The organism is Streptomyces albireticuli (genome assembly GCF_002192455.1).
Lineage (GTDB): Bacteria > Actinomycetota > Actinomycetes > Streptomycetales > Streptomycetaceae > Streptomyces > Streptomyces albireticuli_B.
The window spans coordinates 2,058,367-2,115,592 of record NZ_CP021744.1 but is presented as its reverse complement, the minus strand read 5'-3'; the positions used below and the strand labels follow the sequence as shown (position 1 = coordinate 2,115,592).

The 57,226-nt window shown below is 73.2% G+C and carries 48 protein-coding genes, 1 pseudogene and 1 riboswitch (2 of these 50 running past the window's edge); of the genes and pseudogenes, 36 read left to right on the top strand and 13 right to left on the bottom strand.

Going from position 1 to position 57,226, the window contains the following annotated elements; translation table 11 throughout:
• From SMD11_RS08735 to SMD11_RS08705, 7 genes and pseudogenes are all read left to right on the top strand, one after another.
• Positions 1-200, top strand: the final stretch of a protein-coding gene (locus SMD11_RS08735; protein ID WP_087925904.1) for a DUF4192 domain-containing protein. 1,180 nt of this gene lie to the left of the window's left edge; only the last 200 of its 1,380 coding nucleotides appear in the window; its start codon lies beyond the left edge, outside the window; it ends in the stop codon at positions 198-200.
• 293 nt (positions 201-493) lie between these two features.
• The gene (locus SMD11_RS08730; protein WP_249004502.1) at positions 494-2,395 is read left to right on the top strand and encodes a glycogen debranching N-terminal domain-containing protein; all 1,902 of its coding nucleotides are present in this window, start codon (positions 494-496) and stop codon (positions 2,393-2,395) included.
• Positions 2,396-2,473: 78 nt separating this feature from the next.
• Entirely contained in the window at positions 2,474-3,235 is a 762-nt protein-coding gene (locus SMD11_RS08725) for an NUDIX hydrolase (RefSeq protein ID WP_087925902.1), read from the top strand.
• Positions 3,236-3,567: 332 nt separating this feature from the next.
• A complete protein-coding gene (locus SMD11_RS08720; RefSeq protein WP_087925901.1) occupies positions 3,568-5,481 on the top strand; it encodes an ATP-binding cassette domain-containing protein in 1,914 nt (637 codons plus the stop codon).
• Between the two features lie 148 nt (positions 5,482-5,629).
• The gene (locus tag SMD11_RS08715) at positions 5,630-6,568 is read left to right on the top strand and encodes a FadR/GntR family transcriptional regulator (RefSeq protein ID WP_087925900.1); all 939 of its coding nucleotides are present in this window, start codon (positions 5,630-5,632) and stop codon (positions 6,566-6,568) included.
• 444 nt (positions 6,569-7,012) lie between these two features.
• On the top strand, positions 7,013-8,560 hold the full coding sequence (locus tag SMD11_RS08710; RefSeq protein ID WP_199843827.1) for an RNA polymerase sigma factor: 1,548 nt from the start codon (positions 7,013-7,015) through the stop codon (positions 8,558-8,560).
• A 144-nt stretch (positions 8,561-8,704) separates the two neighbouring features.
• A pseudogene (locus tag SMD11_RS08705) lies at positions 8,705-9,502 on the top strand (serine protease); the annotation flags it as partial.
• 430 nt (positions 9,503-9,932) lie between these two features.
• Here SMD11_RS08705 and SMD11_RS08700 read toward each other — a convergent pair.
• Positions 9,933-10,163: a DUF7455 domain-containing protein gene (locus tag SMD11_RS08700; RefSeq protein WP_030260793.1), complete on the bottom strand. Its 231-nt coding sequence runs from the start codon at positions 10,161-10,163 to the stop codon at positions 9,933-9,935.
• A gap of 433 nt (positions 10,164-10,596) precedes the next feature.
• Between SMD11_RS08700 and SMD11_RS08695 the strand changes: the two genes are divergently transcribed.
• Positions 10,597-12,717, top strand: coding sequence for a DNA gyrase/topoisomerase IV subunit B (locus tag SMD11_RS08695; RefSeq protein ID WP_087925897.1), 2,121 nt, complete (start codon positions 10,597-10,599; stop codon positions 12,715-12,717).
• A gap of 33 nt (positions 12,718-12,750) precedes the next feature.
• Here SMD11_RS08695 and SMD11_RS08690 read toward each other — a convergent pair whose 3' ends face one another.
• Both SMD11_RS08690 and SMD11_RS08685 read right to left on the bottom strand, forming a co-directional pair.
• Complete coding sequence (locus SMD11_RS08690; protein WP_087925896.1) at positions 12,751-13,431, bottom strand: response regulator; 681 nt, start codon at positions 13,429-13,431, stop codon at positions 12,751-12,753.
• Complete coding sequence (locus tag SMD11_RS08685; RefSeq protein WP_087925895.1) at positions 13,428-15,047, bottom strand: sensor histidine kinase; 1,620 nt, start codon at positions 15,045-15,047, stop codon at positions 13,428-13,430. The genes SMD11_RS08690 and SMD11_RS08685 overlap by 4 nt, the downstream gene beginning before the upstream one ends.
• 338 nt (positions 15,048-15,385) lie before the next feature.
• On the opposite strand from SMD11_RS08685, the gene SMD11_RS08680 reads away from it, so the two are divergent.
• The 3 genes from SMD11_RS08680 to SMD11_RS08670 all read left to right on the top strand — a co-directional run bounded on the left by SMD11_RS08680 (position 15,386) and on the right by SMD11_RS08670 (position 18,256).
• Positions 15,386-16,243, top strand: coding sequence for an ABC transporter ATP-binding protein (locus tag SMD11_RS08680; RefSeq protein WP_087925894.1), 858 nt, complete (start codon positions 15,386-15,388; stop codon positions 16,241-16,243).
• 4 nt (positions 16,244-16,247) lie between these two features.
• Positions 16,248-17,102 (top strand): ABC transporter permease, encoded by an 855-nt coding sequence (locus SMD11_RS08675; protein WP_234366375.1) that lies wholly within the window; start codon positions 16,248-16,250, stop codon positions 17,100-17,102.
• An 83-nt stretch (positions 17,103-17,185) separates the two neighbouring features.
• Positions 17,186-18,256: an ABC transporter substrate-binding protein gene (locus SMD11_RS08670; RefSeq protein ID WP_087925892.1), complete on the top strand. Its 1,071-nt coding sequence runs from the start codon at positions 17,186-17,188 to the stop codon at positions 18,254-18,256.
• Here the strand turns inward: SMD11_RS08670 and SMD11_RS08665 are convergent.
• Together SMD11_RS08665 and SMD11_RS08660 are read right to left on the bottom strand one after the other, a co-directional pair.
• On the bottom strand, positions 18,240-19,181 hold the full coding sequence (locus tag SMD11_RS08665) for a sucrase ferredoxin (RefSeq protein WP_087925891.1): 942 nt from the start codon (positions 19,179-19,181) through the stop codon (positions 18,240-18,242). The two genes, SMD11_RS08670 and SMD11_RS08665, sit on opposite strands and share 17 nt — an antisense overlap.
• A 117-nt stretch (positions 19,182-19,298) precedes the next feature.
• On the bottom strand, positions 19,299-20,606 hold the full coding sequence (locus SMD11_RS08660) for a citrate synthase (RefSeq protein ID WP_087925890.1): 1,308 nt from the start codon (positions 20,604-20,606) through the stop codon (positions 19,299-19,301).
• A gap of 170 nt (positions 20,607-20,776) precedes the next feature.
• On the opposite strand from SMD11_RS08660, the gene SMD11_RS08655 reads away from it, so the two are divergent.
• Together SMD11_RS08655 and SMD11_RS08650 are read left to right on the top strand one after the other, a co-directional pair.
• A complete protein-coding gene (locus SMD11_RS08655; RefSeq protein ID WP_087925889.1) occupies positions 20,777-21,931 on the top strand; it encodes a citrate synthase/methylcitrate synthase in 1,155 nt (384 codons plus the stop codon).
• A gap of 14 nt (positions 21,932-21,945) precedes the next feature.
• Positions 21,946-23,040: a CobW family GTP-binding protein gene (locus SMD11_RS08650; protein WP_087925888.1), complete on the top strand. Its 1,095-nt coding sequence runs from the start codon at positions 21,946-21,948 to the stop codon at positions 23,038-23,040.
• 79 nt (positions 23,041-23,119) lie between these two features.
• Here the strand turns inward: SMD11_RS08650 and SMD11_RS08645 are convergent, their stop codons facing one another.
• Positions 23,120-25,576, bottom strand: a complete 2,457-nt coding sequence (locus SMD11_RS08645) for a DNA gyrase/topoisomerase IV subunit A (RefSeq protein WP_087925887.1) — start codon at positions 25,574-25,576, stop codon at positions 23,120-23,122.
• Between the two features lie 223 nt (positions 25,577-25,799).
• On the opposite strand from SMD11_RS08645, the gene SMD11_RS08640 reads away from it, so the two are divergent.
• From SMD11_RS08640 to SMD11_RS08625, 4 genes are all read left to right on the top strand, one after another.
• Positions 25,800-27,149 (top strand): M16 family metallopeptidase, encoded by a 1,350-nt coding sequence (locus SMD11_RS08640; RefSeq protein ID WP_087925886.1) that lies wholly within the window; start codon positions 25,800-25,802, stop codon positions 27,147-27,149.
• Positions 27,150-27,166: 17 nt separating this feature from the next.
• On the top strand, positions 27,167-28,534 hold the full coding sequence (locus tag SMD11_RS08635) for a M16 family metallopeptidase (RefSeq protein ID WP_087930370.1): 1,368 nt from the start codon (positions 27,167-27,169) through the stop codon (positions 28,532-28,534).
• Positions 28,535-28,729: 195 nt separating this feature from the next.
• A riboswitch (cyclic di-AMP (ydaO/yuaA leader) is annotated at positions 28,730-28,885 on the top strand.
• A gap of 13 nt (positions 28,886-28,898) precedes the next feature.
• The gene (locus SMD11_RS08630; protein WP_087925885.1) at positions 28,899-29,705 is read left to right on the top strand and encodes a M23 family metallopeptidase; all 807 of its coding nucleotides are present in this window, start codon (positions 28,899-28,901) and stop codon (positions 29,703-29,705) included.
• Positions 29,706-29,897: 192 nt separating this feature from the next.
• Entirely contained in the window at positions 29,898-30,677 is a 780-nt protein-coding gene (locus SMD11_RS08625; protein ID WP_234365971.1) for a GntR family transcriptional regulator, read from the top strand.
• 152 nt (positions 30,678-30,829) lie between these two features.
• On the opposite strand, the gene SMD11_RS08620 is transcribed toward SMD11_RS08625, so the two are convergent.
• Complete coding sequence (locus SMD11_RS08620; RefSeq protein WP_046925618.1) at positions 30,830-31,111, bottom strand: HPr family phosphocarrier protein; 282 nt, start codon at positions 31,109-31,111, stop codon at positions 30,830-30,832.
• A 121-nt stretch (positions 31,112-31,232) separates the two neighbouring features.
• On the opposite strand from SMD11_RS08620, the gene SMD11_RS08615 reads away from it, so the two are divergent.
• The 4 genes from SMD11_RS08615 (at position 31,233) to SMD11_RS08600 (ending at position 36,687) form a co-directional block, all read left to right on the top strand.
• The gene (locus SMD11_RS08615; RefSeq protein WP_087925883.1) at positions 31,233-34,055 is read left to right on the top strand and encodes a bifunctional GNAT family N-acetyltransferase/acetate--CoA ligase family protein; all 2,823 of its coding nucleotides are present in this window, start codon (positions 31,233-31,235) and stop codon (positions 34,053-34,055) included.
• A gap of 97 nt (positions 34,056-34,152) precedes the next feature.
• Positions 34,153-34,740, top strand: coding sequence for a DUF5998 family protein (locus tag SMD11_RS08610; RefSeq protein ID WP_087925882.1), 588 nt, complete (start codon positions 34,153-34,155; stop codon positions 34,738-34,740).
• Entirely contained in the window at positions 34,740-35,954 is a 1,215-nt protein-coding gene (locus tag SMD11_RS08605; RefSeq protein WP_087925881.1) for an alkaline phosphatase family protein, read from the top strand. Before SMD11_RS08610 ends, SMD11_RS08605 begins: the two co-directional genes overlap by 1 nt.
• 61 nt (positions 35,955-36,015) lie before the next feature.
• Positions 36,016-36,687: a thymidine kinase gene (locus SMD11_RS08600; RefSeq protein WP_087925880.1), complete on the top strand. Its 672-nt coding sequence runs from the start codon at positions 36,016-36,018 to the stop codon at positions 36,685-36,687.
• Here SMD11_RS08600 and SMD11_RS08595 read toward each other — a convergent pair.
• Positions 36,662-37,465: a VOC family protein gene (locus tag SMD11_RS08595; RefSeq protein ID WP_087930369.1), complete on the bottom strand. Its 804-nt coding sequence runs from the start codon at positions 37,463-37,465 to the stop codon at positions 36,662-36,664. The two genes, SMD11_RS08600 and SMD11_RS08595, sit on opposite strands and share 26 nt — an antisense overlap.
• Before the next feature lie 272 nt (positions 37,466-37,737).
• Here SMD11_RS08595 and SMD11_RS08590 point away from each other — a divergent pair, with 272 nt between their 5' ends.
• Positions 37,738-38,583, top strand: coding sequence for a sulfurtransferase (locus SMD11_RS08590; RefSeq protein ID WP_087925879.1), 846 nt, complete (start codon positions 37,738-37,740; stop codon positions 38,581-38,583).
• Positions 38,584-38,755: 172 nt separating this feature from the next.
• Here the strand turns inward: SMD11_RS08590 and sepH are convergent, their stop codons facing one another.
• Positions 38,756-39,835 carry a septation protein SepH gene (gene sepH, locus SMD11_RS08585; RefSeq protein ID WP_087925878.1) on the bottom strand — a complete coding sequence of 360 codons (1,080 nt, stop codon included), beginning with the start codon at positions 39,833-39,835 and terminating at the stop codon, positions 38,756-38,758.
• Positions 39,836-40,181: 346 nt separating this feature from the next.
• Here sepH and SMD11_RS08580 point away from each other — a divergent pair, with 346 nt between their 5' ends.
• The gene (locus SMD11_RS08580) at positions 40,182-41,303 is read left to right on the top strand and encodes a hypothetical protein (RefSeq protein WP_087925877.1); all 1,122 of its coding nucleotides are present in this window, start codon (positions 40,182-40,184) and stop codon (positions 41,301-41,303) included.
• A gap of 469 nt (positions 41,304-41,772) precedes the next feature.
• Here SMD11_RS08580 and SMD11_RS08575 read toward each other — a convergent pair whose 3' ends face one another.
• Both SMD11_RS08575 and SMD11_RS08570 read right to left on the bottom strand, forming a co-directional pair.
• Positions 41,773-43,104: a D-arabinono-1,4-lactone oxidase gene (locus SMD11_RS08575; RefSeq protein ID WP_087925876.1), complete on the bottom strand. Its 1,332-nt coding sequence runs from the start codon at positions 43,102-43,104 to the stop codon at positions 41,773-41,775.
• The gene (locus tag SMD11_RS08570; RefSeq protein WP_087925875.1) at positions 43,052-44,335 is read right to left on the bottom strand and encodes an MFS transporter; all 1,284 of its coding nucleotides are present in this window, start codon (positions 44,333-44,335) and stop codon (positions 43,052-43,054) included. Before SMD11_RS08570 ends, SMD11_RS08575 begins: the two co-directional genes overlap by 53 nt.
• A 202-nt stretch (positions 44,336-44,537) precedes the next feature.
• Here SMD11_RS08570 and SMD11_RS08565 point away from each other — a divergent pair, with 202 nt between their 5' ends.
• Together SMD11_RS08565 and SMD11_RS08560 are read left to right on the top strand one after the other, a co-directional pair.
• Positions 44,538-45,701, top strand: a complete 1,164-nt coding sequence (locus SMD11_RS08565; protein ID WP_087925874.1) for a ferrochelatase — start codon at positions 44,538-44,540, stop codon at positions 45,699-45,701.
• Between the two features lie 21 nt (positions 45,702-45,722).
• The gene (locus SMD11_RS08560; RefSeq protein ID WP_087925873.1) at positions 45,723-46,520 is read left to right on the top strand and encodes an inositol monophosphatase family protein; all 798 of its coding nucleotides are present in this window, start codon (positions 45,723-45,725) and stop codon (positions 46,518-46,520) included.
• Between the two features lie 150 nt (positions 46,521-46,670).
• Here SMD11_RS08560 and SMD11_RS35845 read toward each other — a convergent pair whose 3' ends face one another.
• Complete coding sequence (locus SMD11_RS35845; protein ID WP_199843826.1) at positions 46,671-46,838, bottom strand: hypothetical protein; 168 nt, start codon at positions 46,836-46,838, stop codon at positions 46,671-46,673.
• A gap of 321 nt (positions 46,839-47,159) precedes the next feature.
• On the opposite strand from SMD11_RS35845, the gene SMD11_RS08555 reads away from it, so the two are divergent.
• The 4 genes from SMD11_RS08555 (at position 47,160) to SMD11_RS08540 (ending at position 50,580) form a co-directional block, all read left to right on the top strand.
• The gene (locus tag SMD11_RS08555) at positions 47,160-47,813 is read left to right on the top strand and encodes a response regulator transcription factor (protein WP_087925872.1); all 654 of its coding nucleotides are present in this window, start codon (positions 47,160-47,162) and stop codon (positions 47,811-47,813) included.
• Positions 47,814-47,819: 6 nt separating this feature from the next.
• The gene (locus SMD11_RS08550) at positions 47,820-49,082 is read left to right on the top strand and encodes a sensor histidine kinase (RefSeq protein ID WP_087925871.1); all 1,263 of its coding nucleotides are present in this window, start codon (positions 47,820-47,822) and stop codon (positions 49,080-49,082) included.
• Between the two features lie 398 nt (positions 49,083-49,480).
• Entirely contained in the window at positions 49,481-49,777 is a 297-nt protein-coding gene (locus SMD11_RS08545) for a DUF4193 domain-containing protein (RefSeq protein WP_087925870.1), read from the top strand.
• 14 nt (positions 49,778-49,791) lie between these two features.
• On the top strand, positions 49,792-50,580 hold the full coding sequence (locus SMD11_RS08540; RefSeq protein ID WP_087925869.1) for a hypothetical protein: 789 nt from the start codon (positions 49,792-49,794) through the stop codon (positions 50,578-50,580).
• An 18-nt stretch (positions 50,581-50,598) separates the two neighbouring features.
• Here the strand turns inward: SMD11_RS08540 and SMD11_RS08535 are convergent, their stop codons facing one another.
• Positions 50,599-51,042 (bottom strand): DUF3093 domain-containing protein, encoded by a 444-nt coding sequence (locus SMD11_RS08535; protein ID WP_087925868.1) that lies wholly within the window; start codon positions 51,040-51,042, stop codon positions 50,599-50,601.
• Positions 51,043-51,101: 59 nt separating this feature from the next.
• On the opposite strand from SMD11_RS08535, the gene SMD11_RS08530 reads away from it, so the two are divergent.
• From SMD11_RS08530 to kdpC, 7 genes are all read left to right on the top strand, one after another.
• Complete coding sequence (locus tag SMD11_RS08530; protein WP_087925867.1) at positions 51,102-51,686, top strand: PaaI family thioesterase; 585 nt, start codon at positions 51,102-51,104, stop codon at positions 51,684-51,686.
• The gene (gene dut / locus SMD11_RS08525) at positions 51,683-52,195 is read left to right on the top strand and encodes a dUTP diphosphatase (protein ID WP_087925866.1); all 513 of its coding nucleotides are present in this window, start codon (positions 51,683-51,685) and stop codon (positions 52,193-52,195) included. The genes SMD11_RS08530 and dut overlap by 4 nt, the downstream gene beginning before the upstream one ends.
• Position 52,196: 1 nt before the next feature.
• Complete coding sequence (locus SMD11_RS08520) at positions 52,197-52,976, top strand: DUF3710 domain-containing protein (protein ID WP_087925865.1); 780 nt, start codon at positions 52,197-52,199, stop codon at positions 52,974-52,976.
• Positions 52,977-53,278: 302 nt separating this feature from the next.
• Positions 53,279-53,368 carry a K(+)-transporting ATPase subunit F gene (gene kdpF, locus SMD11_RS08515; RefSeq protein ID WP_087925864.1) on the top strand — a complete coding sequence of 30 codons (90 nt, stop codon included), beginning with the start codon at positions 53,279-53,281 and terminating at the stop codon, positions 53,366-53,368.
• Between the two features lie 8 nt (positions 53,369-53,376).
• A complete protein-coding gene (kdpA, locus tag SMD11_RS08510; protein WP_087925863.1) occupies positions 53,377-55,068 on the top strand; it encodes a potassium-transporting ATPase subunit KdpA in 1,692 nt (563 codons plus the stop codon).
• Positions 55,065-57,176, top strand: a complete 2,112-nt coding sequence (gene kdpB, locus SMD11_RS08505; protein ID WP_087925862.1) for a potassium-transporting ATPase subunit KdpB — start codon at positions 55,065-55,067, stop codon at positions 57,174-57,176. The genes kdpA and kdpB overlap by 4 nt, the downstream gene beginning before the upstream one ends.
• Before the next feature lie 7 nt (positions 57,177-57,183).
• Positions 57,184-57,226 carry the 5' portion of a potassium-transporting ATPase subunit KdpC gene (gene kdpC / locus SMD11_RS08500; protein ID WP_087925861.1) on the top strand. It continues 605 nt past the right edge of the window, so only the first 43 of its 648 coding nucleotides appear in the window; it begins with the start codon at positions 57,184-57,186; the stop codon falls past the right edge of the window.

Below are 57,226 nucleotides of genomic sequence, written 5' to 3'. Positions count from 1 at the left end.
AGGCCGCCGCGACCCGGGTGGAGGCGGCCTCGGCGGTGGAGGAGGAGCGGCCGCGCCGGGCCGCGCGCCGAGGGGCCAGGCCGGGCGGCGCCACCGGCGGCACCGGCCCGGGTGGTACGACCGGGCCCGCGGGCCGCCCGCGCGTGCGGCGCAGGAGCACGGCGCGCGAGGTGCGCGACGGGCAGCAGGGATCCCAGTGACACCGCCCGGCAGGGCCGGGGCGCGCGACGTGCCGAGCGCCACCGTGACTTCGACCGGCCCGGTGCCGTTCATCCGGGTGGCCCGTAAGCGTTGCCCGTCGTCCTGGGCCAAGACACCCGCAGGGGAGTGCAGACACGTGCAAGGCATCGCCCCCCAAGGCCGGCCGACCCACCGGCCCTCGGCGCCGCAGCAGCGGACGGGCAGCGCGCGGCCGCCCGGCCCGCAGCCCGTGCACACGGCTCTGATCTGTGTCGCACTGCCCGCCCTGGCCGTCTCCGGTGAGCACGGGCAGATGACAGGACAGGGGCTCGACGGGTTCTACCGCGGCGGGAGGCGGATCCTCGCGCGGTGTCTGGTGCGGGTCGGCGGCGAGCCCCCGCTGCCCGTGCAAGGCCGCATGCTCGCCGCCGACCGGGCCCGCTTCGTCGGCACCGTGCGGACCGCCGCGGACTCCGGCCCGGATCCGGCCGTCACGGTCGAACGGCTCCGCTCGGCCGAGGGCGTGGAGCGTGTCGTCCTGCGCAGCACCGCCGGCCGTCCGCTGCGGCTCCGGGTGGAGGTGTCCCTGGGCACGGACCTGGCCGAGCTGGGCGCCGTCGCGGCGGGCATGCCCGGCCCGGAGGTGCCCGCCGCCGTGCACGCCTCGGGGCTGCGGTGGACGGCGCCCGGCGCACAGGCCGTGGTCACCGCGGAACCCGCGCCCAGCGACACCCTGGCCTCGGCCGGCCTGCTCTGCTGGGAGATCGACCTGCCCCCCGGGGGCACGCGGGCCATCGAGCTCCGCGCGGGGCTGGAGCAGCCGGGCAGGGCCCGCCCGCCCGAGACCGCCGCTTCCCACGGCCGGGGCGCCACCCTGCCGTGGGGGGACGCGGAGGCGGACGGGGACGACCCGCGCGCGGCGGCCCTCTTCGCGGGGGCGCTCGACGACCTCAGGGCGCTGCTGCTGCGCGACCCCGCGCAGCCGGGCGATGTGCACCTCGCGGCCGGGGTCCCCTGGCGTTGCGGGCTGGCCCCGGCCGAGGCCCTCTGGGCGGCCCGGATGACGCTGCCGCTGGGCGTCCGGGTCGCCGCCGGGACCCTGCGGACCCTGGCCCGCACCCAGATCGCGGGCACCGGGCCGGACCGGGGGAGCTTCCCCGGAGCGCTGCGCCACGCGGGGGCCCATCTGCCGCCGGGGTGCACGGGGATCGAGGCGACGCTGCTCTTCCCGGTCGTCCTCGCCGAGGCCCGGCGGTGGGGGCTGCCCGAGCGGGAGACGCAGGCGCTGCTGCCGGCCGCCGAGCGGTGCCTGGAGTGGCTGGGGTCGGCCGTCGCGGAGGACGGCACGGCGACGGGCGGCTGTCTCGCCGACCCGCTGCCCGCCGGACCGTACCGCTGCGAGGTGCAGGCGCACGCCCACCGCGCGGCGCTGCTCGGGGCGGACCTCCTGGAAGCCCACGGGCGGCCCGGGGCGGAGCGCTGGCGGGCCTGGGCCGCCGGTCTGCGGAGCCGATTCCGCGAGGAGTTCTGGATCGAGGACCCCGGGGGCGGTCGGCCCGCGGCCGCCCGGACACCCGACGGGCGCCTGATACCGCACCTCGGCTCCGCCGCCGCGCATCTGCTCGACACCGGCCTGCTCGGGGCGGGCACCCACGCTCCCGGACTGCTCGACAAGGTGCGGACCGAGCAGCTGGCCCGGCTGCTCGGCGGTCCGGCCCTCGACTCCGGCTGGGGGCTGCGCAGCCTCGGTGCGAAGGAGCCCGGGCACAATCCGTTCGGGCACCGCAGCGGGGCCGTGCGGGTCCACGAGACGGCCGTGGCCGTGGCGGGGCTGGCGGCAGCCGGCTACGAGCAGGAGGCGGGTGGCCTGCTGCGCGGCGTCATCGACGCCGCCGAGTCCTTCGGCCACCGCCTGCCGGAGATGTACGCGGGCGAACAGCGCGCGACCGGGAGCGCCCCGCTGCCGCATCCGGCGGCCTGCCGGCCGGCCGCGGTCGCCGCCGCGGGCGCGGTGCAGTTGCTGACCACGCTCGCCGGGGTGCGCCCCGACGTGCCGGCGGGCAGTGTGGCCGTCCGCCCGCTGCGCACGACGCCGCTCGGCGCGCTGCGGTTCACCGGTCTGCGGGTGGCCGAGCAGCCGTTCGCGGTGCGGATCAGCCGGCTCGGGCTCGGGATGGTCGAGGAAGCGGCCGATGGCCTGCAACTGGGGGTGTGAGTGGGACTCTTCGACGGGACGCTTCAGGGGCGCCCTCAAGACCCTGTTTATCGTCAAGCAGACGACTATGATCGCGTCATGCCCTACGACCCGTCGGCCTTTCCGCCCTTCGCTGTCACTGTCGACCTGGTCGTGCTCACCGTGCGCCGTCACGCGCTGTGCGCGCTCGCCGTACGCCGCGGCGAGCCTCCGTACCAGGGTCGCTGGGCGCTCCCGGGCGGGTTCGTGCGGGGCGACGAGGACCTCTCGACAGCGGCAGCGCGGGAGCTCGCCGAGGAGACCGGGCTGCACGCCCACGACCCCGCCGGGCCGCTGCTGCCCAACGCCGCCCACCTTGAGCAGCTCGCCACCTACGGCGACCCCAAGCGCGACCCCAGGATGCGGGTGGTCAGCGTGGCGCACCTCGCGCTGGCGCCGGACCTGCCGGCACCTCGCGCGGGCGGCGACGCCAGGAGCGTGCGCTGGGCGCCTGTGGAGGACCTGCTGGACCAGGAGGTCGGGTACGCCCGCGAGGACGAGCAGGCGGCCCCGCTCGCCTTCGACCACGCCCGGATCCTCGCGGACGGCGTCGAGCGCGCCCGGTCCAAGATCGAGTACTCCTCGCTCGCCACGGCCTTCTGTCCCCAGGAGTTCACGGTGGGAGAGCTGCGCCGGGTGTACGAGGCGGTGTGGGGCGTCGCGCTGGATCCGCGCAATTTCCACCGCAAGGTGACCGGCACGCCGGGCTTCCTGGTGCCGACGGGCGGGACGACGACGCGTCAGGGTGGCCGGCCGGCCCAGCTCTTCCGGGCCGGCGGGGCCACGCTGCTCAACCCGCCGATGCTGCGGCCGGAGGCGTAGCGGCCCGACGGGCCCGGCCGGTGCCGTGTCCTTGCCCTGTCCTGCCCGTCCCTGCCCTTGTGCCCGTTCTGCCCTCGCCTTGCCGAACGGGGGGGGCGAGGGCAGGGCTGTCTTTCTCCTGCCCCCGGCTTTCTCCTACTCCCGGCCCCTCCCCCCCGGCCCCGTCCCCTGGCGCCCTTCCGCGCCCCGGGACGTGGGGCGCGGACACGGCAACACACGCCGCGCGCATTGCGTAACAAATAGGACATAACGGGTTACCGTGCTGCCGTACGTCCTCACGCTCGCGTGCGCCCTGGCGCCGCCGAGCCGGCTCACGCCCTGCGGGAGAAGCCATGATCCAGGCCATCGGACTGACCAGTGCTCCCCGCCGCAACCAGCCGCTCGCCGTGGACGACCTCACCTTCGAGGCGCGCCCCGGGAAGGTCACCGTCCTGCTGGGGGAGAGGGGCGCCGGGAAGACCAGCGCGCTGCGCCTGATCCTGCGCCTCGACCCCGGCCGCGGCGTCGCGCTCTTCCGGGGCCGCACCCTCGACCGCGTCCCGCACCCCACGCGGGAGATCGGGGTGCTGCTGGGCGACGTCCCCGGCCACCCCTCCCGCAGCGCCCGGGGGCATCTGCGCATGCTCAGCGCGGCCGCGGGGGTCCCCGTCGCCCGTGCCGACGAGGTCCTGGAGGTCGTCGGCCTCAGCGGCCTCGCCGACCAGCGCCTCGGCACCTTCTCGCTCGGCATGGACCGCCGCCTCGGCCTCGCCGCCGCCCTCCTCGGCGACCCCCACACCCTCGTCCTCGACGAGCCCGCCCATGAGCTCTCCCCCCGCGAGACCGCCTGGCTCCACGGACTGCTGCGCGGCTACGCCGTCCAAGGCGGCGCCGTCCTCGTCACCTCGCGCGACCCCAAGGAGGCCGCCCGCGTCGCCGACCAGGTCGTCACCATCGACCACGGGCGCCTCGTGGCCGACCAGGCCGTCGACGACTTCGCCCGCACCCGGCTGCGCCCCCGCGTCGCCGTGCGGACGCCGCTCGCCGACCGCCTCGCCCACGTCCTCGACTCCGAGGCCGGCGCGGGCGGCGCCGGCGACGCCACGGGGGCCGCGGACGCGGGGCCGCCGATGGAGGTCGTCAACGAAGGCGGCGGCCGGCTCTCGGTCTACAACAGCAGCTGCGCCGCCGTCGGGGAGGCCGCCTACCGCCACGGGATCCTCGTCCACCGGCTGACCGAGGAGGTCGGCGACACCGGCCCGGTGACCCCCCTGCCCCGCGCCGACGGCAGGCAGCCCGCCGCCCACCCCGCCGTGCCGCCGCCGGGAGCACATGACGCGGCAGAGGCTCCCGGCGCGCCGGCGGCACCCGCGAACCCCGCCGACGCCGCCTCTGGCCGTGCGGGCAGTGCGGGCAGTGCGGAGGCCGCCCGCTCCGCCCGGAGCGGCCGCGCCGCCGCCCGCTCCGCCCTGCCGCCCCGCGTCCAGCCCCGCCTCCCGGCGTCCGACCCCGTCTGGCCGCTGCGCTACGAACTCCGCCGCGCCGCCGGGGTGCGGACCGCCTGGGTGGTGGCCGCCGCCGCGCTCCTCGTCTCGGTCCTCGCCTCCGTGCTCCTCGCCCGCACCGGATCGCCGGAGCCCCGCCTGTTCACCGGCTGGCCCGCCCTGCTGCCGCTGCCGCCGGCCGCCTTCGGCGCCGGGCTCATCGGTGCGCTCTCCTTCGGCCAGGAGTTCCGCTACCCCGCGCTCGCCCCCGACCAGGGCACCGTCCCCCGCCGCCTCGGCCTGCTCGGCGCCAAGCTCGCCGTCACGGCCGGGGCGGCCCTGCTGCTCGCGCTCGCCTCCGTCACCCTCGACGCCGCGGCCGTGGGGCTGCTCTTCGGCGACGTCACCGTCGGCCCCTCGGGCGAGCTGGCCGTCGCGCTCGTCGGCTGGGCGGGGCTGACCCTGGGCTGCGCCTGGGCCGGCCTGCTCGCCGCCGGGCTGTTCCGGTCCACGGCGCTCGGGCTGGTGGCGGTGCTGGCGGTGCCGACGCTGGTGGTCCCGGTGCTGGGCGGTCTGCTGGCCGAGCCCGCCGCCCGGTCGCTGGTCGGGCTCCCGGAGCGGCTGCGTTCGGCGGCCGTCGTGCAGTGGCCCTCCGGCATGGACCAGGGCGTCTCGGCGGCCCTGCGGCTGGTCTCCCAGCCCGTCGGGTGGGGGCTCGCGCTCTCGCTCACCGCGCTCCTCGGCGCGTACGTCCTCACGGTGTTCCGCGGTCGGCCGCGATGAGGGCGCGCGCCCGCCCGCTCACACCCGTGAACTCCCCGTGAGCCCGGCGCCTCGAATGTCACGCTCCGCATCCAAAGCACCCGGTAACCGAGCCCGTTTCCGCACAGTTAGGCGTCAATTATGAGGTAATGGGCGATCACCCTTTCGTGTGCTTTTCACCAAAGACCTCAAGGGAGCTGGAGGTGTCGCCGACAAAGGAGGCGTGAGTACCCTTGCGCACACCATGATGACCGCGGCTCGCCCCTCCGACTCCGGCCTCACAGGCTCGGGCGAGCTGGACCGATACTCCTACGGGGAGGCCCACGGGGCCGACCGTGGGACCCCACCCGCCTGGGACAGCGAGGCGGAACTGAGCCGGGCCGGCCGCCGCGCGGCCGGCAGCCGGGGCCGAGGGCTGCACGGACAGCTCGTGCAGCAGCTCGGCCAGATGATCGTCTCCGGGGACCTGGGGGCCGACCGCCCCCTCGTCCCGGAGGAGATCGGACAGCGCTTCGAGGTCTCCCGCACCGTCGTCCGCGAATCCCTGCGCGTCCTGGAGGCCAAGGGCCTGGTCAGCGCCCGCCCCAACGTAGGCACCCGCGTCCGTCCCGTCGCCGACTGGAACCTCCTCGACCCGGACATCATCGAGTGGCGGGCCTTCGGGCCCCAGCGCGAGGACCAGCGCCGCGAGCTCTGCGAGCTCCGCTGGACCATCGAGCCGCTCGCCGCCCGCCTCGCCGCCGGGCACGGCCGCGAGGACGTCCAGCAGCGCCTGGCCGACATGGCCGAGATCATGGGCCACGCGCTGGCCCAGGGCGACTCGCTCACGTTCTCGCGCGCCGACGCCGAGTTCCACTCCCTGCTCCTCCAGGTCGCGGGCAACCGCATGCTCGAGCACCTCTCCGGCATCGTCTCCTCCGCGCTGCACGTCTCGGGCGCCCCGGCCGGCGGCTGCGACCGCCCCACCGAGGCCGGCGTCGGCCACCACCTCCGGATCGTCGACGCCGTGGGCGCGGGCGACGCCGCGGGGGCGGAGGCCGCCATGCGCCAGCTGCTGACCGCCCACCCCGACGTCGAGCGCGTGGTGCCCGCGCCGCGCGAACACTGACCGCGGGAAGAGGCGGGACGGCACGGGCCGGATCGCACGGACGGGCCGCGCGCGGGACCGCGGAAGCGGATCGGGCGCGCGGCCGACACCCCGGCCGCGCGCCCGATCCGTCGCCGGACGGGCACCGCAGGCCGCCCCCGGAGCTCGGACCGGGGCCGCAGCCGAGGAGCGGCGGGATGCTATGTCCTCTTGTATGGCCTTTCACTCCGTTATGTGGTGTGACTCGGGCCACGAGGATTGGGCGTAACGCTCTTTGAGGCAGTGCGATGACTAAAGAGGTGGCAGCGGCGGAGGGAATACCGGCCTCGTTCGAGGTGCTGTGTCCGTCCGTACTCACCACCCGCGCGCCGTCGGTTCATCCATTGCCGGCGGTCGTCGGAACCGGTCCCTCGTTCAGAGCGGACCGGGGCCGGAAGCCGTTTCCATCGTTCCGAGAGGTTGTTCGTGTCGGCCAGCACATCCCGTACGCTCCCGCCGGAGATCGCCGAATCCGAGTCTCTGATGGCGCTCATCGAGCAGGGAAAGGCCGAGGGGCAGATCGCCGGCGACGACGTGCGTCGGGCCTTCGAGGCTGACCAGATTCCGCCAACCCAGTGGAAGAATGTTCTGCGCAGCCTCAACCAGGTCCTCGACGAGGAGGGTGTGACGCTGATGGTCAGTGCCGCCGAGGCGCCCAAGCGCACCCGTAAGAGCGTCGCAGCGAAGAGCCCGGCGAAGCGCACCGCGACCAAGACCGTCGCCTCCAAGACGGTCACGTCCCGGCAGGCCACGTCCGGCGCGTCCGTCGGCGCGTACGGCGACGCCGAGGGCGACGAGACCGCGTCGCCCGCGAAGAAGACCGCCGCCAAGAAGGCGGTGGCCAAGAAGACGGTGGCCAAGAAGGCCACCGCGAAGAAGACGGCGGCCAAGAAGACCGCCTCCAAGAAGGACGCCGACGAGCTGCTCGACGACGAGCTCGTCGAGGAGACCCCCACCCCCGGCAAGGCCGGCGAGGAGGAGGACGAGACCGGCGAGAACAAGGGCTTCGTCCTCTCCGACGACGACGAGGACGACGCCCCCGCGCAGCAGGTCGCGGTGGCCGGCGCCACCGCCGACCCGGTCAAGGACTACCTCAAGCAGATCGGTAAGGTCCCGCTCCTCAACGCCGAGCAGGAGGTCGAGCTCGCCAAGCGCATCGAGGCGGGCCTGTTCGCCGAGGACAAGCTGGCGAACAGCGACAAGCTCGCCCCGAAGCTCAAGCGCGAGCTGGAGATCATCGCCGAGGACGGGCGCCGCGCCAAGAACCACCTCCTGGAGGCCAACCTCCGTCTGGTGGTCTCCCTGGCCAAGCGCTACACCGGCCGCGGCATGCTCTTCCTGGACCTGATCCAGGAGGGCAACCTCGGTCTGATCCGCGCGGTCGAGAAGTTCGACTACACCAAGGGCTACAAGTTCTCCACGTATGCGACCTGGTGGATCCGCCAGGCCATCACGCGCGCGATGGCCGACCAGGCCCGCACCATCCGTATCCCGGTGCACATGGTCGAGGTCATCAACAAGCTCGCGCGTGTCCAGCGCCAGATGCTCCAGGACCTGGGCCGCGAGCCCACCCCGGAGGAGCTGGCCAAGGAGCTCGACATGACCCCCGAGAAGGTCATCGAGGTCCAGAAGTACGGCCGTGAGCCGATCTCCCTCCACACCCCCCTGGGTGAGGACGGCGACAGCGAGTTCGGTGACCTCATCGAGGACTCCGAGGCGGTCGTGCCGGCCGACGCGGTCAGCTTCACGCTCCTCCAGGAGCAGCTGCACTCCGTCCTGGACACGCTCAGCGAGCGTGAGGCGGGCGTGGTCTCCATGCGCTTCGGCCTCACCGACGGCCAGCCGAAGACGCTGGACGAGATCGGCAAGGTCTACGGCGTGACGCGCGAGCGCATCCGTCAGATCGAGTCGAAGACCATGTCCAAGCTGCGCCACCCGTCCCGCTCGCAGGTCCTGCGCGACTACCTCGACTAGAAACCGGGGCGGTCGCCCGTTTCCGAAGTCCCCGAAGGCCCGGCACCTCTTCCGAGGTGCCGGGCCTTCGGGCTTCGGGATGCGATGATCGGCGGACGGGGTGACCCTGGGTATGCAGGGGACTTCATACGGTCAGGAGTGTGCATGCGTTCGCTGAGCTACCCGTTGGCCGGCGCGGTCGCGCTGCTGCTGGCGACGCCGGTCCCCGCGCAGGCGGACCTGGCGGTCGTCGGCGGGCAGTCCGTCCGGGCCGCGGAGGCGCCCTGGGCGGTGGCCCTGGCGAGCCGCCAGCGGTTCGGTCCCGCCCGTTCGGGGCAGTTCTGCGGCGGCGCCGTGGTGGGACAGCGGACGGTGCTCACGGCGGCGCACTGCCTCAGCCGCGAGGTCCTCGGGACGGACGTGACCGAGGCCAAGGACCTCCGGGTGATCTACGGCCGGGACGACCTGAGGGGCGTGTCCGGGTCCGAGCTGGAGCTGCGCGCCACCTGGGTCAACCCCGACTTCGACACCGAGACCAACGAGGGCGACCTCGCCGTGCTCACCCTGAAGGACCCGCTGCCGCACGACAGCGCGATCGCGCTGGCGCAGGCGGGCGACGCCGTCTACCGCACCGGCACGCCGACCGCGGTCTACGGCTGGGGCGACATGTTCGGCAACGGCACGTACTCCGAGACCCTGCGGGCGGCGGGGCTGGTCGTCATGGACGACGCGCAGTGCGAGCGGGCGTACCCCGGGAGCGCGGAGGGCGTCTACCGGCGGGCGACGATGCTCTGCGCGGGGCTGCCCGCGGGCGGCCGGGACGCCTGCCAGGGCGACAGCGGAGGGCCGCTGGTGGCGCGGGGGCGGCTGGTGGGGCTGGTGTCCTGGGGGAGCGGCTGCGCCCAGCCCGGACACCCGGGGGTGTACACCCGGATCTCGGCGGCCATCGCCCAGGTGAAGGCGCACAGCGTGGACACGGTGAAGCCCGCCGCGCCGATATCGCCCGCGGAGGCGCGGTCCGGCCGGGTCGCGACGCCGGCGGGCCCGGCCGCGCGGCGTCCTGACCGGCGGCCCGTACCGCAGGCGGGGCGCCCGGACCGGTCGCGGGCCCGCTCGCACACCGCCGCGACGGCCCCGGCGAGAGCCCAGCGGCCCGTCTCGCCGCCTCGCGGGGCGGCCGGGCAAAGGAGTGCCGGAGTGCACCCCCGGAGGCCGTGGTGACGGCGGTGAGGGCCTGTGGGGGCGTGCTGAGCGTTTCGCGGGGGCGCCGGGAGGGCGCGCGCACGAGAGCGGGCGGCCTCCCCGGTGGGGGTGGCCGCCCGCGGCTGCCCGGCCCTGGATGGCCGGACCTCGCTCGTCGTCGGATGCGATGTGTCAGCGTTCCACTGCGGACTCAGCGGTCCTCGTCGGACGCGGACGCCGGAGAGGCGGTGAGCCGCTCCGTCTCGTCCTGTATTTCCGCGGCGATCTTCTTGAGTTCTGGCTCGAACTTACGCCCGTGGTGGGCGCAGAAGAGCAGTTCGCCGCCGCTCATGAGAACGACGCGCAGGTATGCCTGAGCGCCGCACCGGTCGCAGCGGTCAGCGGCCGTCAGCGGGCTCGCGGGGGTCAGAACAGTAGTCACGTCGCCTCTTCTCTAGCTCGACGAGCTGTCGTACCAGGGTCAACATCCAACCAGGCCGAAAACGTTCCCGCTCGCGGCTTTTCCTCGAAACTTCCTTCGGAGCAGGCCGGATCTTGACGGTTGGCGGCGAATGAGCCGTATTGCGTGGGCTTACGGTTTCACATCGCTGGGGAGCTTTCGTCCACCCGGCCGGCTTGCCGGGTTTGTTGTTCAGGACGTGCCCGGAGCCTAAATGGTTCATGCCTCCAAGGGAACGTGATGTGCACGTCACCCCATCGAGTCATCGAACATTTGATCGATCCTGGACTAGCATGGGCGTTCCCACGGGTGGCTGCGCAAAGGCTCTACCAGGCCTCGGTACCCTCTGAACGGCGACCGAGCCATCACTGCGCCCGACCCGGGCCAAAAAGAAATTCAGCGAGGAGCGAACCGCGTGACCGCCGAGATGTCCGTGCCGTCCACTGCGTTGCTGACCGGGGCAGACCGGGACGGATCCAACTACACCGCGCGGCACCTGCTCGTCCTCGAGGGCCTCGAGGCCGTCCGCAAGCGCCCCGGCATGTATATCGGCTCGACCGACAGCCGCGGTCTGATGCACTGCCTCTGGGAGATCATCGACAATTCCGTGGACGAGGCCCTGGGCGGCTTCTGCGACCGGATCGACGTGATCCTCCACGACGACGGCTCCGTGGAGGTGCGGGACAACGGCCGCGGCATCCCCGTGGACGTCGAGCCCAAGACCGGCCTGTCCGGCGTCGAGGTCGTCATGACCAAGCTGCACGCCGGCGGAAAGTTCGGCGGCGGCTCGTACGCCGCCTCCGGCGGTCTGCACGGCGTCGGCGCCTCCGTCGTCAACGCCCTCTCCGCCCGCCTGGACGTCGAGGTCGACCGGAACAGCCGGACCCACGCCATCAGCTTCCGCCGCGGTGTCCCCGGCATCTTCACCGAGTCCGGCCCGGACGCCCCCTTCGACCCGGGCAACGGCCTCCTCAAGGGCAAGAAGGTCCCCAAGACCCGCACCGGCACCCGGGTGCGCTACTGGGCGGACCGCCAGATCTTCCTCAAGGACGCCAAGCTCTCCCTGGAGACGCTCTACGGGCGCGCCCGGCAGACGGCGTTCCTGGTGCCCGGCCTGACGATCGTCGTCCGCGACGAGCGCGGCCTCGACGGCGAGGGCGCCACCGAGGAGACGTTCCGCTACGACGGCGGCATCAGCGAGTTCTGCGAGTACCTGGCCCAGGACAAGGCCGTCTGCGACGTGCTCCGGCTGACCGGCCAGGGCACCTTCAAGGAGACCGTGCCGGTCCTCGACGACCGCGGCCATATGACGCCCACCGAGGTCACCCGCGAGCTGGGCGTGGACATCGCCCTGCGCTGGGGCACCGGCTACGACTCGAGCGTGAAGTCCTTCGTCAACATCATCGCCACCCCCAAGGGCGGCACGCACGTGTCCGGATTCGAGCGGTCCATCACCAAGACCGTCAACGAGGTACTCCGCTCGTCGAAGCTGCTCCGGGTCGCCGAGGACGACGTCGTCAAGGACGACGCCATGGAGGGCCTCACGGCCGTGGTGACGGTCCGGCTGGCCGAACCGCAGTTCGAGGGGCAGACCAAGGAGGTCCTGGGCACCTCGGCCGCCACCCGGATCGTGGCGAACGTGGTCGCCAAGGAGCTCAAGGCGTTCCTGACGTCCACCAAGCGCGACGCCAAGCAGCAGGCCCGCGCCGTCATGGAGAAGGTCGTCGCGGCGGCCCGTACCCGCATCGCCGCCCGGCAGCACAAGGAGGCGCAGCGCCGGAAGACGGCCCTGGAGTCCTCCTCGCTCCCGGCCAAGCTCGCCGACTGCCGCAGCGACGACGTCGAGCGCAGTGAGCTGTTCATCGTCGAGGGCGACTCCGCGCTCGGCACCGCGAAGCTGGCGCGGAACTCCGAGTTCCAGGCGCTGCTGCCGATCCGCGGCAAGATTTTGAACGTCCAGAAGTCGTCCGTCTCCGACATGCTGAAGAACGCCGAGTGCGGCGCGATCATCCAGGTCATAGGAGCCGGGTCCGGCCGGACCTTCGACATCGACGCGGCCCGCTACGGCAAGGTCATCTTCCTCGCCGACGCCGATGTGGACGGCGCGCACATCCGCTGCCTGCTGCTGACGCTCTTCCAGCGCTACATGCGCCCCATGGTGGAGGAGGGCCGGGTCTTCTCCGCGGTGCCCCCGCTGCACCGGGTGGAGCTCACGCGCCCGAAGAAGGGCCAGGACAAGTACATCTACACCTACTCCGACAGCGAGCTGCGCCAGACCCTGCTGGAGCTGGAGCGCAAGAACATCCCGTACAAGGACGGCATCCAGCGCTACAAGGGCCTCGGTGAGATGGACGCCGACCAGCTCGCGGAGACCACGATGGACCCCCGCCACCGCACCCTGCGCCGCATCAACATCAGCGACCTGGAGGCCGCCGAGCGCGCCTTCGACCTGCTGATGGGCAATGAGGTGGCCCCCCGTAAGGAGTTCATCACCAACTCGGCGGCGACGCTGGACCGCTCGCGCATCGACGCCTGACGGCCCCCTCGGGGGCGTGGTGGCCGGCGGGTGTCAGCCGGCCACCGCCCAGGCGTAGCGGTGCTCCGGGCGGCCCGTCTCGCCGTATCTGAGGGTGAGGCGGAGCCTGCCGGACTCCTCCAGCCGCTTGAGATAGCGCTGCGCCGTCGAGCGGCTCAGCCCGGAGCGGGCCGCGACCTCGTGCGCCGACAGGGGCCGCGCCGCGTCCGAGAGCACCCGGCGGATCAGCTCGGCCGTCGGCGCGGAGTGGCCCTTGGGCAGCGGCGCGCTGGTGGCCGCCGTCCGCAGGGTGCCGAAGATCCGGTCGACCTGGTCCTGGCCCGCCTCCTCCGCGTCGTCGAGGGTCCGCCGCAGCTGCGCGTACGCCTCCAGCTTCACCCGCAGCCCGGGGAAGGTGAACGGCTTGACGAGGTACTGGAGCGCGCCGTAGCACATCGCCGCCTGTACGGTCGCGATGTCCCGTGAGGCCGTCACCATGATCACGTCGGTGAGGTGGCCGCGCTGGCGTATCCGGCGGACCAGGGACAGGCCGGTCTCGTCCGGCAGGAAGTGGTCCAGCAGGACCAGGTCGATGCCGCCGCGCTCCAGCACGGCCATGGCCTGCGCCGCGTTGTGGGCCTTGGCGCCGACGTGGAAGCCGGGGACCCGCGCGACGTAAGCGGCGTTGATCTCGGCGACGCGGAAGTCGTCGTCCACGACCAGGACCTCGATCATCGTTTCACCCCTTCGAGGTGGTTCAGTGCTTCCGGCAGCTCCACGGTGAACACCGCGCCGCCGCCTTCCCGTTCACCCGACCGCGCCGTTCCGCCGTAGCGCTCGGCCAGCCGCCGTACGAGCGCGAGACCGAGGCCCCGGCGGCGGTGCGGGGACGACTCCTTGGTGGACCAGCCGTCCGTGAACACCAGCTCCCTGGCGGCCTCCGGTATGCCCGGACCGTTGTCCGAGACCCGGAGGACGACGGCGGAGCCCACCGCGCGCAGGTCGACCTCCACCCAGGGCTTGCCCCAGGCGTCCCCGCGGGACCGTGCCGCGGCCGCGTCCAGGGCGTTGTCCACGAGGTTGCCGAGCACCGTCACCACGTCCCGCGCGTCCACCACCCGGTCGGGCAGCCGGCTGCCCGGGCTCACCCGCAGCGCCACGCCGCGCTCCGCGGCCACCGCGCTCTTGCCCACCAGCAGCGCGCCGACCACGGGGTCCCGGACGCGCTCGGTGACCTGCTCGGCCGTGGCCCGGTGCGCGCCCGTCACCTCCGCGACGAACGCGGCGGCCTCCTCGTGCAGGCCGAGCTCCAGCAGGCCCAGGAGCGTGTGCAGCCGGTTGGCGTGCTCGTGGTCCTGGGCGCGCAGCGCGTCGGTCAGCCCCCGGGTGCCGTCCAGCTCCCTGCGCAGCTGCTCCAGCTCCGTGCGGTCGCGCAGGGTCGCGACGGTGCCGCCGTCGGCGGTGTCCATCCGGTTGGCGACGAGCACCCGGCCGTCCCGCACGGTGAGCAGGTCCGTCCCGGTGACCCGGCCCGCCAGCACATCGGTGGTCCGGCCGGGCGGCAGGACGGTGTCGAGCGGCTGCCCGATGGCATCCGGCCCGAGGCCGAGCAGCCGCTGCGCCTCGTCGTTGACCAGGCGCACGCGGCCGCGCCGGTCCAGTGCCACCACGCCCTCGCGGATGCCGTGGAGCATGGCCTCACGCTCGTTCAGGAGCGCCGATATCTCGGTGAGTTCGATGCCGTGGGTGCGCTTGCGCAGCCGCCGGGAGACGGCGACCGCGGCCAGCGCGCCGGCCGCGAGCGCGGCGCCCGCGTACAGCAGGATGCCCGGTACCGCGCGGACCAGCAGGGCGTGCACGTTGTCGTAGGCGATGCCGACGGAGACGGCCCCGACGACGGCCCCCTCGTCGTCGCGCAGCGGCACCTTGCCCCGCGCGGAGCGGCCGAGGGTGCCGCGCCCGATGCCCGTCCACTCGCGGCCGCTCAGGGCCGGCCCGGGGTCGGTACTGACGCGGCCGCCGATGCGGGAGGGAGTGGTGTGGGAGTAGCGGATGCCCCGGGTGTCGACGATCACCACATAACTGGCGCCCGTGGCCAGCCGGATGCGTTCGGCGCCGGCCTGCACCGGGCCGTCCGGGGCGGGCCGACCGGCCAGCAGGTCGTGGGCGAGGTCCGGCTGGGCGGCGGTGGCCTGGGCGATGGACAGCGCCCGGCGCTCGGCCTGTTCGTCCAGCTGGGCGCCGAGCGGCGCGAGGAAGAGCCCGGCGGCGAGCCCGGCGACGCCGGTGATGATCAGGAGGTGGACGAGCAGGACCTGGGCGAAGACGCGGCGGGGCCACCGGGGGCGCATCTGTGTCCCTTTCGTGTCGTCTCCCGCCCACGCGGGACCGGTCCGTCAGCCGGCTGTACCGGAGGGGTCAATTCCGGTTCAGCGGCTGTCCGTTTCTGCGGCGTCAACAGAACGTATCCGGGCCCTGCCGCGTAGCCCAGTCCCGTGGCGCATTCGTTGCGCTACCGCGAGGTTCTACCGCGAGCAAAAGGAGCAGAACAGGGTTCGTGCGCGGAAGCCGCACAGCGCCCACAAGCCTGTGCCGTCGCCGCGCGCCGCACCTAACCTCCAGCACCGGCCGGAACGGGGTCCCAGGAGCGCGGGTCCCGGCGACGCGGCCGCGCGAAGGAGGCATGCGGATGAACGGCGACAGGCACGGCGGCCCCCCGCCGGGCGGCCGCACCCCGGCGATCGAGCTGCGGGGCGCGAGCAAGGTGTTCCGGACCCCCTCGGGGGCCGCGCACACGGCGGTACGGGACCTCGACCTCACCGTGGAGCGGGGCGAGTTCGTGGCGGTCGTGGGACCGACCGGATGCGGTAAGTCCACCACGCTCACGCTGGTCAGCGGCCTGGAGGAGCCCACCGAGGGCGAGGTGCTGGTCGGCGGCGAGCCGGTGCGCGGCATCCGCCCGGAGATCGGCTTCGTCTTCCAGCAGGACGCGGTCTTCCCCTGGCGCACCGTGCTGTCCAACGTGATGGCGGGCCCGCGCTTCCGCGGCGTGCCGAAGGCCGAGGCCCGCGACCGGGCCCGCGACTGGCTCGGCCGGGTCGGCCTCGACTCCTTCGCCGACCGCTATCCGCACCAGCTCTCCGGCGGGCAGCGCAAGCGCGTCGCGCTCGCCCAGACCTTCGTGTGCGACCCCGCGATCCTGCTGATGGACGAGCCCTTCTCGGCCCTCGACGTCCAGACGCGGGCCCTGATGTCGGACGAGCTCCTGGAGCTCCGGAGCGCCGGCCGCGCCGACGGAACGGCGGCCTCCGTCGTCTTCGTCACCCACGACCTGGAGGAGGCGATCGCGCTCGCCGACAAGGTCGTGGTGATGACCGCCGGCCCGGCGACCGTCAAGGAGGTCTTCCCCGTCCGGCTGCCCCGGCCGCGCAAGGTCGAAGCCGTCCGGCTGGAGCCGGAGTTCGTGGAGATCTACCGCGAGATCTGGGCGTCCCTCGGCGAAGAGGTCCGTGTCACCCGTGAGAGGGGGGCTTCCCGTGTCGCTTGAGTCCGTGGAGTCCGTCGGCGCGCCCCTCGCCCTCCGTACCGGCCGTACGGCGGCCCGCGTGCGGGCCGCCCGCCGCCGCAGGCTCCTCGTGTACGGGGCCCGGGTGCTGCTGCTCGTCCTGGTGCTCGCCGCCTGGGAGCTGCTGTCCCGGAATGGCTTGATCGACTCGTTCTACTTCTCCATGCCGTCGGCGATCTGGGACCAGATCGTCCAGTGGACCCTGCACGGCACCCCGCAGGGCTCGCTCGGCGAGCAGATCGGGTACACGCTCTACGAGGCCCTGCTCGGCTGGGTCGTCGGCGTCGGCGCCGGTGTGGTGCTCGGCATCGTGCTCGGCCGGGTCCGCTTCCTCTCCGACGTCTTCGGCCCGTACATCAAGGTCCTCAACGCGGTGCCGCGGATCGTGCTCGCGCCGATCTTCCTGATCTGGTTCGGGCTGGGTCCCACGTCCAAGGTCGCCTCGGCCGTCGTGCTGGTCTTCTTCCCGGTGTTCTTCAACGCTTTCCAGGGCGCCCGCGAGGTCGACCGCAACCTGGTGGCCAACGCCCGGATCCTGGGCGCGAGCAACCGCCGGGTGACCCTTCAGGTCGTCGTTCCCTCCGCGACCTCCTGGATCTTCACCAGCCTCCACGTGAGCTTCGGCTTCGCGCTGATCGGCGCGATCGTCGGCGAGTACATCGGCGCGATCAAGGGCATCGGGCTCCTCGTCTCCAATTCCCAGAACACGTTCAACTCGGCCGGAGTCTTTGCCGCGATGGTCATCCTCGCTGTCGTCGCCCTGCTCGCCGAGGGGCTGCTGACCTTCGCGGAGAAGCGGCTCTTCCGCTGGAAGCCCGGCGCCCCGGGCTCGGGCGACTGAGACCGTCCCGCCGCGCCCCCCACGCCCCGTCCGTCACCACGGCCGTGCGTTCCGGCGTACGTCCCGACCGTAGGGAACACTTGATGCCCAGCTTCAGCAAGCGCCCCGCCCGCGTGGCGGCCGCCGCCGGATCCCTCTGCCTCCTCCTCGCCGCGGGTCTCACCGGGTGCGCCGACGACGCCTCGAAGACCCGCACCGCGGAGAAGGCCGCCGAGGCGGCCAAGGGGGACACCGTCACGATCATGGTCGGTGGCCTGGACAAGGTCATCTACATGCCGGCCGTGCTCACCCAGCGGCTCGGCTACTTCCAGGAGGAGGGGGTGGCGGTCAGGCTGCTCAGCGAGCCCGCCGGGGTGCAGGCCACGACCGCGCTCGTCGCGGGAGAGGTCCAGGGGGTCGTCGGCTTCTACGACCACACGCTCGACCTCCAGGTGAAGGGCAAGAACGTGGAGTCGGTCGTCCAGCTGGCCCGGACGCCGGGTGAGGTGGAGATCGTCTCCAAGAAGGCGGCCCCCACCCTCACCTCGCCCAAGGACTTCAAGGGCAAGAAGCTGGGCGTCACCGGACTCGGCTCCTCCACCGACTTCCTGACCAAGTATCTGGCGGTCAAGAACGGCGTGAAGGTCAGCGACATCACGCCCGTGGCCGTCGGCGCGGGGCAGACCTTCCTCGCCGCGCTCCAGCAGGGTTCCATCGACGCGGGCATGACGACCGACCCGACCGTCGCGCAGATCCTCGCCAAGGACGCCGGCAAGGTGCTCGTCGACATGCGCACCCCCGAGGGCTCCCGGGCGGCGCTCGGCGGCCTCTACCCCGCGTCGAGCCTCTATATGAACACCGGCTGGGTGAACGACCACAAGGAGACCGTGCAGAAGCTCGCCAACGCCTTCGTGAAGACCCTGAAGTGGATGTCCACGCACAGTCCGGAGGAGATCGCCGCCAAGATGCCGGAGGACTACGCGAAGGGCGGCAAGGCGCAGTACATCGAGGCGGTGCGCAACACGCTGCCGATGTTCACCCCGGACGGCGTGATGCCCGCCGACGGGCCGCGGACCGTCCACGAGGTGCTCAAGTCCTTCAACCCCAACCTCAAGAACGCGAAGGTGGACCTGGAGAAGACCTACACCACGGAGTTCGTCAGGAAGGCGGGCTGACGCCGGCCAGCGGGGAGACGGACACCAGCGGGGTGACCGACGCGACGTCCATCCGGGCCGGGCTGCCGGGCACCCGCCCGCAGCTCTCGGGCCGCGGCGGCTCGGCGGCGCCCTGCTCCACCGCGACCCGCCACGCGCGGCCGTCGGCGTGGGTGACGGTCACGGACCAGTGCGGGGCCGGCCCCTCGGTCCGTACGACGTCCAGGGCGCCCGCTCCCTCCTCGCCGGTGAGCTCGCGCACCGCCAGCTCGGCGGCCTGCGCGGGGCGTTCCCAGGCCGAGCGGCCGCGGCAGTTGCCGGTGGCGATCCGGCCGTCGCGGGCGGCCTCCACGATGTCCTTGACCTCGTGCGCGGTGACCCGTCCGTAGGCGTAGCCGTACGGCAGGACGAAGAGGGTGGGGGAGAAGCGGTGACCACCGATATGGGTGATCTCCCAGGTGTCGATGGAGCCGGTCGCGGCGAGCTCGGCGGCCAGCGGGCGGCCCAGCAGGGCGCAGCAGCGGTCGCGCTTGCCGTTGGTGCAGACGAAGACGAGCGGCGCGCCGGTGTGCGGCTCCCACAGGCCGTCGTGCTCGCCCGCGCCGAGCGCGGCGAAGTTCAGCGAGGCCAGGGACGCCGGGTCGGCGAGGGCGGCGGTACGGATCCAGGAGCGGCCCGGCGCGGTGTGGGCGGCGAACACCCGCTGCGTCGTGGGCCCGTGGCAGTCGGCGTGCCGGCCGGGGCGCCGGATCAGGGCGACCCGTACGCCGGTGCCCTCGGTGGCCGCGGCCAGGGCGCGGCCGACGGCGGGGTCGAGGTGGCTGGTGGTGAGGGCGTCGGCGCCCCACGGGCCGGGCTGCTCGATCAGCAGCCACGTCCGGGCGGTGGCCGCGGTACCGGACAACGGCTCGGCAAGGCGGCGAGAGGCAGTCGCGCACGTACTCACGAAGGTTAGCCTAACCTACCCTGGCGTGGATTGTATGTGCGGATTGCGACGAACAGGTGTGACGGGCGGGGTGGGAAGAGCCTTCCCAGCGCCTTTCGGCGGCGCGGAAAGGACCTCTCACGGCGTCGGGCGGGGCGGCCTGGGCCCGCAGTACTGGCCTACGGGCCGGAGCCGCAGCGGGCGTTCGGCGTACTCCTCCAGGGCATGGGCGACCCAGCCGGCCGTACGGGCCACGGCGAAGACCGTCTCACCCGCCTCCGGAGCCATTCCCGACGAGACCGTGAGCACCGCGAGCGCGAGGTCGACGTTGGCGTGCGGGGTGCCCTGCCGGGCCGCAGTCGCCTCCACCTCACGCGCCGCCGCCAGGGCTTCCCGGGCGCCCGGGACGGACTCCAGGCGGGCGAACAGCTCCCGCGCCCGGGGGTCCGGTCCCGGGTAGAGCCGGTGCCCCAGCCCCGGGACGCTCCGGCCGCCCCGCAGGTGGTCCGCCACCACGGCCGCCGCGCTGCCCCGCTCCAGCACCTCCGTCAGCATCCGGTGCGCCAGACCGCTCGCCGCGCCGTGCAGTGGCCCCTCCAGCGCGCCGAGCCCGGCCGAGACCACCGCGTACGGGTGCGCCCGCGCGGAGGCCGCGACCCGCACCGCGAGCGTGGACGCGGCGAGATCGTGGTCGATGAGCAGCACAAGGGCCGCCTCCAGGGCTCGTAGTGACGCGTCGTCGGGTGTCCGTGCCGTCAGTCGCGACCACAGGCGTGCGGCCAGGGGGGCGGTGCCGTCCTCTCCGGAGCCATGCCCGGACCCGGCTGCGGCTGCGGCGTCCTGGAGCTCGCCGGCGGGCGGCAGGGCGTCCACCAGCGTCGGGATCAGGCCGCGCGCGGCGCCGAGGACGGAGGGCGCGGAGAGGTCGAAGCGCAGCGGATCGGCGGTGGCCGCCGCGATCGCGGCCACCCGCAGCCGGTCGGTGGGCCCGCTGTGCCCGGGCAGCGCGGCGACCGCGCGGCGCGCTGCCGACAGGATCCCGGCGGGCGCGGTGAAGCGGGTGCCGGGTCGCAGTTCCCCGGTCCACAGCCACTCCGCCACCTCCTCGTACCCGTGCCGCGCGGCCAGCTCCGTCGCGTCGACGCCGCGGTAGTAGTACCGGTCGCCCTCGATGAGGGTCACGCCCGTACGGATCGAGGTCTCGCCGCCGAAGGCCGGCTCGCGGCGCCCCCGCCGCGCCAGCGCGTCGACCTCCGTGGCGTCGAAGGTGCTGCCCCGGCCGCCCTGACCGCGGCGGCTCGTGAGCTGGCCCCGGCTGACGTACGCGTAGACGGTCTCGGGCTTCACGCCCAGCCGTTCGGCGACCTCGCGGGTGGTCAGCCGGGGTCCCCCTGGTCCGGAGGCCGTCCCGCCCGCCGCCGGCCCGTCCGTCGTGTGATCCGCCATGGGCGACACCGTATCCGCAAGCTCAACATTGATTCAATCAATATTGACATCCATTCAGTCAAGCATGGACAGTCGGATCAAGGTTCAGTAAGGCAAGGTTCAGCGACGCCGGGTTCAGCAACGTCAGCTGCCACGAGGCCGAGTGCCAAGAGACCGAGGAGCCAGAAAAGATGCCGACCATCACCGAGGTGCCGCGCGGACTCGCGGGCGTCGTCGTCACCGACACCGCCCTGGGCGACGTCCGTGGCAGCGAGGGCTTTTACCACTACCGCCAGTACTCCGCCGTAGAGCTGGCCGGAAGCCGCTCCTTCGAGGACGTCTGGCACCTGATGCTCCGCGGCACGCTCCCGGACGCCGCCCGGCGCGCCGGCTTCGCGGCCGAGACCGCGGCCCTGCGCCACCTCCCGGCCGACGTCCGCGACGCCCTGCCCGCCCTCGCCCGCTCCTGCGCCCCCTCCGGCCCGCTGGCCGGGCTGCGCACCGCGCTCTCCCTGCTCGGCGCCTCCGCCGGCCTGCGCCCGCTGTACGACACCGACGCCGCACGGCGCGAGGCCGACGCGCTCACCGCCTGCGCCGCCGTCCCCACCCTGCTCACCGCGCTGTACCGGCTCGGCCGGGGCCTGGAGCCCGTGGCGCCGCGCGACGACCTGCCGCACGCCGCCAACTACCTGTACATGCTCACCGGCGCGGAACCCGACCCCCGGCACGCCCGCGCCGTCGAGCGGTACCTGATCTCGACCGTCGACCACGGCTTCAACGCCTCCACCTTCACCGCTCGTGTCATCGCCTCCACCGGCGCGGACCTCGTCGCCTGCCTCGGCGGCGCGATCGGCGCCCTGTCCGGCCCGCTGCACGGCGGCGCCCCCAGTCGTGCCCTGGACACCCTGGACGCCATCGGCACCCCCGGCCGCGCCGACGGCTGGATCCGCGAGCGGGTCCTGGCGGGCGAACGGATCATGGGCTTCGGGCACCCCGTCTACCGCACCGAGGACCCGCGCTCGCGGATGCTGCGCGAGATCGCCGAGGAGTTCGGCGGCCCGCTCGTCGACCTCGCGGTCGAGGTCGAGGGACGGGTGGAGGCGATCCTCGCGGAGCTCAAGCCGGGCCGCGAGCTGCACACCAACGTGGAGTTCTACGCGGGCGTCGTCATGGAGCTGTGCGGGCTGCCCCGGGAGATGTTCACCCCCACCTTCTGCGCGGCCCGGGTGATCGGCTGGAGCGCCAATATCCTGGAACAGGCGGAGGACTCGAAGATCATCCGCCCGGCGGCCCGCTATGTCGGTCCGCCCCCGCCGCAGCCGGTTCCCGCTGCGTCCGACATGTGAGGGAGGCGCCCCCGTTGGCGAAGCGACAGATCCCGGTCATCGTGCTCGCGGGCTTCCTGGGCTCCGGCAAGACCACCCTGCTGAACCACCTGCTGAGCAGAAGCGGGGGCAGCCGGATCGGCGTGGTCGTCAACGACTTCGGCAGCATCGAGATCGACGCCATGAGCGTGGCCGGGCAGGTCGACTCGATGGTGTCGCTGGGCAACGGCTGCCTGTGCTGCGCCGTCGACACCAGCGAGCTGGACGGGTTCCTCGACCGGCTGGCCCGCCCGGCCGCCCGGATCGACGTCATCGTGATCGAGGCCAGCGGGCTCGCCGAGCCCCAGGAGCTCATCCGCATGATCCTGGCCAGCGACAACACGAGCATCGTCTACGGCGGCCTGGTCGAGGTCGTGGACGCCGCCGAGTTCGCCCGTACCCGCGCCCGGCACCCCGAGATCGACCGGCACCTGGCCCTCGCCGACCTCGTCGTCCTCAACAAGGCGGACCGGGTGGCGGAGGACGCGCGGGCGGCCCTGCGCGAGGAGCTCGGACGGATCGGGCGGCCCGGCACCCCCGTCGTCGAGGCGTCCTACGGGCGGGTCGACCCGGAGCTGCTCTTCGACCGCAAGCCGCGCGAGGAGGACACGGAGGCGATACGGCAGCTGTCCTTCGAGGACCTCGTCCGCGACGAGCGGGAGCGCGAGGACGCGCGGGGCCACGGGCACGACGGCGAAGGCCACGGCGACGGCTGCGCCGGCGACTGCGGCCATCTGCACGCCGCCTACGACAGCGTCTCCTTCACGGCCGCCGAGCCGATGGACCCGCGCCGGCTCATGGACTTCCTCGACAACCGCCCCGACGGCCTCTACCGCATCAAGGGGTACGTCCGCTTCGGCGCGGCGGGCCACCGGCGGAAGCGGTACGAGGTGCACGCCGTCGGCGACTTCCTCCGCTTCTACGCCACGCCCGCGGCGCGCGGCGAGGACGAGCCGACCGAGCTGGTGCTGATCGGCACCGGGATCGACCCGGACGCCCTGCGGGCCGGGCTCGACGCGTGCCGGCACCTGGCCCCGGAGGACGCGGAGGAGCACACGATGTGGGGCGTGCTGCGGTACGCGCAGGCGTGAGCGCGGGAGGCGGGGAGCCGCCTCCCGCGGCCGGGCCGGAGCGTGCGTACGCCCCGGCCCCACGGCCGTCACCCGGTGCCTACACCGGCCCCGCCACGGCCGCCACGGCCTTCGCCAGCGGCGTGCCCGAGCCGTCGCGGCGCGGGTCCGGATCCGGGAGCTCGACCGGGGTGCCGTTCGCGCCCGCGGCCCGTGCCGGGGCCGCGCCCGCCCAGGCCAGGACCAGGCAGTCCTCGCCCTTCAGGAAGCGCTGACAGCGCACACCGCCCGTCGCCCGGCCCTTGCGCGGGTACTGGTCGAAGGGCGTCAGCTTCGCCGTCGTCTCCGAGGCGCCCAGCAGGGTGCCCGCCGCGCCCGCGACCGTGATCACCACGGCGTCCGCCGCCGGGTCGACGGCCGTGAAGGAGATCACCTTCGCTCCGGCGGTGAGCTTGATGCCGGCCATGCCGCCCGCCGGGCGGCCCTGCGGCCGCACCTGACCGGCCGGATAGCGCAGCAGCTGGGCGTCGTCGGTGACGAAGACGAGGTCCTCCTCGCCGGTGCGCAGCTCGACCGCGCCGACGACGCGGTCGCCGTCCTTGAGGGAGATGACCTCCAACTCGTCCTTGTTCGCCGGATAGTCGGGGACCACGCGCTTGACGACGCCCTGCTCCGTGCCGATCGCGAGGCCCGGCGAGGACTCGTCCAGGGTGGTGAGGCAGACCACGCGCTCGCCGTCGTCCAGCGACAGGAACTCCGTGATCGGGGCGCCGCCCGAGAGGTTCGGCGCGGCCGCCGTCTCCGGCAGCTGCGGCAGGTCGATCACCCGCAGCCGCAGCAGCCGCCCGGTCGAGGTCACCACGCCCGCCTCGCCCAGCGCCGTCGCCGGCACCGCCGAGGCGATCACGTCGTGCTTGACGCGCTTGGCCTCCCCGGAGCCGGGCGTGAAGGGCTCGCCCGAGGCTGTACGGGCCAGCAGGCCGGTGGAGGACAGCAGCACCCGGCACGGGTCGTCCGCGACCTGGAGCGGCACGGCCGAGGAGGGGGCGCCCGCCGACTCCAGCAGCACGGTGCGCCGGTCGGTGCCGAACTTCTTCGCGACGTCCGCCAGTTCCCCGGAGACGAGCTTGCGGAGCTCCGCGTCGGACTCCAGGATCCGGGTCAGCTCCTCGATCTCGCCCGTCAGCCGGTCGCGCTCCGACTCCAGCTCGACGCGGTCGAACTTCGTCAGGCGGCGCAGCGGGGTGTCGAGGATGTACTGCGTCTGCACCTCGGAGAGGGAGAAGCGCGCGATCAGGGCTTCCTTGGCCTGCGCGGCGTTATCGCTCGATCGGATGATTCTGATGACCTCGTCGATGTCGATGAGCGCCACCAGCAGGCCCTCGACCAGGTGCAGCCGGTCGCGCCGCTTGCCGCGCCGGAACTCGCTCCGGCGGCGGACCACCTCGAAGCGGTGGTCGACGTAGACCTCCAGCAGCTCCTTGAGGCCCAGGGTCAGCGGCTGGCCGTCGACCAGGGCGACGTTGTTGATGCCGAAGGACTCCTCCATCGGCGTCAGCTTGTAGAGCTGCTCCAGGACGGCCTCGGGGTTGAAGCCGTTCTTGATCTCGATGACCAGGCGCAGGCCGTGCGAGCGGTCCGTGAGGTCCTTGACGTCGGCGATGCCCTGGAGCTTCTTCGAGCCGACCAGGTCCTTGATCTTGGAGATGACCTTCTCGGGGCCGACCGTGAAGGGCAGCTCGGTCACGACCAGGCCCTTGCGGCGGGCCGTCACGTTCTCCACGGCGACCGTGGCGCGGATCTTGAAGGTGCCGCGGCCGGTCTCGTAGGCGTCCCGGACGCCGCCGAGACCCACGATCCGGCCGCCGGTGGGCAGGTCCGGGCCGGGGATGAACCGCATCAGCGTGTCGAGGTCGGCGCCCGGATGCTTGATGAGGTGCCGGGCGGCGGCGATCACCTCGCCGAGGTTGTGCGGCGGCATGTTGGTCGCCATGCCGACCGCGATCCCGGACGCGCCGTTGACCAGCAGGTTCGGATAGGCGGCGGGGAGGGCTACGGGCTCCTGCTCGCTGCCGTCGTAGTTCGGCGTGAAGTCGACGGTGTCCTCGTCGATCGACTCCGTCATCAGCGACGTGGCCGAGGCCATCCGGGCCTCGGTGTAGCGCATGGCCGCGGGCGGGTCGTCGTTGCCCAGCGAGCCGAAGTTGCCGTGGCCGTCGACCAGCGGCACCCGCATGGAGAACGGCTGGGCCATGCGCACCAGGGCGTCGTAGATGGAGGCGTCGCCGTGCGGGTGCAGCTTGCCCATCACCTCGCCGACGACCCGGGCGCACTTCACGTACGAACGGTCGGGGCGCAGGCCCATCTCGTTCATCTGGAAGAGGATGCGGCGGTGGACGGGCTTCAGTCCGTCCCGGGCGTCCGGCAGGGCCCGGGAGTAGATGACCGAATAGGCGTACTCGAGGAAGGAACCCTGCATCTCGTCGACGACGTCGATGTCGAGGATGCGCTCCTCGAAGTTCTCCGGCGGCGGGGTCTTCGTGCTGCGGCGGGCCATCGCGGCTGCGGCTCCTTCGATCGATTGCCGAGGCAGGGTTCTGACGCGGACCATTGTGGCCCGCCCCACCGACATCGCCGACCGCGACCCGTCCGTAAGAGCGGACCGCCCCGGGAACTTCGCCAGATGTCAGCGCGCTTGCATACAGTGACAGCACTGTTCATCACGCGAGTCATCGCGGACCATCGCGAGATTTCAAGCGATCGAAGGGACGTACATGCCCATGGGTCACACGGCCACGCAACAGGCCGGTTCCGGCGGCCTGACAGCGACCGAGCACCGGCTGGCCAACGGCCTGCGGGTGGTGCTCTCAGAAGACCATCTGACCCCCGTCGCCGCCGTCTGCCTCTGGTACGACGTCGGCTCGCGCCACGAGGTCAAGGGGCGCACCGGGCTGGCCCACCTCTTCGAGCACCTTATGTTCCAGGGCTCCGCCCAGGTCAAGGGCAACGGCCATTTCGAGCTGGTGCAGGGCGCCGGCGGCTCGCTCAACGGCACCACCAGCTTCGAGCGCACCAACTACTTCGAGACCATGCCCGCCCACCAGCTGGAGCTCGCCCTCTGGCTGGAGGCGGACCGCATGGGCTCGCTGCTCACCGCCCTCGACGACGAGTCGATGGAGAACCAGCGCGACGTCGTCAAGAACGAGCGCCGCCAGCGGTACGACAACGTGCCCTACGGCACGGCCTTCGAGAAGCTGACGGCCATGGCCTACCCCGACGGCCACCCGTACCACCACACCCCGATCGGCTCCATGGCCGACCTGGACGCCGCCTCCCTGGAGGACGCGCGCGCCTTCTTCCGGACGTACTACGCGCCGGGCAACGCCGTGCTGTCGGTCGTCGGCGACATCGACCCCGAGCAGACGCTCGCCTGGATCGAGAAGTACTTCGGGTCCATCCCCGCGCACGACGGCAAGCAGCCCCCGCGCGACGGCACCCTCCCCGACGTGATGGGGCAGGAGCTGCGCGAGGTCGTGCGCGAGGAGGTGCCCTCGCGCGCCCTGATGGCCGCCTACCGGCTGCCGCACGACGGCACCCGTGAGGCCGACGCCGCCGACCTGGCCCTCACCGTCCTCGGCGGCGGCGAGTCCTCCCGGCTGCACAACCGCCTGGTCCGCCGCGACCGCAGCGCCGTCGCCGCAGGCTTCGGGCTGCTCCGGCTCGTGGGCGCGCCCTCGCTCGGCTGGCTGGACGTCAAGGCGTCGGGCGGCGTGGAGGTCCCGGACATCGAGGCCGCCGTCGACGACGAGCTGGCCCGCTTCGCCGCCGAGGGCCCGACCCCGGAGGAGATGGAGCGCGCCCAGGCCCAGCTGGAGCGCGAGTGGCTGGACCGGCTCGCGACCGTCAGCGGCCGCGCCGACGAACTGTGCCGCTTCGCCGTGCTCTTCGGTGACCCGCAGCTCGCCCTGACCGCCGTGCGGCGCGTGCTGGACATCACCCCGGAGGAGGTGCAGGCGGTCGCCAAGGCCCGGCTGCACCCCGGCAACCGCGCCGCGCTGGTGTACGAACCGACCGCCCCCGAGGCCGCCGAGGCCGATGTGACCGCTGAAGAGACGGAGACGGCCCAGTGAGCGACGCCGCGGCCACCATGACCTTCCACCCGCAGCCGCAGCCCGGCGCGCCCACGCCGTGGGCCTTCCCGGCCCCCGAGCGCGGTCAGCTGCCCAACGGCCTGACGGTGCTGCGCTGCCACCGCCCCGGCCAGCAGGTCGTCGCCGTCGAGATCAACCTCGACGCGCCCCTGGAGGCCGAGCCGGCCGGCCTCGACGGCGTCTCCACCATCATGGCGCGCGCCCTCTCCGAGGGCACCGACAAGCTGACGGCCGAGGAGTTCGCCGCCGAGCTGGAGCGCTGCGGCGCCACCCTCGACGCGCACGCCGACCACCCGGGCGTCCGGATCTCCCTGGAGGTCCCGGCCTCCCGGCTGGTCAAGGCGCTGGGTCTGCTCGCCGACGCGCTGCGCGCCCCGGCCTTCCCCGACGGCGAGGTCGAGCGGCTCGTCCGCAACCGCCTGGACGAGATCCCGCACGAGCTGGCCAACCCCGCCCGCCGGGCGGCCATGGCCCTCTCGGCGCAGCTCTTCCCGGCCGACTCGCGGATGTCGCGCCCCCGTCAGGGCACCGAGGAGAGCGTCGAGCGCATCGACGCCGCGTCCGTGCGGGCCTTCTACGAGGCGCACGTCCGCCCCGTCACCACCACCGCCGTTGTCGTCGGCGACTTCACCGGCGTCGACCTGGACGCCGCGCTCGCGGACACCCTCGGCGCCTGGACGGGCTCTCCCGCGGCCCCCCGGCAGGCCCCGCCCATCACGGCGGACGACACGGGCCGTGTGGTCATCGTGGACCGGCCGGGCGCCGTCCAGACCCAGCTGCTCATCGGCCGGATCGGCGCCGACCGGCACGACCGGGTCTGGCCCGCCCAGGTGCTCGGCACCTACTGCCTCGGCGGCACCCTCACCTCCCGCCTGGACCGCGTCCTGCGCGAGGAGAAGGGCTACACCTACGGCGTCCGGGCGTTCGGCCAGGTGCTGCGCTCCACGCCGGACGGCACGGGCGCGGCCATGCTGGCCATCAGCGGCTCGGTGGACACCGCCTCCACCGGCCCGGCCCTCGACGACCTGTGGACCGTGCTGCGCACCCTCGCGGCCGAGGGTCTGACGGACGCCGAGCGCGATGTGGCGGTGCAGAACCTCGTCGGCGTCGCGCCGCTGAAGTACGAGACGGCGGCGGCCGTCGCGGGCACGCTGGCCGACCAGGTCGAGCAGCACCTCCCGGACGACTTCCAGGCCCGGCTCTACGAACGTCTCGCGGCGACGGGCACGGTGGAGGCCACGGCGGCCGCCGTCAACGCCTTCCCGGTCGACCGGCTCGTGACGGTCCTCGTGGGCGACGCCGCGCAGATCGCGGAGCCCGTGAAGGCCCTGGGCATCGGCGAGGTGACGGTCGTCACCGGCTGACGCTTCGTCAGGAAGTGGGGAGGCGCGTGAGGTCGGCGAGACCCACGCGCCTCCCTTATGTCCGATTTAGTGGAGTGGTTGCACGTCTGGCATGTGGCGTACGCCACAAAACGTGAGTTCTGTTTGCCGTTCGAATCGGGCGCCGTTTAGCGTCAGGGCGGTTGTCCGTCAGATGTGAGTCGCATCCGCGGCCCCGGGCAACCATCGCCGAGTCCCCGTACGGCGCGAGCCAGGGGAGCCGGGGACCCACATGTCCCTGGGGTGAATCGGGTCCCTTTCCGGAGGGAGCCGTAGGAGACCTTCCTGCTCCGAACCCGTCAGCTAACCCGGTAGGCGAGAAGGAAGGAAAGGAATAGCCGCACCTATGGCGTTCACTCGTGCCACCGGGAAGCACCGTCGTCCGAGCCGCGCCGTGCGCACCGGCGCGAACATCGCGGGCATAGCCACCCTGACGGCCACCGGCGTCGTCGCCGGCTTCGCCGCCCCCGCGCTCGCCGCCACCACCGACGACGCCCCGCGCGCCGAGGACACCGGCCTCACCCAGGCCATCGTCATCGGTGAGGACACCGCCACCCGCGTGGGCGAGCAGGCCGAGGTCCAGCGCAGCTCCGCCGAGGAGACCAGCGCCCGCCTCCAGGCCGAGGCCGAGGCGAAGAAGCAGGCCGCCGAGACCAAGAAGCTCGCGGACGAGGCCGCCCGCAAGGCCGAGGCCGAGCGCAAGGAGCAGGAGCGCATCGCCCGCGAGGAAGAGCGCAAGAAGCTCAACGCCTACGTGTCGCCGATCGAGGGCTCGTACGTCTCGACCTCGTACAAGGCCTCCAGCGGCCTGTGGTCCTCCGGCAGCCACACCGGCGTCGACTTCCACGCCGAGTCCGGCACGTCGGTCCGCTCCGTCGGCGCGGGCACCGTGGTCGAGGCCGGCTACGGCGGCGCCTACGGCAACAACGTCGTCATCAAGCACAACGACGGCACCTACACCCAGTACGGCCACCTGTCGTCCATCGGCGTCAGCGCCGGCCAGACGGTGACCGCGGGCCAGGAGATCGGCATCTCCGGCGCCACCGGCAACGTCACCGGCCCGCACCTGCACTTCGAGGCCCGCACCGGCCCCTCCTACGGCTCCGACATCGACCCGGTGGAGTACCTGCGCTCGCACGGCGTCGGCATCTGACACCCGCGCGCACCGCGTCGTTCCACGAAGGCCCCGGCCCCCGGCCGGGGCCTTCGTGTTGGCCAAAACATATCGATGAAATCCTCGGCGCCATCGGAAATCGCGGGCCGCTGCAATAGAGTCGTTGACCAGGCGTCAATCGGCCGCGTTTCGCGGGGGTCAATGCGGAGGTTCACCCATGCGGGGCCGTACGTGAACGGCGATGGTAAAGCGGCACCGAACGGCGGCCGCATTTCGGCGCACGCGGTCTGCACGGCGATCCGCGACGACATCGTCACGGGCGTCTTCCCGCCCGGTGGCCGGCTCACCGAGGAGGTCCTCGCCCGCCGGTACGGCGTCTCCCGGGTGCCCGTGCGCGAGGCGCTGCGCACCCTCGCCTCCGAAGGCTTCGTGACCACCCGCAGGCACGCGGGCGCCTGTGTCGCCGAGCCCACCGAGCAGGAGGCGGCCGATCTCATCGAGGTCCGGGCGCTGCTGGAGCCGCTGGGCGCCGCGCGGGCCGCGCAGCGCCGTACGGAGGCGCACCTGAAGGTGCTGCGCGGCCTGGTCAGGCTCGGCCAGGAGCGGGCCCGCGGCGGCCGCACGGGCGAGCTGCGCCCCTTGGACGACTGGTTCGACGAGACGCTCGCCCAGGCGTCCGGCAGCCCCAGCCTCGCGGCCCTGCTCACCCAGCTCCGGCTCAAGATCTCCTGGGTGTACGTGCCGGAGCCGCCGGCCCGGCCGGTGGTGGCCTGGGACACCTGCGCGGCCCTGGTCGACGCCGTCGCGCGCGGGGACGCCGACCGGGCGCGGGCGCTCGCCACGGCCCGCGCCGACCGGGCGCCCGGCGCCTACCGGCTGCGGAGCGCGTCCCGGCCGCGGCACGCCGGGGGCCCGGAGCGGCCGCCGGCGCAAACGGACCGGGAGCACCGGAAACAAACCCCCGGACAAAGCCCGAAACAATCTGTGCACACGGCGAGCGCACGTTCTTAACAATTGGCTGCTATTCCCGCCCGGCGGGAAGGCCGGAATTCCTCCGGCGCGCGCACCGGAAACCGGTGCGGGAAGGAAAGCCCGGGAACGACAGCGGGGCCGCGGCGGCCTCGATCGGCCGCCGCGGCCCCGCCGCGCGCGATTCCCGTGAATCAGACGGTCTCCGGGAGCTCCTCGAGACCCTCGGCGACCAGCTTCGCCAGACGGTCCAGGGCGGCCTCGGCACCCTCGGCGTCGGACGCGAGCACGATCTCCTCGCCACCCTGGGCGCCCAGGCCCAGCACGGCCAGCATAGAGGCGGCGTTGACGGGGTTGCCGTCGGCCTTGGCGATCGTCATCGGGACGCCGGCGGCGGTCGCCGCACGAACGAAGATCGACGCCGGACGGGCGTGGAGGCCCTCGGCCCAGCCGACGTTGACGCGGCGCTCAGCCATGGTGTTGCCCTTCAAGTCGTAAGGAGTTGTCTAGACCAGTGTTGCACAGGGGCGAACGTGCTCCTGGTTCACCCCGGACGGCCCTAGGCGGGTTGTCGGCGCCCGGCCTTACGCTGACCCCATGCAGACGCCGTCCGAGCAGGTGTATCCGGCCCACTGGGAAGCCGACGTGGTGCTGCGCGACGGCGGTACCGCGCACCTCCGCCCCATCACGGCCGACGACGCCGGGCGGCTGGTCAGCTTCTACGAACAGGTCTCGGACGAGTCGAAGTACTACCGCTTCTTCGCCCCCTATCCCCGCCTCTCCGACCGGGACGTGCACCGCTTCACCCATCACGACTACGTCGACCGGGTCGGGCTCGCCGCCACCGTCGGCGGCGAGTTCATCGCCACCGTCCGCTACGACCGGATCGACCCCCGCGGCCTGCCCTCCTCCGGCCCGGCCGACGAGGCGGAGGTCGCCTTCCTGGTCCAGGACGCCCACCAGGGCCGCGGCGTCGCCTCCGCCCTGCTGGAGCACATCGCGGCCGTCGCCCGCGAGCGCTCCATCCGGCGCTTCGCCGCCGAGGTGCTGCCCGCCAACACCAAGATGATCAAGGTGTTCACGGACGCCGGCTACACCCAGAAGCGCAGTTTCGAGGACGGCGTCGTCCGCCTGGAGCTGGACCTGGAGCCCACCGACCGGTCCCTCGCCGTGCAGCGCGCCCGCGAGCAGCGCGCCGAGGCCCGCTCCGTCCACCGCCTGATCGCCCCCGGCTCCGTCGCCGTCGTCGGCACCGGCCGCGAGCCCGGCGGGATGGGCCGGGCCGTGCTGCGCAATCTGCGCGAGGGCGGGTTCACGGGCAGCCTGCACGCGGTCAACCGCGCCTTCCCCGAGGGCGGCTCCGTCCTGGAGCCCGAGGGCGTGCCGGCCCACCGCTCGGTCCTCGACATCCCCGGCCCGGTCGACCTCGCCGTCGTGGCCGTCCCCGCCGAGCAGGTGCCCTCCGTCGTCGCCGAGTGCGGCGAGCACGGCGTCCAGGGCCTCGTCGTCCTCTCCGCCGGCTACGCCGAGAGCGGCGCCGACGGCCGCGACCGGCAGCGCGAGCTGGTCCGCCAGGCCCGCTCGTACGGCATGCGCCTCATCGGGCCCAACGCCTTCGGCCTGATCAACACCGCCCCGGGCGTCCGGCTCAACGCCTCGCTCTCGCCCGAGCTGCCCGCCGCCGGCCGGCTCGGCCTCTTCAGCCAGTCCGGCGCCATCGGCATCGCCCTGCTGTCCGGGCTGCACCGCCGCGCCGCCGGCCTGGTCGGGGTCTCCACCTTCGTCTCCGCCGGCAACCGCGCCGACGTCTCCGGCAACGACTTCCTCCAGTACTGGCACGACGACCCGGACACCGACGTCGTCGTCATGTACCTGGAGTCCATCGGCAACCCCCGCAAGTTCGCCCGGCTCGCCCGGCGCACGGCGGCCCGCAAGCCGGTCGTCGTCGTCAAGGGCGCCCGGCACGGCGGCGCCGCGCCCACCGGGCACGCCGTCCCCACCACCCGCATCCCCGACGCCACCGTCTCCGACCTGCTGCGGCAGGCCGGCGTGATCCGCGTCGACACCGTCACCGAGCTGGCCGACACCGGGCTGCTGCTCGCCTCCCAGCCGCTGCCGGCCGGTCCCCGCGTCGCCATCCTCGGCAATTCCGAGTCCCTCGCCCTCCTCACCTACGACGCCTGCCTGACCGACGGCCTGCGCCCCCAGCCGCCGTACGACCTGTCGACGGCCGCCGAGCCGGAGGACTTCCGCGCCGCCCTGGCCCTGGCCCTCGCGGACGACGAGTGCGACGCCGTCGTCGTCACCGCCATCCCCTGGGTCGGCGAGGCCTCCGCGGCCGACCTCGCGCGGGCGCTGCGCGCCGCGGTGGCCGCCGCCCCGGCGGCGAAGCCGGTGACGGTGGTCCATCTGGAGATCCCGGGCCTCGCCGAGGCCCTCGCGGCTCCCGAGGGCGGGAGCGACGGCGAAAGCGCCGGCAGCGGCGGTGACGGCGACGGGGAGCGCCCGGCCCCCGCCGTCCGGATCCCCGCCTACCCCGCCGCCGAGCGTGCCGTACGGGCCCTGGCCGAGGCCGTGCGGTACGCCCGCTGGCGGCGGCTGGCCGCCGAGCCCGGCAAGGTGCCCGAGTACGACGACATCGACGAGGCGGGCGCCGCCGCCGACATCGACGTCCTGCTCGCCGCCCACGGCGCCGTGCCCGGGACCTCGCCCACGGAGCCCGCGGACCCCCGCGCCGTCACCCTCTCCGCCGCCGACACCCAGCGCCTGCTCGCCCGCTACGGCATCGCCGTGCTGCCCGCGCTGCCCGCCCCCGACCCCGACACCGCCGTCCGCGCCGCCCGGCGGCTCGGCTTCCCCGTCGCCCTCAAGCCCACCGCCCCGCACCTGCGCCACCGCGCCGACCTCGGCGGCGTCCGGCTCGACCTGGGCGGCGAGACGGAACTGCGGAGGTCCTACACCGAGTTGACCGAGCTCCTCGGCAAGCCCGAGGAGACCCGCTTCGTCGTCCAGTCGATGGCCCCGCGCGGCGTCGACACCGTCGTGCGGGCCGCCATCGACCCCGCCGCCGGGGCCGTGCTCTCCTTCGGCCTGGCCGGGGCGCCCTCCCTGCTGCTCGGCGACACCGCGCACCGCCTCGTGCCCGTCACCGACCGGGACGCCGCGGAGCAGATCCGCTCGGTCCGCACCGCGCCGCTCCTCTTCGGCTGGCGCGGCAGCACCCCGGTGGACACCCGGGCCCTGGAGGAGCTGCTGCTGCGCGTCTCCCGCCTGGTCGACGACCACCCCGAGGTCGTCGGCGCCGACCTGGAGCCCGTGATCGTCGCGCCGCAAGGGGTCCATGTGCTCGGCGCCGTCATCCGCCTCGCCCCGCCCCCGGCCCGCACTGACCTCGGCCCGCGCAGCCTCCCGGCCTACTGACGGCCCGCCGCCACCTGCCCCGCGAGGCCCCCGGGCTCCGCCGTCCGTCCGTGCGGGCACGCACGGACGGACCCCGTACGCCCCGTAGGATGGGCGTATGGCGAAGACCGGTACGACGACCCAAGGGCTGCGCGCGGCGATCGAGCGCAGCGGCTACTACCCGGCCCTCGTGGCCGAGGCGGTGGAGGCCGCCGTGGGCGGGGAGCCGGTCGTGTCGTACCTCGTGCACCAGGAGACGACGTTCGACTCCAACGAGGTGCGCCGCCATGTGACGGTCCTCGTCCTCACGGGCAACCGCTTCATCGTCAGCCACACCGACGAGCAGGCGGCCGACGGCACCTCCCCGTCCCCGTACGCCACCACCTCCACCGAGTCCGTGAAGCTCGACCGGATCTCCTCCGTGGTGCTCAGCCGCGTCGTCGCCAACCCCGAGGCGTACACCCCGGGCACCCTGCCCCGCGAGGTCGTCCTCACCATCGGCTGGGGCGCGGTCTCCCGGATCGACCTGGAGCCCGCCGCCTGCGGCGACCCCAACTGCGACGCCGACCACGGCTACACCGGCTCCGCCACCGCGGACGACCTGAGCCTGCGCGTCAGCGAGGCGGGCGACGGCCCGGACACCGTCCGGCAGGCCCTCGCCTTCGCCCAGGCGCTCTCCGAGGCGACCGCGGCGACCGGCCGCTGATGTCCTACCCGCTGACCTCGGGCGCTCCGTCCTCCTGGTCCGAGCCCGCCCCGCTCGACCCCCGCTCCGCCCCCCTCCCGCGCTACGGCACCGGCTCGCTCGCCGACCTGCTGCCCGCCGTCGCCTCCGGCATGGGCGTCCCCGGCCTCTCCACCGGCCTGGAGCTGACCCCCGCCGACCGCGTCTGCGTCTTCCTGGTCGACGGCATGGGCTGGGAGCTGCTGCGCGCCCACCCCGCCGAGGCACCGTTCCTGCATTCGCTGCTGCCGAGCTCCATGAACGGCACCGGCGAGCCGATGACCGCGGGCTTCCCCTCCACCACCGCGACCTCGCTCGCCTCCGTCGGCACCGGACTGCCGCCGGGCGCCCACGGCCTGCCCGGCTACACCGTCGCCGACCCGGCGACCGGCGCGCTGATGAACCAGCTGCGCTGGCGCCCGTGGACCGACCCGCACGTCTGGCAGCCGTACCCCACCGTCTTCCAGCTCGCGGACGCCGCCGGCGTGCACACCTGCCAGGTCTCCGCGCCCGACTTCCAGCACACCCCGCTGACGAAGATCGCGCTCAGCGGCGGCACCTTCCACGGCCGGCTCTCCGGCGAGGACCGCATGGACCTCGCCGCCGACCGGCTGGGCGCCGCCGACCGCTCGCTCGTCTACACCTACTACAGCGACCTCGACGGCAAGGGCCACCGCTTCGGCGTCGACTCCGACGACTGGCGCGGCCAGCTGATGTACGTCGACCGGCTGGCCCAGCGCCTCGCCGAGCAGCTGCCGCCCCGCTCGGTGCTCTACGTCACCGCCGACCACGGCATGATCGACATCCCGTTCGACCCCGAGTCGCGCATCGACTTCGACGAGGACTGGGAGCTGCGCGCCGGCGTGGCCCTCCTCGGCGGCGAGGCCCGCGCCCGCCACGTCTACGCGGTGCCCGGCGCCGCCGCCGACGTCCTGGCCGTCTGGCGCGAGGTGCTCGGCGAGCAGATGTGGGTGGCCGGCCGCGACGAGGCCATCGAGGCGGGCTGGTTCGGCCGGCCCGGCGACGGCGTGGACGACCGGGTGCACGGCCGGATCGGCGACGTGGTGGCCGCGGCCCGCGACGACATCGCGATCGTCGCCACCGAGACCGAGCCCAACGAGTCCGCGATGGTCGGGCTGCACGGCTCCATGACCCCCGTGGAGCAGCTGGTGCCGCTCCTCGAAGTCCGGTCCTGAGCCCGCGTCACCGCCCCACCCGCCCCCCACACGACGACTGATGAAAGGCATTGGCTTCCCCATGCCCGAGCTGGTGTTCTTCTCCGGAACCATGGACTGCGGAAAGAGCACCCTCGCTCTGCAGATCGAGCACAACCGGTCCGCCCGCGGCCTGCAAGGGCTGATCTTCACCCGGAACGACCGCGCCGGCGAGGGCAAGCTCTCCTCCCGGCTCGGCCTGGTCACCGACTCCGTCGAGGCGGGCGAGGGGTTCGACTTCTACGCGCACATCGTCGCCCACCTCTCCGCGGGCGGCCGCGCGGACTACGTCATCGCCGACGAGGCGCAGTTCCTCGCCCCGGAGCAGATCGACCAGCTGGCCCGCGTCGTCGACGACCTCGAACTCGACGTCTTCGCCTTCGGCATCACCACCGACTTCCGCACCAAGCTCTTCCCCGGCTCCCAGCGCCTCGTCGAGCTGGCCGACCGGATAGAGGTGCTCCAGGTCGAGGCGCTGTGCTGGTGCGGCGCGCGGGCCACGCACAACGCCCGTACGGTCGGCGGACAGATGGTCGTCGAGGGCGCGCAGGTCGTCGTCGGCGACGTCAACCAGCCGGAGACCGTGGTGGGTTACGAGGTGCTGTGCCGCCGCCACCACCGGCGCCGGCTGACCGCGGCGGCGGCCCGCGCCGCTGCCCTGTCGCCCGACGTGCTGCCCGTCGACCCCGTCAGCGAGCCGTCCGCCGGAGTGTGAGGACCGCCCCCTCCGGGTCCGCGACGGTGGTCTCGTCACCGTCCGGCCCCTGGTGCGGGGGCCGCAGCACCCGGCCGCCCAGCCCGGTCACCCGCGCCGCCGCGTCCTCGGCGTCCGCCACCTCGAAGTACGTCATCCAGTGCGGGCCCCGCTCCCGGGGCAGCTCGGCCCCGACGCCGCGCACGGCGGCGACCGGCCGGCCGTCCAGGAGCAGCGTGAGGCGGTCGGTGTCCGGCGCCTCGGCCCGCTTGGTCTGATATCCGAAGAGCGACTGGTAGAACTTGACGACCGTGGCCGTCCGCCGGGTCAGCAGCTCGTGCCAGACGGGTGTGCCCGGCACTCCGGACAGCTGGGCGCCGGCCATCCGCTGCCCCTGCCACACGCCGAACGGCGCCCCGGCCGGGTCGGAGGCGATCACCAGCCGCCCGGCGTCCTCCGCGGCCAGCGGCCCGACCCCGACCGTGCCGCCGCAGCAGCGGATCCACTCCGCCGCCTCGTCGGCGTCGTCGCTGGCGAGGTACGTGGTCCAGGCGGTCGGCAGCCGGCGGCCGGGCGTCAGCTCACCGAGCCCGGCGACGTCCCGGCCGTCGAGGGTGGCACGGACGTACGGGCCCAGCTGGCGGGGGCCCGGGCTGTAGTAGGCCCAGCCGAACAGGCCGCTGTAGAAGTCCTTGATCGATTCCAGGTCGTGCGCCAGCAGACTCGTCCAGCACGGGGTGCCGGGGGTGTGCCGAGCCTCCCCCGTACCGCTCTGGGGAGACCCCCAAACCTCGGTCATCGTCATTCTCTCCTCGGACCATCGGGGTGGCCGCGCGTCCCGCACCGGCACGCGGCGCGCGGGTGGTACGGGACGGGGCACGTGGAGATGTTTGCACCACCGGCCGTGGCGCGCCCCCCGGCCGCGCCGGGTTTCACGGGTTCCCGCAGGAGAATGCCCGGATTCGCCTTTCGGTCCCGCTCCGATGTCATGGCGGTCCAGTATCGATCGACCGCGTGCGGTCTGGCCAGAGGACCGTTCGGCCCAATGCCGGGTACGCCAGGATGGGGGCCATGACCCCTCTCATCACCGCAGTCGAACTCATGAACGTGGCGACGGGCGACCGGCCGCCCACCCTGCTGGACGTCCGCTGGCAGCTCGGCGGCCCGCCCGGCCGCCCGGCGTACGAGGCGGGGCACCTGCCCGGCGCGGTCTTCGTCGACCTCGACACCGAGCTCGCGGGCCCGGCGGGGGAGGGCGCGGGGCGGCATCCGCTGCCGGACGCCGAGGAGTTCGGGGCGGCCATGCGGCGGGCCGGTGTCCGCGCGGACCGGCCCGTGGTGGTCTACGACGGCGGCCAGGGCTGGGCCGCGGCCCGCGCCTGGTGGCTGCTGCGCTGGGCCGGGCACGGGGACGTACGGGTCCTCGACGGCGGGCTGGCGGAGTGGACCGCGCGGGGCGGGCCCCTGACCACGGAGGCCCCGGCGCCGGTGGAGGGCGACTTCGCCCCGGAGCCCGGCGCGCTGCCGCTGCTGGACGCGGACGGCGCGGCGGCGCTCGCCCGGCGGGGGCTGCTGCTGGACGCGCGGGCGGGGGAGCGGTATCGCGGTGAGGTCGAGCCGATCGACCGGGTGGGCGGGCACATCCCCGGCGCGGTCTCGGCGCCGACCACGGAGAACGTCGGCGCGGACGGGCGGTTCCGGCCCGCGAAGGAGCTCGCCGCGCGGTTCACGGAGCTCGGGGCGGCGGGGGAGCCGGGCCCGGAGGTGGGCGTCTACTGCGGCTCGGGCGTCTCCGGGGCGCACGAGGTGCTGGCCCTGGCGGTGGCGGGCACCCCGGCGGCCCTCTACGTGGGCTCCTGGAGCGAGTGGTCGGCCGACCCGTCCCGCCCGGTCGCCACGGGGCCCCTGCCGGGCTGACGGTCTCCGGGCCGAAGGTCTGCGGCCCGGCGGTTTCCGTACCGCCGGGATCCGGCGGCCGTCCGGCGGCCCGGGTGCCCGGCCCGTGCGGGGCCGGGCGGCGGGCCGCCGGCGGTGTTCCCGGCCGGGGCCGGGGGTGTGACGGATGGCTACTTCTCTTGTCGTCTTTTCGTCATTCCTGTTTTTTCCGGCGTGTGCCGAAGACGATCTCGTCCCAGCTGGGCACCGCCGCCCGGCGGCCCGGCCGGACGCCGTCCGCCTCCGCCTGACGGTCCGTCGTGCCGGTCAGCCGGTCGCGGTGACCGGCCACGGACCGCGGCATCAGCACATCGGCGTACGCCGCGCCCGCGCTGGCCGCCGGGGCCGGCGGCTCGACGGCCTCCGCCTCCTCGTCCGGCTCCTCGGCCACCACCGGGGCCACCGAGGGCGGCTCGGGCACGACCATGTCGCCGCGGAAGCTGGGCACGGCCTCCAGCAGGCTCGTCAGCGAATCCCGCTCCTTGGGCACCTCCGCCGTCGCGGCGTCGGAGTCACCGTCGGAGCCGCCGGACTGCCTGTCGGCAGTCCGGTCCTGGCTGCGGTCCAGCGGCCTGTCCCGGGGCAGCCGGGCGATGCGCGGCACGAAGGGGAAGCTCGGCTCGGGCGTGTCGTCGGTCTCGCCGATGAGCGCCCGCGCCTCGTCGTCCATCGCCTGAACGATCCGCCTCGGCGGGTCGAAGCTCCAGCTCGCAGCCCGCGGCTCACCTGCCGCCCGGTAGACGAGTAGGACCTCCCAGGTGCCGTCGTCGCGCCGCCAGGAGTCCCACTGCGCGCTGTCCTTCTCGGCGCCGCGCAGCACCAGCCGCTCCGCCACGGACTCGCCGAGCGGGGGGCCGGTGTTCTCGCCGGGGCGTCTTACGGGCGTCTTACGGGCGCGCTCGGCCATGAACGCGCGCTCGGCGAGCACCGGGCCCTCGAACCTGCGGACGCGCTCCACGGGGATGCCCGCGAGCTGGGCGACCTCCTCGGCGGAGGCGCCTGCGCGTATACGTGCCTGGATGTCGCGGGGGCGGAGATGGCTCTCCACCTCGATCTCGATCTGGCCCAGGCGAGCACGGTCGTTACGTACGGCCGCACGCAACCGTTCGTCGATGGGAAGGGTGTACTCCGTGCTGTCCGCAGCCTTGAGCACCAGCCGTGTGCCGTCGTTGGAGACGGCCACGACACGCAGTTCGGGCATGGGGACCTCCCGGGTGGTGCCTGCCGACGTCACCTGCGTCGCTGCTTCCGCTAGTCGAGTGTGGCCTGCCCGGGTGCAGCCTGCCACAACATTGCCGAGTTGACGGGGCGAGAGCCGCCTGGATCCCTCCCGTTGGGTCCGGGCAGCCGGACGGGACACCGGGCCAGGGCTCGCCACAGTACTCCATTCGGGCCACGGGGGGTGGATCGGCGCGCCATCGAAGTTCACGCGGGAGAAGGGAGTTGGTCCGGAGCCTCCGACACGGACGGCTGTTGTCCGGGTGTCGAGGTTCACACAATCGCCCGAATCGGAACTGTTCGTTACGCTCGAATGTCTCTTCTAGCTGCAAGAGGGACCGAAGAGCTAACAGAGGCAGGAGATGGACGACAAAGGCGAAAGCGAGGCAAAACAGAAGAACAAGCGTCTGGAACTGAGCGTCGCGCAGGTCGCCGGCAGCGCCCTGGCGGCGGTGATCGCCGCACTGCTCGCGGGCAAGCTCGGGGTGTACGGCACCGTCATCGGCGCCGGCGTCGTCAGTGTCGTGGCCACGTCGGGCGGCACGATCTTCCAGCACTTGTTCAAGCGCACGGGCGAGCAGCTCAGAGAGGCGACGACGCAGGCCGCACGGCCGAAGATGCGCCAGGTACCGGTCCAGGACGCGGGCCGCGCGGTCGGGCGTGGCGGCCCCGAGCGGGATCGCACCCGGCCGATGGGCCGGACGGGTGACGCGGACGCGACGCGGCTGCTCCCCGGTGTCGATCCGGCCGCTCCGCGGCCTGCCGTGGACGCGACACAGCTGTTGCCCGGTGTGAACCACCCGCCGGAGCGAAACGGCGCACACGCGGGCGCGCTTTCCGGCCCGCACGCTGATCCGCGCTCCGATGGTCATGACAGCACGGCTGCCCCCTTCGATGACGAGTACACGTCGGGCACCACACACGGCACGCGCCGGCGCGGCTACAAGCGCCCGCTGCTCGCCGCCGCCGCGATCTTCGCGCTGGCCATGGGCACGGTGACCGCCGTCGAGCTGGTCAGCGGCGAGAGCGCCGACGGCGGCAAGGGCACCTCCGTCAGCCAGATCCTGACCGGCGGGAACTCGGGCAAGAAGCAGGACCCCGCGCCCGAGCGCGGCCCCGGGCACGGCTCGGAGTCCGGCGGCGGTCAGGAGAACGGCGAGGACTCCGACGGCGGCGGCAAGCCGGACCCCGGCACGTCCGAGCCGGGCGGCGACCCGGGCAAGCGGTCGCCGGACCCGTCCACGTCCCCGGACCCGGTGGACCCGTCCACGGGCGGCTCCTCGCAGTCCCCGAAGCCGAACCCCTCCGGGGGCGGGCAGTCCCCGGACAGCGGCAAGGGCGGTGACGACGGCAAGACGACCGGTGGCGGGACGACGACCGGCGGGCAGGGCACCACGGGCGGCGGCCAGAGCACGCCGAAGCCGCCGGAGCAGAACGCGGCGGCGGGCACGTCCACAACGGGCAAGCAGACCCCGGTCTCGTAACCGGCCCCCGCCCCGGGCCCCCGCCCTGGGCCTCCGCCCCGGGCCCGGCTCGGGCCTCCGGCTCGGGCCCCGGCCCGGACTCCGGCTCCCGGCTAGGGCCCGGGCTACGGCCCCAGGCCCAGGTACTGCCTCGGGCTGCGGCCCCGGGCTCCGCCCGGGCCGAGGCGCCGGCTCCGGATCCCGGCTACGTCCCTAGGCGCCGGCTCGGGCTCCGGCTCCCGGTTCGGGCCTTGGCCCCAGGCCCCGGCTCGGGCTCCGGCCCGGGCCTTGGCTCCGGGCCCCGCCCCAGGCTCAGGCTCGGACTCCGGCTCCCGGCCCAGCCCCCGCCCCGACCCCTTCCGGTTCCCGGCCCTGGCCCGGGTGCCGACTCCCGACCGCCGGACGGGCTGGTCCTCCAGCCCGTCCGGCGTCTGAGGACATTCGGGAAGGGGCGGGTAGGGGAAAACCCCACCCGCCCCACCCGCCGCGCTCACCCGCCCAGCACCCGCCGCAGATACGCGTTCCCGAACACCCGCCCGGCATCCAGCCGGTCCCGCAGCGCCACGAACTCCCCGAACCGCGGATACACCCCCGCCAGGTACTCCGCGTCGCGGCCGTGCAGCTTCCCCCAGTGCGGCCGCCCCCCGTGCGCCGTCATGATCCGCTCCGCCGCGGCGAAGTACGCGCGGTACGGCGCGCCCCGGTACATGTGCACCGCTATGTAGGCCGTCTCCCGGCCGTGCGCCGTGGACAGCGGGATGTCGTCGGCCGGCGCGGTCCGTATCTCCACGGGGAAGCCGATCCGCAGCCGCGAGCGTTCGATCATCGCCCTGAGTTCGGCCAGCGCCGCCAGCGTGGCCTCGCGCGGCAGGGCGTACTCCATCTCCACGAAGCGGACGCGGCGCGGGCTGGTGAAGACCTTGTAGGCGTCGTCGGTGTAGGTGCGGGCGGACAGGGCGCGGCCGGCCACCCGGGCCAGGCCGGGCACGGCCGCGGGCACCGCGCGGCCGGCCGTGCAGACGGCCTGGAAGAGTCCGTTGGAGACCAGCTCGTCCTCGACCCAGGCGCTGACCCGGCCGGGCGGGGACGCGGGACCCGCGCTGCGGTTGTTGCGCTTGGTGACACAGCTGTGCGTGTGGGGGAACCAGAAGAACTCGAAGTGCTCGTTCTCGGCGACGAGCTGATCGAACTCGGCCGTCACCCGGCCCAGCCCCATCGGCTCCTCGCAGGCCCTGAGCAGGAACGAGGGCTCCACCGCGAAGGTGAGCTCGCTGATCACGCCCAGCGCGCCCAGGCCCAGCCGGGCCGCCGCGAAGACCTCGGGGTTCTCACCCGCCGAGCAGCGGAGCGCCGAGCCGTCGGCGGTCACCAGCTCCAGGGCTCTGACCTGGGCGGAGAGCGAGGCCGAGTCGCGGCCCGTGCCGTGGGTGCCGGTGCTGACCGCCCCGGAGACGGTCTGCTCCATGATGTCGCCCATGTTGGCCAGCGACAGTCCCCGCGCGGCCAGCTCCGCGTTGAGCCTGCGCAGCGTGGTGCCGGCGGCCACCGTCACCGTCCCGGCGCGCCGGTCGACGCCCCGGACGCCGGTGAGGCGGTCGGGGCGGATCAGCAGGCCGTCGGTGGCGGCCGCCGCCGTGAAGGAGTGCCCCGTGCCGACGGCCTTGACCCGCAGGCCGTCCGCCGCGGCCCGCGCCACCTCGGCCGCCAGCTCCGCCGTGCTCGCCGGTGCCACGGTCCGCGCGGGGCGGGCGGTGACGTTCCCCGCCCAGTTACGCCACGCACCCCTTGTCGCGGTCCCCGCCGCGGTCGTCGTCCCCGTCATGTGCCCCAGCCCCTCCCCTTGCCTGCGGCACGGACGGACCGGGCCGCTGCGGCGCCGGCTCCCGGAGCCGGCGGTATCCCAGGAACGCGACCGCCGCCGCGAGCGCTCCCGCCACACCGGCCACCGCGTACCCCGCCTCGGCGCCGGCGGCGTCGACCACCCAGCCGGCGGCCGACGACCCCAGCGCCACGCCGACCGCGAGCCCCGTGCTCGTCCAGGTCATGCCCTCGGTCAGCTGCGCGCGCGGTACGTGCTGCTCGACGAGGGCCATCGTCGTCACCATGGTCGGCGCGATGGACAGCCCCGCGAGGAAGAGCGCCACGGCCAGGAACGGCAGGCTCCCGACCAGTTGGAGGGGGATCATACTCACGGCCATCGCACACACGCCCAGGAGCCAGCGGCGGGCCATGTCGCTCTTCAGGTGCAGCAGTCCGAAGACCGCGCCCGCCAGGCAGGAACCCAGCGCGTACACGGCGAGCACCAGGCTCGCCATCGCCTTGTGGCCCTCGTCCTCGGCGAAGGCGACCGTCACCACGTCGACCGTGCCGAAGATCGCGCCCATCGCGACGAACGTCGCGACCAGCACCTGGAGGCCGCGCGAGCGCAGCGCGGAGCCCCCGGAGTGCTGACCGCGGGGGTGCGGGGCGGGCTCGGTGCCGCGCTGCGCCGTCAGCCACCAGACGCCGGCCGCGAGGAAGGCGGCGGCCAGCAGGGGACCGGCCTCCGGGAACCAGGCCGTGGACAGCCCGATCGACAGGATCGGCCCGATGATGAAGCACACCTCGTCGACCACGGACTCGAAGGCGTATGCCGTGTGCAGCTCGCGGGTGCCGCCGTAGACCGCCGCCCAGCGGGCCCGCACCATCGACCCCACGCTCGGCGTGGTGCCCGCGCAGGCCGCGAAGAGGAAGAGCGTCCAGTCCGGCCAGCGCTGCTGGGTGCTGAGCACCAGCCCCGCCACCGAGGCCACGGCGACCAGCATGGCCGGGCGCAGCACCCGGCGCTGTCCGTGCCGGTCGACGAGCCGGGATATCTGCGGGCCGACCACGGCGGCCGAAACCGCCAGCGCCGCGGAGAGCGCGCCGGCCAGTCCGTACCGCCCGGTGACCTGGGAGATCATCGTGACGATGCCGATGCCCAGCATCGAGAGCGGCATCCGGCCGAGGAGCCCGGCGGCGGAGAAGGCCGTGGCGCCGGGGACGGCGAATATGTCGCGGTAGGAGCTGGGCAAGGGAACCGCCAGGAGGCTCGGGAGGGGCGCGGACGGGACGGGGCAGCACGGCGTGGCGCGGGGGCCGGGCGGACCGGACGGCCCGGAGCGGCTACGGGGACGTCCGTAAGGGATGTAAGTGGCCGATACAGCTTACGTGCGCGCGTGTGTGCGGCGCACGGCCATTTCCTGCCGGTCAGGGCAGGGTGGCAGGATCGGACGCATGTCGGACCAGACAGCAGACCAGCCAGCAGACCAGCAGGCACACCCGTCGGCAGCCGCGCCGTACGACGCCCTGTTGCTGCTCTCCTTCGGCGGCCCCGAGGGCCCGGACGACGTCGTCCCGTTCCTGGAGAACGTCACCCGGGGGCGCGGCATCCCCCGCGAGCGGCTCAAGGAGGTCGGGCAGCACTACTTCCTCTTCGGCGGCGTCAGCCCGATCAACGACCAGAACCGCGAGCTGCTCGACGCCCTGCGCAAGGACTTCGCCGAACAGGGCCTGGACCTGCCGGTCCACTGGGGCAACCGCAACTGGGCGCCGTACCTGACCGACACCCTGCGCGAGATGACGGCCGCCGGGCACCGCCGCGTGCTGACCCTGGCCACCAGCGCCTACGCCTCCTACTCCGGCTGCCGGCAGTACCGCGAGAACCTCGCGGACGCCCTCGCCGCCCTGGAGGCCGAGGGCCTGACCCCGCCGCGCGTCGACAAGCTGCGGCACTACTTCAACCACCCCGGCTTCGTCCGGCCCATGACCGACGCGACGCTCGCCGCGCTCGCCGCGCTGCCCGAGGACGTACGGGCCGGCGCGCACCTGGCCTTCACCACGCACTCCATCCCCACGGCCGCCGCGGACACCTCCGGGCCCGCCGAGGGCCACGGCGACGGCGGCGCCTACGTCGCCGAGCACCTCGACGTCGCCCGGACGATCGCCGAGGCGGTCCGTGCGGAGACCGGCACCGAGCACCCCTGGCGGCTCGTCTACCAGTCGCGCAGCGGCGCCCCGCACATCCCGTGGCTCGAACCCGACATCTGCGACCACCTGGAGACCCTGCGCGGCGAGGGCGCCCCCGCCGTCGTCATGGTCCCCATCGGCTTCGTCTCGGACCACATGGAGGTCAAGTACGACCTCGACACCGAGGCCACCGCCAAGGCCGCCGAGCTGGGTCTGCCCGTCGCCCGCGCCGCCACCGTGGGCGCCGACCCGCGCTTCGCCGCCGCCGTGCGCGAGCTGGTCCTGGAGCGCGCCGCCACCGAGCGCGGCGAGCGGCCCGAGCGCTGCGCCCTCGGCGCCCTCGGCCCCTCCCACGACCTCTGCCCCGTCGGCTGCTGCCCCGCCCGGGCCCCCCGCCCGGCCGCCGCCGGCGCCGACAGCCCGTACGCCTGACGCCCGAGGAGCCCCCGCACCGTGAACCCCCTGAAGGCCGAACTCCTCTCCGTCGCCCTTGAGGCGGCCGCCCGCGCGGGCGTGCTGCTGCGCGACGGCCGCCCGGACGACCTGGGCGTGGCCGCCACCAAGACCAGCTCCATCGACGTCGTCACCGAGATGGACCTCGCCGCCGAGAAACTGATCACCGACTTCCTGGCCGAGCGCCGCCCCGCCGACGGGGTGCTGGGCGAGGAGGGCGCCAGCACCACCGGCACCAGCGGAGTGCGCTGGGTCGTCGATCCGATCGATGGCACGGTCAACTATCTGTACGGGCTGCCCTCCTGGGCCGTCTCCATCGCCGCCGAGATCGACGGCGAGACGGCCGTAGGCGTGGTCGCCGCCCCCGTACGCGGCGAGACGTACCGCGCGGTCCGCGGCGAGGGCGCCTTCGCCGGTGACCGCCCGCTGCGGGTCCGCCCCGCCCCCGTCTTCGGCCAGGCCCTGATCGGCACCGGCTTCGGCTACCTCACCGAGCGCCGCGCCGCCCAGGCCGAGGTGCTGCGCGCCCTCCTGCCCGAGGTGCGCGACATCCGCCGCGGCGGCTCGGCCGCCATCGACCTCTGCGACGTGGCCTGCGGCCGGCTCGACGGCTACTACGAGCGGGGCCTCAACCCCTGGGACCACGCGGCCGGCGCCCTGATCGCCGAGGAGGCGGGCGCCCTGACCGGCGGCCGGCCCGGCGAGCCCGCCTCGGGCGAGCTCACCGTCGCCGCCCCGCCCGGCCTCTTCGAACCGCTCCAGGCCCGTCTGGACGCCCTCGGGGCCTGGCGCGACTGACCGGGGCCCGGCCGCGTCCGGCAGGCCCCGAGGCGGCCGCACAGCCGCCGCGCGGGCGACACCCGGGTGACGACGCCACCCCGGCAGCACAGAGCGCCCCCGTGCCGGCCGGCACGGGGGCGCTCCGCTGCGTGGGATCAGCCCTACGGCCTAAGCGGCCGTGACCTGGACGCCGTGTTCGGCGGCCAGACGGTGAAGGTCGTCCAGTGCGGCCTGCTCCACCTCGGCGAGGAATTCGTCGCCCGACCTACGGGCCTGGTCCAGGTCGGACCGGGTGCTCTCTATGCGCTGCAGAATGCCAGCGGTGAACGCGTCCATGGTGCTGCGCCCCCTCGTCGTGGGTCGATGGCACGGGGGTGTGCCGACGGCGAAACGATCACGACCGATCCCGGTGGCGGGGGTAACACGGCGTGCAGCCGCCAGGGCCGGTGTGATCGCGGGTGTGCAGACGTCTTCCCCACCGCGCTCCGCGTGGAAACCTGCCGTCACACGCCAATCCGGAATCCCGCCGGATCCCGGTGCTCACTGGCTGCCAAGAGCCCCTTACGGCCGGTTTACCGGCGTTGCAGGCAGGATGGATATACCCGGGGACCCGGGTTCGTCACGTGCCCCCAGGGCTCAAAGGGAAGGAAGAACGCCGTGCGCGTACTCGTCGTCGAGGACGAGCAGCTGCTCGCAGATGCCGTCGCCACCGGACTGCGCCGGGAGGCCATGGCCGTCGACGTCGTGTACGACGGGGCCGCGGCCCTGGAGCGCATCGCCGTCAACGACTACGACGTCATCGTGCTCGACCGCGACCTGCCCGTCGTCCACGGCGACGACGTCTGCCGCAAGGTCGTCGAGCTCGGCATGCCCACCCGCGTGCTGATGCTGACCGCCTCCGGCGACGTCAGCGACCGCGTGGAGGGCCTGGAGATCGGTGCCGACGACTACCTCCCGAAGCCCTTCGCCTTCAGCGAGCTGACCGCCCGTGTCCGGGCCCTCGGCCGCCGTACGACCGTGGCCCTGCCCCCGGTCCTGGAGCGGGCCGGGATCAAGCTCGACCCCAACCGCCGCGAGGTCTTCCGCGAGGGCCGCGAGGTCCAGCTCGCGCCGAAGGAGTTCGCCGTCCTGGAGGTCCTCATGCGCAGCGAGGGCGCCGTCGTCTCGGCCGAGCAGCTGCTGGAGAAGGCCTGGGACGAGAACACCGACCCGTTCACCAACGTCGTCCGGGTCACCGTCATGACCCTGCGCCGCAAGCTCGGCGAGCCCCCGGTCATCGTGACCGTGCCCGGCTCGGGATACCGGATCTGATCACCCGTGCCCTCCACACCCCCCGCCGCCCCGGCCCCGCCGGCCGGCTCCCGGCCCACGCCGCCCAAGCCCAGCTGGGACCCCCGCCAGCCGGTCGTACGGCCGTTCCCCTGGCTGCGCCCGACCATCCGGATACGCCTCACGCTGCTGTACGGCGGGATGTTCCTGATGGCCGGGGTGCTGCTGCTGACGATCATCTACCTGCTGGCGGCGGACGCCCTCAGCCAGGGCAACGAGCTGCCGTTCCGGATCGTCAACGCACAGGTCCAGACGAGCGGCACGTGCGGCTACCTCCGCTCCACCAATGACAGCGACGTCTTCATGGACGGCCTGCGCCAGTGCATGGCGCACCAGCGCGCCATGGCCCTCGACAGCCTCCTCAAGCGCTCCCTGCTCGCCCTGCTCGGCCTCGCTGTGATCGCCTTCGCCTTCGGCTACGCCATGGCCGGCCGGGTCCTCTCGCCCCTGGGCAAGATGACCCGGACCGCCCGCCGGGTCGCCGCCACGGACCTCTCCCGGCGGATCGAACTGGGTGGGCCGGAGGACGAGTTGAAGGAGCTCTCGGACACCTTCGACGAGATGCTCGACCGGCTGGAGCGGGCCTTCACCGCGCAGCAGCGGTTCGTGGCCAACGCCTCGCACGAGCTGCGGACCCCACTGGCGATCAACCGCACGCTGCTGGAGGTCCACCTCTCCGACCCCGGTGCCCCTATAGAGCTCCAGCAGCTCGGCAAGACGCTGCTGGCCACCAACGAGCGCAGCGAGCAGCTCGTGGAGGGGCTGCTGCTGCTCGCCCGCAGCGACAACGAGATCGTGGACCGCAAGCCCGTGGATCTCGCCGAGGTGGCCACCAGGGCGCTGGACCAGGCCCGTGCGGAGGCGCAGGGCAAGGGCGTGGAGCTGCGGGGCACCCAGGAGCCCGCGGTCGTCCAGGGCAACGGGGTGCTCCTGGAGCGCATCGCGCTGAACCTGGTGCAGAACGCCGTGCGCTACAACACCGACGACGGCTGGGTGGAGGTCACCACCCAGGCCATGCCGGGCCACGCCCTGCTGGTGGTCGAGAACACCGGCCCGGTCGTCCCGGCGTACGAGCTGGACAACATCTTCGAGCCGTTCCGCCGGCTGCGCACGGAGCGCACCGGGAGCGACAAGGGGGTGGGTCTCGGCCTGTCGATCGTGCGCTCCGTGGCACGTGCCCACGGGGGCCGGATCACGGCCGAATCACGCGAGGGAGGCGGGTTGATCATGAGAGTGGTGCTGCCTACCTGACAGATTCTGCGAGAATAGGGCGGCTGCGGGTTCGCTTTGGGCGGAATTTTCACGGTCCGACCCTTGCTGTAGGCGTGTGTGATCGCTCACATGCGCAAACTTCAGGCCATCCACTCTCCGTGATCGGCGGGACCGGCGGAACGCCGGGAAAATGGGGGTTTCCGTTGGTCCTGATCACGGGAAGTACACGGGATGGCGTATCCGCACGCGGCTTTCGGACCGTGTACGGTCCGGTTCGCCACCCAACCCCATCACCTCTTCAGGTGTGCGGTTGGGTGTCGATTGAGTAACAGACCTTGATGTGAGGCAAAATCTCCGCCTCAGGTCGGGCACAAGTCCGGCCTCTCACGCGTTACGTGCGCTGGAGACACCGCAGACACCCAGAGGGGGAGAGCGACATGGCAACGGACTACGACACCCCACGCAAGACCGACGATGACGTCAACGAGGACAGCATCGAGGAACTCAAGGCACGGCGGAACGACAAGTCGGCGTCGACGGTCGACGTGGACGACTTCGAGGCCGCGGAGGGCCTGGAGCTGCCCGGCGCGGACCTCTCCAACGAGGAGCTGTCCGTCCGGGTCCTGCCCCGGCAGGCCGACGAGTTCACCTGCATGAGCTGCTTCCTCGTGCACCACCGCAGCCAGCTGGCCCGCGAGAAGAACGGCCAGCCGATCTGCCGCGACTGCGACTGAGGACCGGGTCTGCCATGGCAGGCTCGACCCCTTTCCGGAAGCGGCGTTCCCGCCGGCCCGAGCTGACCAGCGGGCCGACCGGTGACGCCGCGCGGCAGGACGACACTGCCGGGGCCGTGGCCGGCACCGGCGTCGAGCGGGGCCGCACGGCCTCGCTCGCCGCGGCGGTCGGCCACGGCGCCAGAATGGGCGGCCGGGGGGCGCGGGCGGGCCTGACCGCCGTCGTCGACCGGATCATCGCGACCGCCCCGCGCATCCCCGTGCGCGACCTCGCGACCCTGCGCGAGCAGTTTCCCGGCCTCGGCCCGGAGGAGCTCGCGGACAAGCTGGTGACCGGCGCCGCGAACGGCACGTCCACCGTGGGCGCCGGCGTCGGCGCCGCGGCGATGATGCCCGTACCGCCGGCCATGCCGGCCGAGCTGGCCGCCGAGATCATCGGCGTGGCCGGCGTGGAGTTCAAGCTCATCGCCGAGCTGCACGAGGTCTACGGCGTGCGGGCCCCCGGCAGCGCCCGGCAGCGGGCCACGGCCTATCTCGCCGCCTGGGCCGACGAGCGGGGCATCGACGTCACCGCCCCCACCTCGGTCAACGCCGCCCTGGGCGGCCAGCTGAAGCGCGAACTGCGCCAGCAGATCCTCAAACGCACGGTCCGCAATCTGCCGAGCCTCGCGCCGTTCATGGTCGGGGCCGCCGTCGGCGCGGTGATGAACCGCAGGGACACCCGGAAGCTCGCCGAGAAGGTGCGCAAGGACCTGCGCCGCAAGCAGGTGCCGTGGGACGCCCTGCCGCCCGGGAGGCCCTGAGAGCCCCCCGGGGTCCGCTCAGGCCCGCACGGCCGCGAGAGCGGCCGTCAGACGCTCGGGAGAGCGCGTGGAGAGATAGACGTAAGGCGTCGGGTCGGACGGATCGGTGATCTCGATCCGCACCGCGGTGGGCACATAGCCACGCAGCAGCATGAAGGCACGGGGGTCGGCCTTGTGCGTGCGCCAGGCGAGGGCCTCCTCCGCGTCCAGGACCTCCGCCCGTCCCAGCGCCTCGACCGGGATCCGCGCGTCGCCCGCCAGCAGCGCGCCGCCCGCCAGGCGGATCCGCGCCGACCCGTAGGCGCTCACGGCCACCGCGGCCAGCGCGCCGCCGCCGACGAGCCCGCCGACCAGCGGCACCGGGCCCAGCGGGAGCATGATCAGCCCCATGGCGATCCCGGCGAGAACCGCGATGAACCACCAGGAACGGGGCGCGGTGAGGCGTTCTTCGTAACCCTGCATGGGCCCAAGCTTGACACGGACGGGACCGGGCCCGGCCGTCGCGGGTAAGGTCAGCCCCTGTGAGTGGAAGAACGACAGCGCTGACGCCGCCGGACGGTGCCGAGCCGCCGGTGCGGCACCCCGACGCGCCCGCGCCCGGAGAGGCCATCGGGGCGCACTACGAACACTGCTTCGGCTGCGGCGGAGGCGTCGCGCACGGCCTGCACCTGGAGGCCCGCGCGGGCGAGGGCGTGAGCGTCACCGCGGAGTTCCGCGTCAAGGAGGCGCACCAGGGCGCCCCCGGCCTCGCGCACGGCGGGGTGCTGGCCACCGCGCTGGACGAGACGCTCGGCTCGCTGGGCTGGCTGCTGCGGGTGATCGCGGTGACCGGCCGGCTGGAGACGGACTACGTCCAGCCCGTGCCGGTGGGCACCGTGCTGCACCTGGACGCCGCCGTGCACGCGGTGCACGGCCGTAAGATCTACGCCACGGCCACCGGCCGGATCGGCGGTCCCGAGGGCCCCGTCGCGGTGCGCGCGTCGGCGGTGTTCATCGAGGTCAAGATCGACCACTTCATCGAGAACGGCCGTCCCGCCGAGATCCAGGCCGCCCTGGCCGACCCCGACCAGGTGAAGGTCGCGCGAGCTTTTGAGGTGAATCCATGAGTCATGCGCCCAGCGGCGCACCCGTCGACGTGCTGATCCGCCGGGTGGACCCCGAGGTCCCGATCCCGGCGTACGGGCACCCCGGCGACGCCGGCTGCGACCTGGTGACCACCGAGGCCGCCGAGCTGCCCCCGGGGGAGCGCATGGTGCTGCCCACCGGGATCTCCATCGCGCTGCCCGACGGGTACGCGGCGTTCGTGCACCCGCGTTCGGGTCTCGCCGCCAGGTGCGGGGTGTCCATGGTGAATGCCCCGGGGACCATCGATGCCGGGTACCGTGGAGAGATCAAGGTGATCGTGGTCAATCTGGACCCGCGGGAGACCGTCCGGTTCGAGAGGTTCGACCGCATCGCCCAACTGGTCGTCCAGCAGGTCGAGAAGGTCCGCTTCCACGAGGTGGCGGAGCTTCCGGGCTCGGCACGGGCCGAAGGGGGCTTCGGGTCCACCGGTGGCCACGCTGCCGTGGGGAATGGATTCGCTTCGGTCGTAAGCGACCGGGAAGGACAGTGACGTGTTCGGTCGTCGCCGCAAGCGCAGCGAGGACGCCGTCGATCGTATCGACGACGTGACCTCCGATGAGTCGGCAGAGGACACCCTCGCCGACGAGTCCGTGACGGACACCGCGGCCGCGAGCCGGGTCCGGCTGGAGCCGGAACCGCGCCCCGACGGGCCGTGGGACCTCTCCGAGGTGCGGGAGGCCGGCGAGGGCCGGGTCGACCTCGGTGGACTGTTCGTGCCCGGTGTCGAGGGCATGGAGCTGCGGGTCGAGGTCGCCGGCGACGCGATCGTCGCCGCGACGGTCGTGCTGCGCGACAGCGCCGTACAGCTCCAGGCGTTCGCCGCTCCCAAGCGCGAGGGCATCTGGCACGAGGTGCGCGAGGAGATCGCGTCGGGCATCACCCAGCAGGGCGGTGTCGTCGACGAGACGCAGGGCCCGCTCGGCTGGGAGCTGCGGGCGCAGGTGCCGGTGGCGCTGCCGGACGGCACGCAGGGCGTGCAGCTCGTCCGCTTCGTCGGCTGCGACGGCCCGCGCTGGTTCCTGCGCGGGGTGATCTCCGGCCAGGGCGCGGTGCAGCCGCAGACCGCGGGCCTGCTGGAGCAGATCTTCAAGGACACCGTCGTCGTGCGCGGCGACTCCCCGATGGCGCCGCGCGACCCGATCGTGCTGAAGCTGCCGGACGACGCCCAGATGGTGGCCGAGGGCCTCCAGCAGGACGACTCCGAGGGCTCCCGGTTCGCCGGTGGCGTGGAGCGCCTGGAGCGCGGTCCGGAGATCTCCGAGATTCGCTAGAAAACGCTCGTCAAACGGCTGGATTACGCCGTTCCGCTGGGCCGGGACCCCGAACCGGGGTCCCGGCCCAGCGGCGTTTTCGCAGGTCCTGGAGGCGTCCGTATGGATTCCGTCAAGGGGGCGCTAATGGCCGTAAGGGAGGCGTCAACGGGGCGTTCGTACGTTGATAAGAGCGGTTTGCTGTGGAGGTCCGTTACTGCCCGACCTCTCTAGGAGCACACGATGGCCGACGTGGCCTTCGTCGTCACCACGATCGCGGTATTCGCGTTGGTGGCTCTCGTCGCCAAGGGGGTGACGAAGCTGTGACCGCCGAGAACGTCGTCGGCCTGGTCGTGGCCGTCGCCCTGCTGGGCTACCTGATCCTCGCCCTCGTTTTCCCGGAGAGGTTCTGACCGCCGATATGAGCCCCGTCCTTTCCGGAGTTCTCCAGCTCACCGCGCTCGTCGCGGCGCTGGCCCTGGTGTACCGCCCGCTCGGCGACCACATGGCCCGCGTCTACAGCTCCGAGAAGCACCTGCGCGTCGAGAAGTGGATATACCGCTGCATCGGCGCCGACCCGAACGCCGAAATGCGCTGGCCCGCCTATCTGCGCGGCATCCTCGCCTTCTCGGTCGCCGGTGTCCTCTTCCTCTACCTGCTCCAGCGGATCCAGGGCGTGCTGCCGGAGTCGCTGTCGCTGGGCTTCACCGCGATCAGCCCGGACCAGGCGTTCAACACGGCCGCCTCGTTCGTCGCCAACACCAACTGGCAGTCGTACTCGGGCGAGCAGGCCATGGGCCACGCCGTCCAGACGCTCGGCCTCGCCGTGCAGAACTTCGTCTCGGCCGCCGTCGGCATGGCCGTGGCCGTCGCGCTCGTCCGGGGCTTCGCCCGCTCCCGCACCGGTGACCTCGGCAACTTCTGGGCCGACCTGGTGCGCGGCACCGTCCGCATCCTCATCCCGATCTCGGTGATCGGCGCGCTGGTGCTCGTCGCGTGCGGCGCGATCCAGAACTTCGCGGGCATCCACGAGATCGGGCAGCTCACCGGCGGCACCCAGCAGGTGAACGGCGGCGCCGTCGCCTCGCAGGAGGTCATCAAGGAGCTGGGCACCAACGGCGGCGGCTACTTCAACGCCAACTCCGCCCACCCCTTCGAGAACCCGGACGCCTTCACCAACCTCTTCGAGGTCTTCCTGATCCTGGTCATCCCCTTCGCGCTGACCCGGACCTTCGGCAAGCTCGTCGGCAACGTCAAGCAGGGCTACGCGATCCTCGCGACCATGGGCCTGATCTGGCTCGGCTTCACGGCCCTGATGATGTGGACCGAGTTCGCGCACCACGGCCCCGCGCTCCAGGCGGCGGGCGGCGCGATGGAGGGCAAGGAGCAGCGCTTCGGCATCAGTGGCACCGCGATCTTCGCGACGTCCACCACCCTCACCTCCACGGGCGCGGTGGACGGCTTCCACTCCTCCCTCACCGGCCTCGGCGGCGGCATCACGCTGCTCGGCATGATGCTGGGCGAGATCGCGCCCGGCGGCGTCGGCTCCGGTCTGTACGGCATGCTCGTGATGGCCGTCATCGCGGTCTTCATCGCGGGCCTGATGGTCGGCCGGACGCCCGAGTACCTCGGCAAGAAGATCGGCACCCGCGAGATCAAGCTCGCCGCCTGCTACATCCTCGTCACCCCGACCCTGGTGCTCGGCTTCACGGCCCTGTCGATGGCGCTGGCGACCCCGCCGGACTCCATCCTCAACACCGCGGAGAACTCGGTGCACGGCAGCGGCGCCCACGGCTTCTCCGAGGTCCTCTACGCCTTCACCTCCGGCGCCAACAACAACGGCTCCGCGTTCGGCGGCCTCAACGCCAACACCCAGTGGTACAACACCACGATCGGCCTCGCCATGCTGCTCGGCCGGTTCGTCCCGATGGTGTTCGTGCTGGCGCTGGCCGGCTCGCTCGCCGAGCAGAAGCCCGTGCCCGAGACCGCGGGCACCCTGCGCACCGAGAAGCCGCTCTTCGCGGGCCTGCTCGTCGGCGCCATCCTCATCATCACCGGCTTGACCTACTTCCCGGCCCTGGCCCTTGGCCCGATGGCGGAGGGACTCTCATGAGCACGACCACCCCTGTCCGTACCGCCCAGGAAGGGCCGCAGGAGACGCCTCCGCACGGCTCCGAGGAGCACGGGCGCGTCTCCGGTGGCCTCTTCGACCCGGCGCAGTTGCTGAAGTCGCTGCCGGACGCGTTCCGCAAGCTGGATCCCCGGGTGATGGTGAAGTCCCCGGTGATGTTCGTGGTGCTGGTGGGTTCGGTGGTGACCACCGGGCTGGCGCTGAAGGATCCCGGTTCCTGGTTCGGCTGGGCGATCACGGTCTGGCTGTGGCTGACGGTCCTGTTCGCCAACCTCGCGGAGGCCGTGGCCGAGGGCCGGGGCAAGGCCCAGGCCGACACCCTGCGCAAGGCCAAGACCGACACGGTCGCGCGCCGCCTGACCGGTGACGGCGCCGAGGAGTCGGTGCCCGGCACCGAGCTGCGCGTGGGCGACCTCGTGGTCTGCGAGGCCGGCGACATCATCCCCGGCGACGGTGACGTCGTCGAGGGCGTCGCCTCCGTCGACGAGTCCGCCATCACGGGCGAGTCGGCGCCGGTGATCCGGGAGTCCGGCGGTGACCGCTCGGCGGTCACCGGTGGCACCAAGGTCCTCTCCGACCGCATCGTCATCAAGATCACCACCAAGCCCGGTGAGACCTTCATCGACCGGATGATCAACCTGGTCGAGGGCGCGGCCCGGCAGAAGACGCCGAACGAGATCGCGCTCAACATCCTGCTCGCCTCGCTGACCATCGTCTTCCTGCTGGCCGTCGTCACCCTCCAGCCCTTCGCGATCTACGCGGGCGCCGAGCAGACGATGATCGTGCTGGCGGCCCTGCTGGTCTGCCTCATCCCGACCACCATCGGCGCGCTGCTCTCCGCGATCGGCATCGCGGGCATGGACCGGCTCGTCCAGCGCAACGTCCTGGCGATGTCCGGGCGCGCGGTGGAGGCCGCGGGCGACGTCTCGACGCTGCTGCTCGACAAGACCGGCACCATCACCTACGGCAACCGCCAGGCCTCCGAGTTCGTCCCCGTCAAGGGCACCACCGCCGCCGAGGTCGCGGACGCCGCCCAGCTCTCCTCGCTGGCCGACGAGACGCCCGAGGGCCGCTCGATCGTCGTCCTGGCCAAGGAGAAGTACGGCCTGCGCGAGCGCCACGAGGGCGAGCTGGTGGGCGCCGAGTGGGTGCCCTTCACCGCCCAGACCCGCATGTCGGGCGTGGACGTGGACGGACGGAAGGTCCGCAAGGGCGCGACCGGCTCGGTCGTCGCGTGGGTCGAGGAGCAGGGCGGCACCGTCGCCGGGGACGCCCGCAAGCTCACGGACGACATCTCCCAGGCCGGCGGCACCCCGCTGCTGGTCGCCGTCGAGGACGACAAGGGCGCCCGCGTCCTGGGCGTCATCCACCTCAAGGACGTCGTCAAGGACGGCATGCGGGAGCGGTTCGAGGAACTGCGCCGCATGGGCATCAAGACCGTCATGATCACGGGTGACAACCCGCTGACGGCCAAGGCCATCGCCGAGGAGGCCGGCGTCGACGACTTCCTCGCCGAGGCCACCCCCGAGGACAAGATGGCCCTCATCAAGCGCGAGCAGGCGGGCGGCAAGCTCGTCGCGATGACGGGCGACGGCACCAACGACGCCCCGGCGCTCGCCCAGGCCGACGTCGGCGTGGCCATGAACACCGGTACCTCGGCCGCCAAGGAGGCCGGGAACATGGTGGACCTGGACTCCGACCCGACCAAGCTCATCGAGATCGTCGAGATCGGCAAGCAGCTCCTGATCACCCGGGGCGCGCTCACCACCTTCTCGATCGCCAACGACGTCGCGAAGTACTTCGCGATCATCCCGGCGATGTTCGCGGTGGCCTACCCGGGCCTCGACAAGCTCAACATCATGAACCTGACGTCGCCGGAGTCGGCGATCCTGTCGGCGGTCATCTTCAACGCGCTGATCATCGTGGCCCTGGTCCCGCTCGCCCTCAAGGGCGTCCGCTACCGCCCGATGAGCGCGGACAGCATGCTCCGGCGCAACCTCTTGATCTACGGACTGGGCGGCCTGATCTCCCCGTTCATCGGCATCAAGATCATCGACCTGCTCATCTCCCTCATCCCTGGCATCGGGTGACCCCTCCATGAACACTTCCGTAAGCGGTACGGCCCGCCTGGTGGCGGCGG

Coding starts and splice junctions, on each gene's coding strand:
- SMD11_RS08730 (WP_249004502.1), top strand. CDS start 494: ATGACAGGACAGGGGCTCGACGGGTTCTACCGCGGCGGGAGGCGGATC.
- SMD11_RS08725 (WP_087925902.1), top strand. CDS start 2,474: ATGCCCTACGACCCGTCGGCCTTTCCGCCCTTCGCTGTCACTGTCGAC.
- SMD11_RS08720 (WP_087925901.1), top strand. CDS start 3,568: ATGATCCAGGCCATCGGACTGACCAGTGCTCCCCGCCGCAACCAGCCG.
- SMD11_RS08690 (WP_087925896.1), bottom strand. CDS start 13,431: ATGATCGAGGTCCTGGTCGTGGACGACGACTTCCGCGTCGCCGAGATC.
- SMD11_RS08685 (WP_087925895.1), bottom strand. CDS start 15,047: ATGCGCCCCCGGTGGCCCCGCCGCGTCTTCGCCCAGGTCCTGCTCGTC.
- SMD11_RS08680 (WP_087925894.1), top strand. CDS start 15,386: ATGAACGGCGACAGGCACGGCGGCCCCCCGCCGGGCGGCCGCACCCCG.
- SMD11_RS08670 (WP_087925892.1), top strand. CDS start 17,186: ATGCCCAGCTTCAGCAAGCGCCCCGCCCGCGTGGCGGCCGCCGCCGGA.
- SMD11_RS08660 (WP_087925890.1), bottom strand. CDS start 20,606: ATGGCGGATCACACGACGGACGGGCCGGCGGCGGGCGGGACGGCCTCC.
- SMD11_RS08655 (WP_087925889.1), top strand. CDS start 20,777: ATGCCGACCATCACCGAGGTGCCGCGCGGACTCGCGGGCGTCGTCGTC.
- SMD11_RS08645 (WP_087925887.1), bottom strand. CDS start 25,576: ATGGCCCGCCGCAGCACGAAGACCCCGCCGCCGGAGAACTTCGAGGAG.
- SMD11_RS08640 (WP_087925886.1), top strand. CDS start 25,800: ATGGGTCACACGGCCACGCAACAGGCCGGTTCCGGCGGCCTGACAGCG.
- SMD11_RS08635 (WP_087930370.1), top strand. CDS start 27,167: ATGACCTTCCACCCGCAGCCGCAGCCCGGCGCGCCCACGCCGTGGGCC.
- SMD11_RS08630 (WP_087925885.1), top strand. CDS start 28,899: ATGGCGTTCACTCGTGCCACCGGGAAGCACCGTCGTCCGAGCCGCGCC.
- SMD11_RS08620 (WP_046925618.1), bottom strand. CDS start 31,111: ATGGCTGAGCGCCGCGTCAACGTCGGCTGGGCCGAGGGCCTCCACGCC.
- SMD11_RS08615 (WP_087925883.1), top strand. CDS start 31,233: ATGCAGACGCCGTCCGAGCAGGTGTATCCGGCCCACTGGGAAGCCGAC.
- SMD11_RS08610 (WP_087925882.1), top strand. CDS start 34,153: ATGGCGAAGACCGGTACGACGACCCAAGGGCTGCGCGCGGCGATCGAG.
- SMD11_RS08605 (WP_087925881.1), top strand. CDS start 34,740: ATGTCCTACCCGCTGACCTCGGGCGCTCCGTCCTCCTGGTCCGAGCCC.
- SMD11_RS08600 (WP_087925880.1), top strand. CDS start 36,016: ATGCCCGAGCTGGTGTTCTTCTCCGGAACCATGGACTGCGGAAAGAGC.
- SMD11_RS08595 (WP_087930369.1), bottom strand. CDS start 37,465: ATGACCGAGGTTTGGGGGTCTCCCCAGAGCGGTACGGGGGAGGCTCGG.
- SMD11_RS08590 (WP_087925879.1), top strand. CDS start 37,738: ATGACCCCTCTCATCACCGCAGTCGAACTCATGAACGTGGCGACGGGC.
- SMD11_RS08580 (WP_087925877.1), top strand. CDS start 40,182: ATGGACGACAAAGGCGAAAGCGAGGCAAAACAGAAGAACAAGCGTCTG.
- SMD11_RS08575 (WP_087925876.1), bottom strand. CDS start 43,104: ATGACGGGGACGACGACCGCGGCGGGGACCGCGACAAGGGGTGCGTGG.
- SMD11_RS08565 (WP_087925874.1), top strand. CDS start 44,538: ATGTCGGACCAGACAGCAGACCAGCCAGCAGACCAGCAGGCACACCCG.
- SMD11_RS35845 (WP_199843826.1), bottom strand. CDS start 46,838: ATGGACGCGTTCACCGCTGGCATTCTGCAGCGCATAGAGAGCACCCGG.
- SMD11_RS08545 (WP_087925870.1), top strand. CDS start 49,481: ATGGCAACGGACTACGACACCCCACGCAAGACCGACGATGACGTCAAC.
- SMD11_RS08540 (WP_087925869.1), top strand. CDS start 49,792: ATGGCAGGCTCGACCCCTTTCCGGAAGCGGCGTTCCCGCCGGCCCGAG.
- SMD11_RS08535 (WP_087925868.1), bottom strand. CDS start 51,042: ATGCAGGGTTACGAAGAACGCCTCACCGCGCCCCGTTCCTGGTGGTTC.
- dut (WP_087925866.1), top strand. CDS start 51,683: ATGAGTCATGCGCCCAGCGGCGCACCCGTCGACGTGCTGATCCGCCGG.
- kdpA (WP_087925863.1), top strand. CDS start 53,377: ATGAGCCCCGTCCTTTCCGGAGTTCTCCAGCTCACCGCGCTCGTCGCG.
- kdpB (WP_087925862.1), top strand. CDS start 55,065: ATGAGCACGACCACCCCTGTCCGTACCGCCCAGGAAGGGCCGCAGGAG.